This window comes from Streptantibioticus silvisoli, assembly GCF_027947535.2.
Lineage (GTDB): Bacteria > Actinomycetota > Actinomycetes > Streptomycetales > Streptomycetaceae > Streptantibioticus_C > Streptantibioticus_C silvisoli.
Genome location: NZ_JAAGKO020000027.1, coordinates 57,672 through 111,972, shown reverse-complemented (window position 1 = coordinate 111,972; position 54,301 = coordinate 57,672). Strand labels below are relative to the sequence as shown.

Sequence of the window (54,301 nt, the reverse complement as noted above, 5' to 3'; positions counted from 1 at the left end):
CGGCGTTCGGCCCGCGAGGCCAGAGCGGGCGGCCCGATCAGCAGTGCCAGCAGCACCGTCAGGTTCGACCCGCTCACCGCGAAGAGGTGCAGCAGATCCGTCGCCTCGAACGCCTCCCGCAACTCCGGCGTCATCCGCGAGGTGTCCCCCACCACCAGCCCCGGCAGCAACGCCCTTGCGTCAGCCGGCAACCCGGCCGTCACCGCCCGCAGACCACCGCGCAACGTCCCGGCGACCCGCTGCACGGCCGCCGGACGCCCGATCACCTCCGGCGCGCCCCGCACCCGCAACACCGCGACCTCACGGTCCCCCGGCCGCCACGGCGGCGCGAGCCGGGCCCGCACCCGCAACCGCGTCGACGGCAGCAACTCCAGCCACCGCGCGGCCGACCGCCCCGGCAGCGCCGACAGCAGCACCGGCGTACGCACCGCCGTCACCACTCCCCCGGCGTCGACCCGCACCGCCTCCGCCTCGGCCACCACCGTCGACCCGCCGCCCGGCGCCCCCGACCGCGCGAGTACCGCTCTCGGGTCGCCCGTCAACCGGACGTCCACCGTCGCACCGCCGTGCGCCGCGGCCAGCCCCGGCACCGGCCCGCGCCGCGCCTCCGCGACCGTCAGCCCACTCACCGCCGCCGCCACGCACGCGCACAGCAGCGCACCCGCCACCACACCGTGGACCGACCCGAACGCCCGCACTCCCGAGCCACCGCACCGCCTTGCCAGCAGCACCGCCAGCGACGGCAGCCCGGCGACCAGGCACACGACGGCCATGACAGCGGCATCCCCCGGCGCGAACCCCAACGCCAGCCCCGCCGCCGCCCACGTCGCCAACGCCAACGGCACCGTCCGCAGATCCGCCGGCCCCTCCTGCTTCGGCTCGGAAGCCCCCAGCCGATTCGCGGCAGCCCGGTGCACGGGGGTGCGGGGTGGGGGTGCGGGGGTGAGGGGGGCGAGTGGGGCGGATGGCTGAGGTCGGTCGTCGCGCACCGGTGCGGTGGGTGAGGTACGCCGAGCGCCGGGTGCGGTGGGGGGCGTACGCCAAGCGCTGGGTACCGGTGCGGTGGCTGTCGGGCGTTGGCCGCTGGGCGGCGGCATGGTCGCTGACGTCCGTCGGCCGTCGCGCACCGGTGCCGTGGCTGATGTCCGCCGGTCATGGCTCGCCGGTGCCGTAGCTGTCGGGCGCCGGCCGTTGCGCACCGCTGCCGTGGCAGACGTCCGCCGGTCATGGCTCGCCGACGCGTTGAGCGGCCTCCGCCCGCTCTCCCGTACCGTCGCCCGCGCTGACGCCACCGTTCGGCCGGCCGACAGCGGTGCCCCCGCCGACGTTGCCCGGCGCAGGTCGGCCGACGTTGCCCGTTCCCGACCCGCCGACGTTGCCCGTCCTCCCCCGGCAGACCCCCCGGACCGGCGGATCGGGTTCACGCGTTTCATGGCTGGACCAGGGGGCGGAGGTCCTGGTAGCGGCGGTCGCCGACGGGTCCTGAGGGACCTACCTAATATGCCCTGGTCAGAGGGCTGACGGGCCAGCGGCGGCCCTCGCGGGGGCGGGCCGTTCAAGGCGAATTCGAGGCTATAGCTTGTTCGGGTGGATTTTGGTGTCGCTATAGACGTGAGGATTCAGGGGTGGCAACAGGAATTCCCGTGCCAGGCAGGAATGACTGCGATGATGGCGAGAGGGGCCCGGTCGATGCTTGGCGGCTGACCGAGCCCCTGCGTCCTGGCCAACTCCACTCTGAGGAATAGTCGACCGTGACACACATCGACGGTACTGCAATGACGGATCTCCCCGAGCAATCAGAGACCACTTCCACTCTTATGGGCGGTGGCTCCCGGCGTCAGATCGCATGGTCGGCGATGGTGGCGACGTTCGCCATCACAGCCGGGGTCGCCCTCGGGCTCACCGGCCACACGGCGGCGGCGGTAGCTGTGTCCGGGGTGGCCGCTGCGGGCGGCGTCACGGTGAATGTGAACGTGCGGCAGCGGTAGCAGGTCGGCGGACCGGATCACCGGAGCGCACAAGCGGGGCCGTCCCTGGTGGGCGGCCCCGCTTCGTTGTGTTGATGCAGGTTCGGGTCAGTCGGCATGTACGGCCGGGGCCTCGGTCTTCTTTGGCCGGCCGCCTTTGCGGGAGCGGCGGCCGGCGAGTTCCTCTTCGGCTGCGGCGAGTTCGGTGCGGTCGTGGTCGGTGCCGCGTTCGGCGATGACGGCGCGGACGTGGTTGAGGAGGTCGTCGGAGCGTTCGCGGTCGCCGACGATGCGGCCGTAGGTGTCCCACATGCGCTTGGGGATGCGGAACCGGGTGACGTAGGTGTGGTCGTCGTCTGCCATACCTCATGTTCCCACAGGGATTCTCCAACGCAAGGCTTGTGTGACTACACGGTTCAGCGGTACTGTGTAGCCACAAGGTTAACCGCCCCGGAGAAAGGGGCGGCCCCGCCGAGGTGTTAGAGCACCAGGGCGGGGCCTGACGGAAACACCTGAGTCAACCAGGAGTCCGCTGTGAACCAGCTTCTCATGCGCCCCACCACCCGCCGGCAGGAAACCCGCACCGCCGCCCGTATCCTCCGCGACCGGGCCAACACCACCCGCGCCACCCGCCGTGCCGTCCGTGCCGTCGCCACCGGCACCCCGCAGGCCGCCAGTACCCACCTGACCGCCGCGGGCCTGTCCCCCACCGACGCCCACCGGTTCTCCGGCGCCTTCTCCCGCAGCGTCACCCCCACCACCACCGGCACCGGCGTGATCAAGCTCAAGGGCCGCGTCACCAAGACCGTCCCGGTCAAGCTCTACGACACCGCGGCGTTCAACGCCCGCCTCGCCGTGTACCGCCCCAAGGACACCGCCGCCGCCTCCCGGTTCGCCCAGGCCGCCCACCGCCTCGCCGCCTGACCACCCACCACCGCGAACCGGAGAGACGCCATGAAGACTCGCCCGCCCCTGTACGCCCTGCTGACCGACTACAACACGGCCGTCGCCGACTACCCCGTCCGCTTCGAGGGCCTCAACGGCGACCACCTGCGACGCCTGGAGGCCAACGGGGACTGCGACTCCCCCAGCCAGCACGTCGAGGCGCTGCTGAAGGTGCTGGACGACTGGAAGACCCGCCTCGCGATGCTCAACACGGAACTCGCCACCAGGGAGGCCGAGGTGAACCGTCTCGCCGGCGCCCTGTCGTCCCCGGCTGCGCTGGCCTACCGGACCGCGCTGCACAGCGAGGACATCTACCGGCAGGCCCGTGAGGCGACGCACGCCGCATGGGTCGACTGGTCGTTCTCCTCCAACCCGCTGCTGATCGCCGAGGCCGCCGACCGCGCGGCCCGCGAACAGTACGTGCCGGTGACGGACTGCCGCCTTCAGAGCTGCGACGGCTCTTGGCACGACGAGGGCCTGTGCGGGATGGAACTCGCCGAGATCAAGACCCCGGAGGACTGTGGGGACCTGTGCCTCACCGTGAACGTGTCGACCAACGCGCCTGCGGAGCTGAAGGTGTGGGAGGACTCACACGGCGCGGACCTGATGTGCACGTCCGACCCGGCTGCGGCCGAGGCGATGGCCGCCAAATTCGAGGCGTTCGCCGACGCCATCCGCCGGGGCGCTCGGATGCTCGACGCGGCCGGGACGGAGGCGACCCGATGAACACCGCCGACGTTCTTCGCCAGACGGCCGCAGACATGCGCGCGGCCACCGCCCAGAACCTGCCCCGAGTCCGCCAGGACCGTGGCTACGACTACGCCGCCGGCTGGGCGTTCGCCCGGGAACGGGTCGCCGACCGGCTGATCGAGCAGGCCGACCTCCTCGGCCTCGCCACGGTCACCCCGATCACGTGCACCAGGCTCGCCGCCGCCTGACGCCGACCGGAACGCAGAAGGACCCCACCGCGGGGAATGCGGTGGGGTCCTTCTCGTGCGTCAGCCCTGCGGGATCTCGGCAAGGAACGTGCCCCAGGCTTCCCGGGTGAACGTCAGCGCCGGCCCGTCGGGGTTCTTCGAGTCGCGGACGTGCACGGCAGGAAGGTTGTCGGCGACCTCGACGCAGTCACCCGGGTCGGAGTAGGACGACTTGCGGTAGACCAGGGTCTCGGTGGTCACAGTGCCTCCTGAATGAAGGTGCGGGACTCGTCAGTGCTGAGGGCGTGGGCGGTCATGTCGTCGAAGCCAGCGTAGAGGCGGGCCACGTCCTGGGCCCGGGTTGTGTACCAGGCGCCGACCGGAGTTTCGACGTAGCCGAGCCGGCCGCCTTCCCGGCCCGCATCACCGCGGAGCGCGTACAGGGCGAACTGGCCCAGCCTGCCGGGGGTGGTGACCGCTTCGGGCATCACCTGGATGCTGAGGCTGTCGAGGTCGACCAGGTGCAACAGGTGCCGCAACTGTCGGCGGTGGGCTTGCGGGGCGGCGATGGGCCGGGTGATGGCCTGCTCACCGATGACGAAGCGGGCTTCGACCGGGTCGCCGTCGACCCAGCGCTTGAGGAAGGCGTCGATGCGGGCGGCCCGCTGGTGGGCCCGGCGTTGGGTTTCCTCGGCCGGAAGCGCCGGTGTGGCCAGGGCGAGAGCCCCGAGGGTGTAGCGGATGGTCTGGAGCAGGCCGGGGATGATGCTGGGGTTCCAGGCACGGATGGTGTGGGCGATGGCTTCGACCTCGGTGAGGCGTTCGGCGGTGATGGGCCCGGTGTCGGGGGTTTCGACGCGGCCCTGCCGCCGCTGGTCCGCTGCACGGAGGCCGTTGATGGCCTCGTCTGGGGTCGTCACGTGGGGTTCTCTCTGGTGGGGGTGGGCTCTGGTTGCGGGGCGGGAACCGGCTCAGCGTGCGCGGGTGGCGGCTTCGCGGAGCGTGGTGAGGACTTGCGCCTGCGAGGTGGATCGGGCGTCGTTCCACTCGCTGTACGGCCGGCGGATGCCACGGTCGGCGAGAACGGCCTGAATATGGTTCTCCGCCTGGTCGACGGTGTGCTCGTCGCCGTATCCCAGCCGATACAGGACGGCTTGGGCGCCGAGGATGCAGCGCCGCCCGCCGGGGGTGCGGAGCCGTCCGGTTGTGGCCCGCCGGCCGGTGAGGGACAGGCGGGTGCGGTCGTCGGACACCCATCCGTAGGACTCGATGATGCGGGCGGTCAGCTCAAGATGATCAGCGACTGTGACGTTCCGGTGCGGCCCGGCGACCGGCCGGAGGACGGGCAACAGCCAGTCGGGGAGGTGGCGCAGGAGTCGTGAGGGGGTTCGCAGGCCGGCGTCCGGCAGCTTCCCGCTGTCGGGGGTCTGGGCGAGGGCTTCGGCAACCAGGGCCGAGGTCGGCTTGGTGACGAGGGGGTGGGCGGTGGCCCGGCCGGGCTGCGACAGGTACTGCTCAATGTCGCTGATGAGAGCGTTGATCTGCGCCTGGTCAACGGTGGGGGCGTCAGTTCGCAAGCGGGTGATCACGGGCATGATGGAGGAACCTCCGGTGGTCTGCGGGCTGACGGTTGGGAGGGGCGCCCCCGGTGCTTGCCGGCGTGAGGGGGCGCCCCGGCTGGACTACTTTTCGCGCAGCGAGTAGCGGACGAGGACCAGATCGTCGATAGGGATGCTGTTCTCCCGGGCGTACCAAGTCGTGATCCCTGCGAGGAGAGACCCGACGGTGGCGCCGGGCTGCGTGGTGTAGGCCCCGGTACAGTCCTGGGTCGGGTTGTTTCCGTAGCGCAGAGGGCCGCGTCCGATCGTGATGCTCCACCCGTACTTGTGGGCGGTGAGCGGAGTGGCAGGGTTGCTGTAGTCGGGCATGGATATGTCCTTCCATTGGCGTTGGTGTCAGCGCGTGCAGACGGCTCCAGCCAGTCAGGCGGCCACCGCGATGGCGCGCTGAACGATGGTGACGGCGATGTTGGCGCCGGTCAGGTAGTTCGGGTGGGAGCGGCGGATTTCCATGGCCTGCGCGATGTCGAGGTCGACATCGCGGTCGTTCCGCCAGCCCCAGGCGTACAGGTCGTCACCGTCCAGACCGCCGTAGTTGGCGGCGGCCAGGGTTGCGGCGGACACCCAGCCGGCGGGCCGACGGTCGGTCACGTGGGTTCCGTGCTGGCGCCAGATCTGCTCGACGTCCATCCCGGCCGCGGTCATCGGCATGCGGTGGAAGCCGCCCAGAGAGTCGGACCACTTGGTGCCCTTGCGGGTCAGCCGGTAGAACATGGCGGACCCGTCGATCGCGTACAGCTCGTCGCCGACCCGGGCTGACCCGACGAACCGGGCTGCGGCCCGCTTGTCCTCGCGGATGGCCTTGCGGGTGGTGAGCTGGTTGTCGAGGATGTCGACCGCGGCGGCGGGGATGGCTTCGATCAGACGGCGGTAGGCGGCGAGGCTCTGTCGGGTCGCGGTGGCCTGAACGGTGCTCCCGGCGGACCGGATCGAGTCGCGGGCGGCCGTCTTGGGGTTGCGGAACAGGGACATGACGTCTCCTATCGAAGCGGGGGTTTTTGCGGTGGTTTGAACCCAGTCGCGCTCTCGGACAGACCTGGAAACCCGCAGGTCAAACCCTGGCGCGACTCGGACGGTGGGGGTGCCGACCCGGACGGGCGTGTCCGGGTGGGCGAGTGGTGCGGCTGGGTCGCGTCCGGGTTTGACCTGCGGGTTTCCGGGTCGTTCCGGGTCGCGTCCGGGTGGTTCAGCGGTCGGCCAGCCACTTCTCAGCGGTGTCAGCGACGAGCTGCCGCGAGTAGCCGGCCACCCGGGCGCCCTCCCACGGCCGCTTCACCTTGTCCTCATCGGAGCGGACCACCAGGTCGCCGAGGCGCCGGTCAGTGACGAGCTGCCCGGCGTCCGCCAGCGCCTTCAGCAGGACCGAGGTGGGCAGCCAGTCGGCGCCGTCACCGACGGTGTACTCCTCCAGCAGTACGGCCAGGACCACCCCGTCGCCGCCCGCAGCACGCAACCGGTCGGTCAGCGTGGGCGCGGCAGTCGGCAGCGTTCCAGCCGCCGCCCGGTACCGGTACGCCCGCTCGATCAGGTCCGTCACTTCGTCGTCGGAGTAGTAGTAGGCGAGGACCATCTCCGGCGCGGAACCTTCGGAGTACAGCCACCCGGCGCCCCGCATCGACGCCTCGATGTCCTTCGCGTTGAACCCTGCGGACGCAGCGCCCTGGCCGAGGATCGTGTCGGACGCCTGCGGGGTGGTGCAGCGCAGCGCCCACCGGATCGACAGCAGGTCACGGAGGCTGGTGGCGACGACATCGGAGCCCGGCTTCTGCGTGGCGCAGAACGTGATGATCCCGGCAGCCCGGCCACGGCTGACGATGTTCCGCAACCGGGCGGTGATCTTCCGGCCCCACTCCTCATCGGTGGTGAAGAACATCAGCTCGTCGACCCACAGCAGCTTCAGCCGCAGCAGCGGGTACTCCCGGCACAGCGCCTCGGTGACCTTGCGCTTGCCCAACGACTTCAGCAGGGCGTACCGCAGCTTCATGTCCACGATCACGTCGCCGAGCAGGTCGAAGAACGCCTCCGGGTCGGCCTCCCCTTCGTACTGGTCGCACAGCGGCTCGAACGGCTCCAGATCGCCGCCGCCCTTGCCGTCCGCGAGACAGAGGATGCAGTGCGGGTCCAGTGCTGCGGCCAGCAGGATGTTGTTGCCGGAGGCGGACTTGCCGGCGCCGGGTTCGCCACCGACCAGGCCAGAGCGCTCGATGAGGGACACGGTATAGGCGTCGCCCCGCAGGGTGGGGCCGATCGGCACCCGGCCCCACAGGCTCATGGGCTTGTCCATGCCCAGCAGCGGGCCGCGGACCGGGTCACCGGTGAACGGCACCGTCGTGGACACCCAGATGTGCAGCCGGTTCGCCCGGCCGGCACGGCTGAGGGACACCTGCACGGTCTCCACACCGAGCTGCCCGGCCAGTTCCTCGGTGCGCTTCATGGCGGCCGTCACCGTGGTGTCGGGCAGGTCGACGGTCGCCTGCCACGCCCCGCGGCCGTAGCCGCACGGGTGTACGACGGTCAGTACGGCGTCCTTGGCGATGATCCCGGCGCGGCGGAACGCGTCGTTGAGCATCGTGTCGTTCATGGAGTCGCCGTCGCCGATGCTGCGGCGCTCCGGGTCCCAGCGTTCGGCCCGCAACGGCTTGCGGCCGATCAGGGCCAGGCCGCCGAGCGTGGCGAGGGCTCCGATGCCGCCGAGCCACCCGGCTTCGACGAACGCGGCGGCGTCGGCAGCGGCGGGCAGGCCGTAGGCGACCACGCCGCGGACCATCCGCCCCCGGCTGACCTCCCGGCGGGCCTTCTTGTGGGCGGCGACCGCGTGCTGTGCCTCTTCCTGGTGCTTCATGGCGACGGCACGGGCCTTGTCGCGGCCGACGACGGTGAACCGCGCCTGTCGGGCGGTGGCACGGGCGTCCTTGGTGGCCATGTGGGCGTGGTGCTTGGCGGCGTGGGCGTGAACACCTTCGACGCCGACGACCCAGCTGTGCACGCGGATGACACCGCGGCCGATCTGGGCGTGGTGGCCGCGTTCGGTCTTCTGCCGGCGGACCCAGCGCCGTCCGGTGTTGTGGGCCTGGCGCTGCATCTGGCGGCGGGCGGCCCGGCGGCCTTCGCGGCTCTTGATCCATTCGGGGATCAGGGGTGCCTCGTCGTCGCGGGGGGCGGTGAAGGCGGGGGCCGGTGCGGCGGCCGGCTCCGGGGGGTGCGGCAGTCGCTTCGTCATGTCGACGACGGTGGCGTTGTTGGCGGGTTCCTCGGCGGGGGTGCTCGTCATGGAGGACACTGGGGCTGCTCCTCGATCTTGAAGGGTTGGGGTTGGGTGAGCGGTGGGGGCCGGCCGCTGCTTTGGTCGGTTGGGCCGGCCCCGGGCCGCTACTGCTGCTGCTCGGCCTTAACCGCGTCGCGGAGACGCGAGGCGTAGGCGGTGCGGCAGCCGATGCACTTGCGGACGTTCGTGGCGGACAGCTTGTGGGCGCCACCGAGTTCGTCGGCGAGAGCGCGAACCTTGGTCAGGTCGTCCTCGGCGAGGGGTCGTTCGTCGTCCTCGGAAACCGCCCGCTTCCCTTTACCGATAAGGGTTGTGAGCCTCTTGAGCGGCTTCCCGGGAGCGGCCTGCGAGTCGACGCCACCGGGTCCTTGCGGGCTCGTCTGCGGCCCACTGGTGGCTGTCCCGTCGCCATCCTCACCGCCGGGGGTGAAGGTGTCGGCGAGGAACAGTTCGACCGCTGCGGCTTCGGGGCTGATGCCGTGCTTCTTGGTGTCGACCGCGGCGAGCGACGCGGCGAGCGACACCCGGGACTGCGCGGCCTGAACATGGAGAGCGGGCGTCATGCCCGGCAGCCGCGTGCCGTTCTTGATCTCCCACGCCTGAGCGAACGCATCCTCAGGCGACAGCGTCCCGAACGGGGCCGCCGACACCAGTCGGTCCGCCAGGGCGACGACGTCCTTGTGATCGTTGGCCCGCTTCTTCGCGTGAGCCTCCCGGGCCTTCACCTCAGCCTTCGCCTCGGGGGTGACAGCGGACTCGGACAGGGTGCCGACCCACTGGCGAACCTCGAAGAACATCGGGCCCAGCAGAGAAACGGCGGCGAGCCCGTACCCGGCGGCCGACGCCTCCGCAGCCCCGTACCCGTAGTTGATGTAGGCGGCGAATCCGGCAGCCGCAAGGCAGAACCCGCGGAGCATCCACCGCACCCACCCCGGAAGGTGGCGTTCGTCGGCGTAGGCGACGCCGGCGGCCATCACCCACGCCGCGCCTTCCAGCGCGAAGGGCAGAGGCAGCAGCATCAGGGAGATGCCGGCGAAGTGGGCGATCTGCGCGGGCAGCGAGCCCAGCGCGGACGCGGTCACCAGGGCGAGCGTGCCGCGCCGGTAGATCAGACCCGGTGTCGTCGCCTTCGACCAGGCGGCAGCCCGTTCCCGGCGCCGGTTGGCCTTGTCGCGGCGTTCCTGCAACTTCTCGGCGCGGGCCTGCGCCTTGTCGGCCTGAGCGTTCGCCCGGCGCCGTTCGTCTTCCTCGCGGCGGCTCTTCGCCCGGCGGGCGGCGGCGGCGTCAGCGTCCTTGCGGGTCTGCTCGGCGTCGGCGGCCTTGTTGCGGCGGCGCTCCTCGCTCCAGTCGCTCATGCGGTCATCTCCAGGGTGTGGGGGGCGCGCTGGGCGCCGGTGGTGATCAGGTGCTCGATGCGGTACGCCTCGTCCTCGTCGGCGTTGATCGTGTCGTCGCGCCGGGCGTCGGGCCGACCCGCCTGGACGACGTGGACCAGCTCGTGCACGAGGGTGGGCCACAGGTGTTGGCGGGAGGTGGTGTGCACCATGACGACGGGGTCTTCTCCGCCGGCGCAGGTGATGGTCTGGCCGTAGCTGCGGCGGTCACCCCACCAGGTGCTCAGCCACTCCCGAGCCCCGCTGAGCGACCAGTAGTTCGGGGAGAGGATGCACGCGGCCAGGGCGCGGGAGCCGAGCAGCACGGTGCACTCGGGTACCGGCTCGCCCAGCGCGTCGGCGACGGCGGCACGGGCCCGACGGACCATCGGCGAGTCGGACACATCGGTGGCGCGCAGAATCTCGATGGTCATCGCGTGCCCCCCGCGCGGTTGTGCCGGTGGTGGTGGAGGAACAGGCCGCCGAGGAGACCGGCGACGGCGGGCTGGGCGAGGAACGGCACGACGATCACGGCGGCCGGCGGGAACTGGACCAGCAGGCCGAACAACAGGCACAGGAGCAGGTGGCGGTACTTCATGACGGAGTCCTTCCAGGTCAAGACGGAGGTGGGGGCTGAGGGACTACCAGGCCGCAGGTACCAGCAGGCGGGACCTGCGGCGTGGTCTACCGGTCAGCCGTGGGTGTGGCCGTAGATGAAGGCCACGACGATCACGGGGATGAGCACGAACAGGACGATGGCGGGGTGGATGCGCATCAGCTCTCCTCGGACGGGCTGGTCGTCAGCGGCGGACGAGCTGAAGCCGGTAGGTCGGCGGTGCCAGGTGCAGCACCGGCACGTCCGGGGCCTGGGCGGAGATCGCGTCGATGATGACCTGCGCGACCTGGTCGTGATCCATGACCCGGTCCACGGTGATGTAGCTGCTGACCTCCAGTTCGAGACACTGCCGCTGGGGGTCGGAGACGACGATGTTGAACGCGTACACACCGGGCTGATAGGTGGTCATGACGGTTCCTCCTGAAGGCGTAGGCCGAAGCGGGTTGTTCAGCGGCGGGGGTAGGTGTGACCGGCGGGCGGGTACGGCAGGCCCTCGAACTCCGGGGCTATCCCGAACATCACGACCTGCTCGAACTCGTCGAGGTCACCGGCGTGGCCCGGTGCCTCGGTCGACGTCTCCAGGGCCCCCAGCAGCCGGCTGGAACGGGCCCGGTCGTCTGCGGCGCTCTCACGGCAGCCGTTCACCGGGACTTTCCTGCCTGAATGGCGGCCAGTTGGTCGCGACGCACGAAGGATGGGACGGTCCGCCGAAGCTCCACCATCTCCTGCTGCATCTGGTCGAGCCGGGCCTTGAGGAGTTCGACCTCCAGGGCCAGTACGGTCATGCCGCGGTCCGGCGGCGGGACAGCCGGTACGACGGCGACTGGCGGCCGGCCGATGCTCGCGATGTCCGTGAAGCGCTGCCGGTCGTGCTCGGCGGCCTGTTCGAGCGCGGTGTCCAGGACGGACTGCACCCACTTCATCGGGGTGATCCGCGGGCTCCGGTGCCACTCGGCCACGGTGCGGACTCCGACGCCGAGGTGTTCGGCGAATCCCTCGTTCGTCATGCGCAGGGCGCTCTGCAAGGCGGAGGCGAGTTCGCCGTTCCAGTGGTCGACGGGACGGAAGCTCATGCCGCCACCCCGATGTCCTCGCGCAGGTAGTGGGGTACCAACCCGTGGAACCGGTGGTCGGCGATCCACTGGGCCCGCTCCGCGTTCAGATCATCCGGGGTCCTGCCCTCGGCGCACGGCGTGTTGTAGGACCGCCACTTGGACTGGCCGCACAGGCCGCACGTGTACGGGTCCTCCACGTCGGAGACGCCGCCGTCGAACATCCACAAGTGCCCGTTGCCGAACCGCTGCGGCGGCAGCGGCGAGGAGTCGACCTGGCGGATACGGCCGGACTCCAGACGGACGTACACGACGGTGGCGCTCATGCCGCCACCCCCGACGCCCTGGGCGTGAAGGACTCAGGTCCCATCGTGACGGTGATCGTGGTCGAGCCGCCGGGGCCCTTCGTGACGGTGCCCGGCATCGGATAGCAGATGTAGCTGAGCCCGCCGCATTCTGTCTCGGTGACCTCGTCGATCAGCGGGTAGAGCGGGAACGGGTCGCCGAAGAACTGGGGCTCGTAGACGAGCGGCATGACGGGGTAGTAGCGGGCGACCACGGGCCAGTCTTCGGCGGTGGGCTCGTCGCCGTCGCGGTACCGGTCGAGAACGGCCGCGTCGGCGGCGGGGATGAGTATGAGTGTCCCGTCGTCCTGCGGGTGGTACATCGTCGGCGTGCTCACTGGGGCGAACGCGGTCGTGGGGCGCGAGTCGATGATGGTCACGGTCACCGCTCCCCGTGGGTCGCGGAGTGGGAGACACCGTCGGCCATGAGCGGCTCGACGTGCTCTCCGGTGACCGTCCAGGGGCAGGCGGTGCACGCCACGGACGGGCGGGACGGGGTTCCGTTCACAACCGTCGTGGAGATCGCGGCGGCCGGGTAGGCACGGTCGATGGCTCGCGCCATGGCCGCCACGTTGGCCTTCTCCTCAGCCGTCCACGTGCCGTAACTGCCCCAGAAGCGGGCCGCCCGCTCACCCAGCTCGAACGCGCCGGCCATGGAAACACCCTGCTCTACCCAGGCGCGGATCTCCTGAACGGACAGCTGGTCGGCGTCGAACCCGGCCATGGCGTGCTCGTCGTCGAGGGCCGTGAGCAGTTCGTCTCGGGTGAGGCTGATTGCCACCTGTACGACGGCCAGCGAGTCCTTCTCGCCCTCGCACCAGCCGTTGACCGCGTGGGTGGGGTAAGCGACCGGGATCGGCTCGGCGTGCCACTGGGTTCCTGCCGGCCGATAGTCCAGAATGGTCATGGCCTTCCTTTCCTCTTGCCTTGTGTGGGTGGGTGGAGTTGGGCCACGGCCGCCCCCAGGGATCGCACCCCTGGGGGCGGCTTTCACGTTCGGGTCAGGCGTCCGTGGACTGCTTGGTGGCGCTCTCCAGGGCGTTCACGCGGTCGGCCAGGCGGATGACGGCCTTGATGAGGTTCCAGTCGCCCCAGGCCAAGAGCAGGGTGGAGATGATGATCGGGACGAGGGCGTACACGGGCATGTGTCGCTCCAATCGGGTGATGGTTGATCGACAGCAGACGCCCAGACAGGCGGGCCGTTCACGGGTGAAAGGTCAGGCGGCCGGCGCGAAGTGGGCCTGCTGCGGGGCGGTCGCGAGCAGCAGCCACACCAGCGGCCAGGGCAACACGTTGTCCTTGCTGCGGTTGCAGCCCTCGCAGGCCAGCACGAGGTTGTCGAGTTCCCACGTCTGCCACAGGCAGTACGGGATGTAGTGGTCGAGGGTCTTCCGCCGCATCGGAGAAGCCTTGAAGTTGCGACGGCAGTAGAAGCAGCGCGACCCGTCACGGGCCTTCAGCTGGCAATGCAAAGCGTCCCGTTCCTGACGGCCGGGCTTGCCCACCCTGCTCACCGCACGCCGCCCAACGCCGCTTCCAGGCGGACAAGAGCCAACACGCCACGGTCGGACAGAGCGGGTGCCTCGGCGACCTGGTGCCGCTCCAACATGCAGCCGAACAACTGCATGCCGCACCGGTCACGACTCGCCCGGGACATCGCGATCAGCTCCCGCAGCCGCGACACCGGCGGCAGCGGCCGGGAGTACTTGCCCGACGTGGCCGCGTTCTCCGTCGGACGGTGCACGTTGGAAGGTCCGTGTCCCATCACGCACCCCCGTCCGCGATCCGGGCGGTGATCTCCAGGCACACACCGTCGACCGGGTAGCCGACGGACAGCACGCACGTCCCGGGGTCTCCCCAGATCGCCCCGCGGCGCTCCAACTGGGCGGCCAGGCGGTACGCGAGGACCAGCATCACGGCGCCCCGGTCGGACGGGTCCACGTCCAGGAGATACAGCAGGTGGTGCGTGGACGTGGAGGCCATGAAGTCCGGCAGCCGGCGCTTCACGACCGGGCCCGGTTGAACTCGGCGCGGGCCTCGACCAGCTGAGCGTGGATCTGGGTGAGTTCGGCGACGCTGGAACGCATACGGTCGATCACGACCATCAGCTCCTCCGGCGCCAACCCCTCCAAGGCCACCGCCCCGAGGTCACTGTCCGACGTCATCACGGCGACCGTCGCGGCCGGAACCGTCGACCGCGGGTCGGCACTGAACGGGACCTGCCTGATCTCCGCCTCGAACATCTGGAACGACGCCGGCTTGCCACCGTTGGCGTCGGCGACCGCCCGGAGCGGGAAACCGGCGACCAGGGCGCCCTCGTGCTCCAACTCCTCCCAGAACACCAGGGACTCGGAGTGCGACTTCGTGCACCACGACGGACACACCACGGTCTGACTCGGTCCACCGCTGTTGAGCGTCAAGTCGTGCTTTCGCAGCTCAACCGGGGCACTGGCCGGAGCCGAGACGGTGGTCACGGCCGGCCGCGTCGGGGCGGTGACCTCCGCCTCGGTGATCGCGTCGTACTCGTCAGCCAGGGCGTACAGGCGGGCCGCCGTCGCCCGAACCTTCGCCGCATCCCCCCGCAGACGGTCGGCCGTGACGTAATCCCCGTAGTCGCCATCCGGCGTGTACTCGATCACCGTCTTCCCGATCTCCGGCTCGCTGATGATCGTGGCCTTCAGGATGTCGCCGACCGTGCTACCCGGCACCGGGAACGACACCTCGGTGCCGCGGCACTCCTCGTCGTGACCGGGAACCTTGATGCACCACACGTGCAGCTCGCACTGGTCCGACATCGGCAGGAAAGTCGCCGGAACCCCGGTGGTGGACTGGGTGGGCTGGGCCGGGATGGTGGCGGAGGGGGTTTTGGCGGGGGCAGGCGGTACGGTTGTGCGCATGGCTGGACTCCCTATCGCAGAGGGGTATGGCCTAGGCCCTGGATGGGTGGTCGCACACCCGCCAGGGCCTTTCTGGTTTTCCAGATCGGCCGCGTTTCCGTGTACACAGATTAGACATCGCAGCTCTGGCTTTGCAAGCCCTTCGCCGATATTCTCGTGTACACAGCAACCCAGACGATCGAAGAGGTAGTCATCATGACGACGTGTACACAGCAGGCGACCCGCAGGAGAGACACAGTGGCCCGGCCGCGAACAGGCGAGATGCCCATCCAGCACGTCCGCGCCCTGGATGACGACTGGGCCGACCTCGACACCGCATCGGACAGCAAGCGAGCCGAAGTCGTGCGGGAGCTGATCCGGTGGTACCTGCGACGACCGGGATCTCACCTGCCGACGCGGCCAGCGGCTGCCGACTGGTTGACATTGCGCAAGCAGGAGGCGATGACGTGGTTCGCCTCGTTCGGGCACGTGGCCGCATTGGACGACGAGAAGGTGATCGAGAAGGACGGCCGTCGCGAGTGGCAGTGCCAGCGGTGCGACAGCGTGCTCAGCCTCAGCACGAAGGGGAAGAAGGAGTCCTCGACCGGGAAAGCCGCCTGCACCGGCACCAACGGAGACGAGTAAGCCTGACGGCTCGCACCGCCACAGAGCGATCGTGTTCATGTCCTCACGGTGACGCCGCGCCACCCACTGGCGCGGCGTCAGAGCGGGCGTCGGCTCGGCGAAATTGGGGGCGTCAAAGACGTCTCTAACGCGCTACCGTTAAGGGCATGACGACCCCTAACACCACACTTCGGGCTATCCGCACTGGCATGAACCTGTCTCAAGACGAGTTCGCCCGCGTCATCCGCGACGCCGGCCACCGGCTCGGCCGACCCAACGACGCCACCAAACGCCTCGTACAGCGCTGGGAAGCCGGCGGCGTTGCCGCACCCCGCGGCATCTACATCTCCGCCCTGGAAGTCGTCACCGGCCTCCCCGTGGCCTCCCTCGGCTTCAACGAACCCCAGGCCCGCGTCCAGCCCGACGGCAAGGGCGGACACGACATGGCCATGCCCCCCGGCAGCCCGCCCGCTACCAAGCCGGCCGCGAAGGTGCACGCGCACGAGGGCTTCACCGGCATCTGGCTGTCCCGCTACGAGTACTTCTCAAGCGGCCGAGACGCCTCACTCGTCGGGCTCCACCACGTAGTGCTGCTCCAGCACGGCAACCGCATCAGCGGCCGGAGCCTCCCCAACGCGTCCTCCAACCCCGACTCGCCCTTGACCTTCGACCTGACGGTCGACGGCAGCGTCGTCACCGGCACGTGGGTCGAGCAGACCGCTGAGGACGGCTACTACCGCGGCGCTCGCTACCACGGGTCCGTGCAGATGCTCGCCGAACCGACCGGCCGGCGCATGGTCGGCAAGTGGGTGGGCTTCGGCAAGGACATGGACGTCAACACCGGACCGTGGGAACTGGCGTTGCAGAGCGCGTCGACCGACAAGACCACCCTGAACCGATACAGCCAGCCGCCGCAGGCTTGAGGCCAGCCGACCCGTCCGACACTGCGCACGCGAAAGCCCCCGACCATCGGTCGGGGGCTTTCGTTACGCGCGGAACCCTTACGAGCCGCCCTCGTCGACAGGCTGCACCAGGGGCATGCCGGGGTGAAGGGGCGGAAGTCCTTCGACGATCTCTTCGATGTCGAGACCGAGTTGAGCATGACGCCGCCTGGCCATGCGACCACGGGCGGCGAGCGTGGCACGGTCGGTTCCAGCCTCGGGCGCGACGATGTCCGTGACGAGTTCTTCGAGCTGCTGGACGAGCCGAACGGCGGGGTGGTCTGCGGTGCGACGAAGCTTCTCGGGAAGCGCAAGAGCTTTGTACTCGGCCTGGCGGCGCCCGTACTCCTGGTCGCGTTCGTAGGCATCCTCTGCGGCGGCAGGGTCTGCGCCGGGGGAGCCCAGGGCCACGGCCGCCCCCGGCTCCCAGTCCATTGCGGTCCGCTGCCCCTCGGCCCAGTGCCATGCGGTGCGGGCGGTCACCTGGAAGCCGTCCGTCAATTCGACGGGCTCGTCACCGGACTCGGCTGGCAGCAGCAGGCTGAGCGGGGAGACGTTCAACGCGAGGGCGAGAGCGACGAGGTCATCGACATCGACTCGGCGGTCGCCGCGCTCGATCTTGCTCACCACCGTTGGGAGCATCGGTCGGCCCAGTGCTTTGAGCAGGGCGGATAGGTCTTTTTGGTTGAGCTGACGTGCCTTGCGGAGGCGCTCAAGGTTTTTCGCCACGCACATTGAGGTGGGGCCGGACACCACCGCATTGGAAGCCATGATGGAGATTCTGTCACACGTTGTAGACATCCCGGAAGCTACTTGCCTATACTCCACACAACGGCGAGTTCATTCGCCAAAAGCGACAGCCATGCCGCTCACCTTGGAGTTTTCATGCCACAGGAAGTGCTCGGCGATGTCGACGACTGGGTTACGCCCCAGGAGGCATCCCGCCTAGTGAAGGTGACCGTCCAAACGCTCGCGAATTGGCGCGCACGGAAGACGGGCCCCGCCTACAAGAAGATCAGCCCCGGCCGGGCCGGAAGGGTCCGTTACTCCCGGCAGACCGTCCTCGCCTGGATCAATGGCGAGAGGGAGCCGGCCGCGTGACCGCCGACCCTGCCCCGGAACCGACCCCGGTGAAGCAGAAGGCGAAGCAGCGGACCCTCGTGGACGTGTACGCCAACCGGGACCTCACTCAGGACCAGCTTCGCAAGCTCGTCGTCCTGCTGCGGCTCACCGAACCCCGCACCGCCAGGCCGGCCGACGCCGCCTGACACGAAGACGGCCCCCACCAGACCGCCGGTGCTACCAACACCAGCGCGGCAGGGGCCACAGCAGCCCACCCAGACATGCGAAAACCCCGGGCTCATCGCTCGCCAGCGACCCGGGGCCACGCCACCAAACCAGATAGGACCACCACGTTCATCATGACAGAAACAGCTCTCGCGAGCAGCATCGCGAGCTTCGCCGCCATGGTCGTCGACCGTGCCGAACGGCACGCCACCCTCGTGGACGAAGGACCCGACGAGCAGCGCATTCGCGTCGCTCAGCGCATCACGGACTTCGCCAAGACGACCCCGCTCACACCCGTGTACGACACGGTGATCGACCTCGCCGGGTTCGGCCAGGCACGAATCCACTTCCGCAGCGAATGGGACGACTACCTGCTCCTGGCGGAGGGCGCCGAGTCCCTCGGCTGGCCCAACCACAAGGCCGTCGCCTGGGCCCGCCGGCAGTACCTGCACGCGGTCGAGGATCAGCGGGAACTCGACGAGGAACGCGGAGACGGACTTCTCGGATACGAGTGCATGCGGGACTACCTCGACCTGCGGATCGACGCCATCATCGACGACCCCGAGGCCAAGCCGGACGGCGGGCAGCAGCACTCCGCCGCCGGCGACTGGCTCATCTCCCGCGACCGGGTCTTCGTCATGCTCCTGGACAGCCCGTGGGGCAAAGAGTTCATGAGCAACGTCAAGCCCGCAATGACGCACGCCGTCCTCGGCATCTGGGGCGACAAGCTCACCGAGATCCCGGCCGTCGATCTGAACGGCATGCCGCTCGGCAACGTCCGCGACGTCCTGCTCGACACCCACGGGATGACGAAGGACGAGGCCATGCGTCGCGCCCGTCGCGGCCCCGTTGTCGACGGCCACTTCGAAGACAGCGGCAACTAGGGCACCGCCGGGCCCGCAACGCCACTCCATTGGCCAGGGCCCGGCACATCCCTCCCGCCCCCAGCTACAGCAGCAGCCAGCAGCACAGCACCGTTCGCGAAACGGACCACACCCATGTTCATAGACGTCAACACCGTCATAGAGCGGTTGCACCACCTCACCGACGAACGGCTCGCCGAGTTCTCCCGAGCCCTCGACGCCGAACTCCGCAAGGCCCACTACGGCGCACCCACCGAGGATCTCAACAGCCTCACCGACGTGGCAGCCGCCGCCCGCCTCATTCTCCGGGCCCGCCAGGCGCACGCCGCCAGCGCACGCGCCCACGACCGACTCCGCAGCCTCCTCGCGGACCAGACCATGGAGAACGCCGCGTGAGCATCGAACAGCACTCCGCTGCCGCAGACCCAGACGTCATGCAGTCCTGGATGACGACTCTGTACTTGGGGCGCCCCGGACTCCTCAGCGTGTGCTCCGACGCCGACAAGTGGGCCGGGCGACGGTTCGCCACCAACGAGCCGGGCATCGCCGACGCAGTGCAGTACGCAGTCAGCCTCGACCGCCGGCACCCGAAGGGCGTCTACACCCAGGTCACCACCCTGCGAGAGAACCCGGCCAGCGGACGCGGCGGCGAAGACCTCGCCTACGGCCTCACTCACCTCTGGGCGGATGGCGACTTCGGTACCGTCGGGCACAAGCCCGGCCCGGATGACCTCCCGGCCCCCGCGACGGCCGACGTCGTCGCGCAGATCATCGCCGAGACCGGCCTGCCACAACCCACCCTCTGGTCCCACTCGGGTGGCGGACTCAACCCCTGCTGGGTCCTGGACGACACGGTCCTGATCCTGGACGACGAAGTACGGGCTCGCGCCAAAACGTTGACCACCGACTGGCAGGCCATCATCGCCGCGCACGCCGCCCTCAACGGCTGCTCCTGGGACGTCGAGGTGGGCAACCTCGACCGCCTGATGAAGCTGCCCGGCAGCGTGAACCGCAAGGAAGGACTGGAGCGGCCGACCGCCATCACGTCCGGCAGCGGAGCCATGTACGGCATCGAGGAGGTTGCCGACTGTGCCTCCCGCCTCGCGCCCGCCGCACACGAACTAGTCGCCCAGGCGGCGAAGGAGAAGCAAGAACGTCGAAACAAGCGCCTCGGCGTCGCGCCCCTCTCCCGGCAGGCCCCCAGCCGGGGCAACCTTCGGGCCGCCAGCGGTGACGGGCCCTTGGATGTCCTCGCCGACGTACTGACCTTCCAGGACGTCCTGGAGCCCGCCGGCTTCACCTACGAAGGCCAGCACAACGACGGCCGCCAGAAGTGGCTGCGCCCCGCCGCAGGTGGCGACCGTGCCAGCAGTGCCTACAGCCTGCTGTGCAACGACCACGTCGCCATCAACTGGTCCGAGCGCTCGGACCTGCCCGTCGGTCCGCTCGCGTCGGGCAACAAACTGACCATCGGAACCCTTTATGCCCATCTGAACTACGGCGGCGACACAGCGGAGGCCGCTCGGGACATCCTGCGCGCTGCCGCAGGCCGTAGCTCCCGCGGCCCGGCCGGCCGCCTGGGGTTCGCCGTCTTGAACGAGGTCAAGCGGCGTTGCATGACCGCAGAGGAGCCACCGCAGGACTGGGGCAACACCGTAGACACCGGGGTTTCTGTCATTTCTGTCAGGCACTCCGAGGGGGAAGAGGTTGGGTGGGAGACGCCCATCTCCATCGACCGGCCCCGCCTCGCCGTTTTCCCCACCGCGAAGCTCGGTGCTGACCTGGCCGCCATGGTCGATGCAGTCGCCGAGCAGGTACAGGTAGCGCCGGACATCCCCGCGATGATCGCCCTCGCCGCAGTCGCCGTAGCGGTGGGCGGCCGGGCGCAGGTGAAGATTCGGGACGGTTGGGCCGAAGCCTCATCCTTGTGGACCGCCACCGTTGCTGGCGCTGGTGAACGCAAGAGCGCGGCGGAGAACCCGTTCAGTGACGTTCTGCGTGCCGTTGAGAAGGAACTGCGTATCGAGGCCATCCCCGAGATCGAGATGGCGGAGATGGCGGCGAGAGTCGCTCACGCTCGATACGAGGACGCCGAGAAGGCCGCGATCAAGGCGAAGCCGGAGAACATGGCGCTGAAGCTCAGCGAAGCCAAGATCGCAAAGCAGGCCATCCTCGATCTCGACCCGGTACCGGCTCCGCCCCGGCTGCTCTTCGGCGACATCACCCCCGCGGCCATGCCGATCAAAGCCTCGCAGCAGGGCGGCCGAATGGGGGTCATCCACTCCGAAGGCACGCTCATCAAGCAGATGGCCGGCCTGTACAACAACGGCACCCCGGAGACCGGCTTTGCCCTTGACGCCTACGACGGCAAGGCCATGCCCGTCGACCGCGTGGGCCGCGATTCCATCGAGATGGAGAGCGCCCACCTCACCATCGGGCTGCTCATCCAGCCGGTCATCCTTGAACAGCTTGGCCGCAAAAAGGACGACGAGATGCTGCACAACGGGTTCGTGCAGCGCTTCCTGTACGGATTTCCTGCCTCCAACCTCGGCTACCAGGACCCACGCAGCTCGAAGCCCATCCCGCCCAAAATCCTGGAGACGTTCGACGCCAGAGTCCGGCGGTTGGTTAACGAGCTGTGGCGAAGCAGCGCCACCCGAGTCCTGACTTTCACCGCACAGGCCAGCGAAGAGATGTACGTCTTCCAAGAACGCCAGCAAGAACGACTCCGGCGCGGTGGGGACCTCCACCAGATGGCCTCATGGGCCAGCAAACTGCCGGGGAAGCTCGCTCGAATCGCCGCCCTGACGACCCTGTACAGCGAACCGTCAGCTACCGAGATCGGCGTCGAACGGCTACGCGCGGCCCTGGATCTGGCGCCGTACTTCATCGCCCACGCCCGCCTGTGCCTGGACCTGATGGGCGCCAACAAGGACGCCAAGCTGACCCCGGCCCGCGACGTCCTCGACTGGCTCCGCCGCCGCAAGGAAGACAAGCGGCAGACGCCGTTCACCGTTCGAGACGTCCAGCGGGGTGTCGACGGCAACGCGTGGGGCCCCGAGGGCATCACGGCAGAGACCGTGCAGAGCGCGGTCGACGTCTTGGTGGACCGCGGATGGGCCGTAGCGCTACCGCCCCCACCACGACCGGAAGGCCAGCGGGGACGCCCCCCGGGCGTCAAGTACTCCCCGCATCCCCTCGTCTGGAACCCCGAATGGAGAGAGAAGGAGGAGGTTCCAGAAACACGCCTAAGAAGTGCCTGACAGAAATGACAAAACTCCACCGTCGTCTACGCCCGCCTGAACGACGGCACCGCCTCCACGCAGGTGCAGCCCGCCTTCAGCCTCCAAGGCGACGTGTTCACCGAGCACGACCTGCGCGAGCACACCCCCGAGCCCTTCAGCCTCACCGTCAACGTGCCCGCAGCCTGACGCCCACGCAGGTGGCCGGCCCCGCTGATACCAGGGCCGGCCACCTGCCCAGCATCCCCTACGCACCTGAACGGAGAAAGCCATGACGAAGCGCACTCGTACCGACGCCCCGTCCACCGCGCTCGCCGAAGACATCCGCAACCACGGATACGCCGTCTTGCAGACCCGCATCGAGCGCGTCCCGGGGCACCACCGCGCAGACCAGTGCACCGAACTGGACGGCGAACGGCGCTGCACCCGACCCGCGACCCTCGTCACCTTCGCCATCGATGAACTCACCAGCGAGGGCGAAAACGCCACGGGGGTCCACTACGCCCGGAACGAGGATGACGCGATCGTCCGCATCCCCTCGTGCGACGCACATCGGTGCGAGGCCAGCCACGACCTGTTCTTCGTGCTGACGGGCCGCGAACGGCCGGACGGCATCCGCGCCTTCGACTTCCCCGGCCAGCACCTCAACTGGCTCTGACGTCGCCGGCCGGGCCTGCGGGAATCGGGCCCGGCCTCCCACTCAGTACCGACAGGAGTCACCGTGAACGTTGAGGACGTCATACGCATCCGGATCGAGGAAGCCGCCCGCAAGGTCGCAGCCGCCCGCCAGCAACGCGCCGAGACAGCCGCCGCACGCCGGGCCGGCCTCGCCCGCCGACACGCCGCCAAACTCCGGCACCTGGCCGACGCTGATCAGCTTCGTAACGAAATCCGTAACGAAAATCCGGATGGCATCACGACCGTTGGGGCCCAGCAGGACCCAACAAAGGTCCCGGAAAGACCCCAGTCCCTCACCGTTGCGAGGTCCCAGCAGGACCCCGCAAACCCGAAGTCGCCCACTGCCTCCGTCAGCCCGACGGAAGCAACCAGCCCGCAGGACGCCGCCGCGGAGTCCGCCGCATAGCAACCGCCCTCCCCCGCCTCTCCCGAACCAGCACGACCAGACCACCGGCAGGCCCCCATGAACAGCCCGAATGTGCCGCGCACCAGTGAGCCGCGAAACCCGAAACCCGCAGGTTCTATCCGCCTCCCGCAGCGTCCCCGGATCACCCGCTGCTGGCCCCAGGACGACACCGGGCCGGCCCCCGGAACCATCGTCGAGTCCGCCGACGGTGACGTCACGGTGTGGGCCGGCCGGGATGCCGACAAACTCGACCCCGACCGCCTGGCGGCCCGCCTGCGAACGGCCCGGTCCATCACCCTCATCGGTGACATCTGGCGGATTCGACCCTTCGAGTACGCCCTGCGGGACCGGTGGAACACCGCCGACCGTGCCGCCCGTGCAGCCGCCCGGCCGCCGGTAGCCCCGAAGCCTCCCCTGGAGCGCTGCGGGCGGCCCCGTCGGAACGGCCGTCCGTGCCAGGCGTGGGCTGGCGCCGGCACCGACACCCCCGGCGCGGGGCCGTGCGCCTATCACGGCGGCCTCACCGCCCTCAAGGAGGCAGTGAAGCGCCGTCAGGACGCCGCCGTGGAGACAGTCGCCGAACTCGCCGCCAAGGCCCGCACAGAGCCGTTGACGCTCGCGGAAGAGCTGCGGGGGGCCATGGCCTTGCGGGACCTGCTCGCCGATCCGAGGTGGCGTCGTGCGAGATGACACGATCAGCACACGGGGGCTGCGTGCCGCGATCACTCTGGTCGCCGCTGAAGCCGGAAACGTGAGCATGACGCAGGACGAACTCCTCGACGGCGTGACGGTCGAGGAAGCCCTCGCCGCTCTGGTTGCCCTCGCTGCGGCAGCGCTGCCCTTCACGGGGCTGCTCCCCCATCTGGGTTCTGCGGTGGCCCGCCTGCCGCACCGTGACGGCGGAGGCAAAGCCTGATGGCCCGTTCCCTGCCGCCCGGCCTTCACCTGACGCTTGTCGACTGCGCCCGGATCGACGGGGTGCTGGTCGATGCTCTCGTGCGCATCTCCCGTCGCGACGGCGGTGTGCCTCACGACGTTGAGGAGGTCGTCGCGCTCATCCACCAGAAGGCGGCAGAGTTCCGCACGTCCGTGCTGGTGGATGGCGGTTCCGGAACCGCACGCGACGAATCCGGTTCCGTCCAGCGACCTTTGATCTCGACAGAACGGCTCTCCACGCAGGAGGCCGCGGAGCTGACTGGCGTCAGTGACTCGTATTTGCGAAGGCTGGCCCGCAGAGGTGACGTCCAAGCGTCACAGACGGGCCGCAGAGGCGAATGGGTCTTTGACGGGAGCGCCGTGGCGGCATGGAAGGCCGGCAGAGACGAGGTGAGGCAGGCAGGTTGACATGGGTGTGATTACCCCGGAGGTGCGGGCCGAGTACGGCGGCCAGATACGTCTGATCCCGTCCGACATGATCACGCGGCTCCCCCAGGAGGAACTGCTCGACCGGCTCGCCGAGGCCAAGCGGTTGCACACGAAGGCCGCGAAGGCGGAGACGCCTTACCTGGCCATCGGTTACCACGAGAAGGCCCGTCTGCTCTGCAAGGCCGAGCCCCGTGATGAGACGGAGCTGCTGGCCCGTGAGTGGGTGGCCAAGGCGGCAGCGGCGCACACGGGTGTTCTGGCCTCAGCGTGCTTGGAGAAGGCGGAGGAGATCCGCCGCAGCAACCCGGCGGCTCCACGGGTCACGCCGGTGGTTCAGACGGCGGAGATGCTGGAGAAGGCCGAAGCGGTGACCAAGCTCCGGCAGGACGTGGCCCGGAAAGCCGCGGCAGCAGGCCGTGAAGCCGCCCAGAGGGCCGCGGAGGACCGCAAGTACGCGGACGCCCTGGCGGGCCGCCGTGTGTGGACCCTGGGCGATCAGCTCCGCTGGAACCGCGAGCACGACAACTCGCTGGCCACGTGAGGGACGCCGCATGCCCACCGATCTACAAGCAGTAGGGGGCTGGCGTGGCTGATCTGATCCGTGAACGCAGCCTCCCGCCGTTGGGGTACGGGGCGGTGCTCAACGCGGCACGGCACCGGGCCGGCTGGTCGCTCCGAGAGGCGTCTCGCCGGCTCGGCCTGTCGTACAGCTACGTCCGCGCGCTGGAAGCCGGGGAGCGTTGCCCGTCGGTCACGGTCGCCCGAACGCTGGCTGATGTCCTCGGCCTGGACGACAACGAGCGCGACAGGCTGCTCGCCTCCGCGGTGGACAATGCCGGCCGGGACCATCCGGACGGGCGTTCGAAAGGGCCCGGCCGAGTGATCTCCTAGGAGCACAGGCAAGTACCCCACAATCCCGGTTATGGGGTACTAGACTCGGTTCATGACGACCGTTCACGTTCCCGTGCCCCTCGACGACGACGCTTCCCGCAAGTTGCGGGAAGCGCTGTCCGGTGTCGTGCTTCCCTCGGCAGCCGCCGAGGCCGTCCGGTCGTGGGGGCCACTCGTCGACGACTGGCTCACCGCCTACGACGCGTCGCCCCGCACCGTCGCCGGTTACGCCCGGGAGGCCCGCGTCTGGTCGGCCTGGTGCGAATCCCAGGGCCTCGACCCGCTGAAGGCCGAACGGCGCGATGTCGACCGGTTCGCCCAGGAGCGCCGCCGCGACCCGGCCGACCCGGAGAAGAAGGGTGACTCCCCGCGGACCCTCGCCCGACGGCTCGCCGCGATCTCCAGCCTTTACGCCTACGCCCAGTCGACGGACGTCGTCACCCGCAACCCGGCAAAGGCCGTGCGCCGGCCGAAGGTCAACCGGCGGCAGTCGACGTCCCGGGCCCTCACAGCCGGGGAGGGCGGCGCGCTCCTCGCCGCAGCCACCGCCGACGGGCCACGGTCCCTCGCGCTGATCTCGCTGCTCCTCTACCAAGGGCTCCGCGTCTCCGAAGCGCTGTCCGCCCGCATCGAGCACCTCGGGTGGGACAAGGGTCACCGGGTCCTGACAATCACCTCGAAGGGCGGCGACGAGGACAAGGTGCCGCTCGCCCCGCCGACGCACCACGCGGTCGAAGCCGTCGAGGACGGCCGCACCGAGGGCCTGATCCTGTGCACGTCGACCGGGAAGCCGATGGACCGCCGGCACGCCCACCGCACCGTGCAGCGGCTCGCAAAGGCCGCGGGCATCAAGCAGTGGGACGACGTCGGACCGCACGACCTGCGCCACACCGCCATCACCGGCGTGCTGTCCTCCGACGCCGGCCTCGACGCTGCCCAGACCTTCGCCCGGCACGCCGACCCGCGCACCACCAAGCTGTACGACCACCGCGTGAACGACCTCAACAACCACGCCGCCTACAAGCTCACCGGCTTCTACCAGGCACCGGCAAAATAGCGGGCGGCCGGGGCGCCCAAGCGACGACGGAGTCCGCGCCTCCGACAGGCAGTCTCTAGGACGGATAGTCAGTGGACGATCGAGAAGTGACAACCCGCGTGATCGGCATCCTGACCCGCCACCTCGGGTGGGTTGGCAGGGAAGATGTCGAGGCCGTGAAGGCAGAGGCCGGGGCATTGCCACTGGCCGCCGAGTTGTACCAGGGCATGTTCCCGGCCCTGAATGTGCCAACCGATGCAACCCCCGCGGACATAGCCAGGGCCGTGTACGAGGGGGCTGCCCCAGCGTTTGGGACGGTCGTTGCCAAGTTCTGCGAGGTCTTCTTTCGTCTCGCAGAAGTGCATGATGCTGGTCATTCGAGCATGACCACCGCTGACCTTCTCCAGGAACTCGCGGTACAAGCCCAAGAGAGCTGACCCTTGTAGCTTGCTCCGCGCCTGAACGCAGACGACGAAAGGGTCAGCACTATCTGCTGACCCTTTTCGCTTGTCCCCGCTTCAGCAGGCCGGTCCGACCGTGACCTGTACGTGCTCCGGCCGCTTCGCCGGGGTGGCGTCGGCGTTGTACCCCGGGTTGTCGCTGGCGTAGGCAGCCTCGGTGCAGTACCCGGCCTCCGTCGGCGAGCTGTGCGGAAGCGACGCGAACGTGGTCTGGCACGTCTGGATGTCGTAGTTCCCGAGCACTTGAGCTGTAGCGGCGAGGCCGGGTTCCTTCGTCCACACGATCACGTCACGGGTCGGCGAACACGACTCGGCGGGCGCGCTCGGCTTCGGCTTGGCCTTTGGCGCCGCTGCGGCGGTCTTCTCGGGCCCGTGGCCGTGGGTGACGGTGGGGCCGCATCCGGCGGTGGCGAGCAGTAAGACGGCGACGGCCGGAATGGTGCGGGTGCGCATGGTCCCCCCTGGAATCAGTTCTCGGGGACAGAGTCTGTCAGGCGGCCCGCACGGTCGCGGGCCATTCGTAGCGATATCGCCACGGTTGCTGCTGCGGAAGATCAGCTCCCACATGCCGTCCTCGTAGATGACGGAAAGCCGCTGCTCACCGCCAGGGGTACCCACAATCTGAGTACCCTTTTCGTCTTCCTCCAGAAGGCGCGTCGCCTTCTCTGCGTTGTCGGACGGCAAGACGCGCGAGATGGACATCCTTCCGATCCGTCCCTTGCCTGCGGGGCTCGAAGGGGCGCTCACGGGCAGTCGTGTCCGAGACGGTCACAACTGGCGCCGACGGCGACGCGTTCCAGGCACGGGGTCGCCGGGCGTCATCGGGGCGCCCGGCTGTCCCCAAGCACCCGCACGGTGGCGGGGAGTGCCAGCAGCCTAAGTTCTCAGCGGATGCCCTGAAAACTCTCTCGCCAGCTCAACCCCGGGCAGCGGGCGTTGATGGCGTTGGAGTACGAGCGGTATTACGCCGCATCCCAACCCCAGGGCCGACCGATCGGTGACTCTTCGGAGCGGTCAGCCACCGAGGGTGAGAAAAGTGTCGCAGATCTGCGACAGCAAGATGTGTGGGTCGGGCTGGAGGTTCGGAAAGTCCGCGAGCGTAAGTCGAGCGAGCGCGCAGCGAAGGTCGTTGGTGCCTCCGGACGCGCAGTCCAGCAGGCGAAAGCGGTGCAACGTGACGCCCCCGACCTCGCCGCGAAGGTCCGTGCTGGGGAGGGGTACCCACGATCTGGGTACCCCCGAGACGCCAGACCGCCGCGTTCCGTCAGTGCCACCCGACATACTGCCGTCATGGCCGACGTCCACAACATCACCAGCCTTGACGACACCTGGCAGCCCGGAGACGTCGTCCTCGACGCCGACGGCAACCTCAGGATGCGCTCCGAACACCCGCTCTTCGTATGGGACTACCCCGACGAGGGCAGCACACGGTCCCAGTTCGGCGGCCCCCGCATCCCTGACGGCGGCCTGGAAGACCACGACGTTCCGCGTCCGCTGGTGCTGCTCGTCCGCAACGGACAAGCTGTCTCAGGTCGGGCCGTTGAAGGATAAGCAGGCTGGCATCGGGAAGCCTGGTCAGCCCTGCGTGTTCACGGGAAACTGCACCAACTGGCCGCCGGGCCCCTTCTCGGCCACCTCGCTCTGCGGGTCGCAGGGCCGGAGGCGGCTCGGGTCGAAGCCGTGCATCGTCTCCCGGTCGAACGGCAGCACGTCGTACCCGGGGACGATCGCAAGGGTCACCTCGCGCTTCTCCGCCGGCTCCAACCGTTCCCAGTTCTCGGCGACATCCCCGACGAGCAGCGACCGCAGAATCCGCGGGGCTGCCGAGACGAGCAGAGCCCGGGACGCCGTGACGCGGGCGTTGATGATGCTGCGGGCCTCGGCGAACTCAGGGAACGTGATCTGCTTGCGCGCCCACATGCCGGCGAGTTCCTTGAGCTGCTGCTCGTCGTCGGCGAGTTCCTTCCGGGCCTCAGCCGTGTGCTCCGCGGTAGACAGCGAGCGGAGCTGTTCGAGGATGCGGGGCTGGCCAAGGAGTTCGAGTATCTGCCGCTGCACCTCGGCTTCGGACCGCTCGGCGTTGATGGCGATCTTGCCGCAGCCGCCCTTGGTGGTCGCGCACCAGTAGCGGGGGCCGTCGCCGGGCTTGCCCTGGGCGCCAGTCAGCATGTGGCCGCATAGTGAGCAGCCGAACACGCCGGTGAGCCAGCGTTTGAGCTTCCCGGACCGCTCGGGGTCGACGCGTTCGGCGATGCGGGCGCACACGTCTTCCCAGGTTTGCCGGTCGAGGATCGCGGGCCAGGTGGCTTCGCCGATGACCTCGTCCTTGTGGGTGCGCAGGCCAGCGACACGGGCTTTGGTGACTACCGAGCGGACGGACCGGTTGTTCCAGCGTGCGCCGGTGACGGTGGGGATCTGGCGGCGTTCGAGGTCGGCGGCGATTGAGCTGAGGGATTCGCCGGCGGCCGGGTTGATGGTGGCGGCCTGTTCGGGGGTGTAGCCGTCCCAGCGGCCGAGGATGCGGGCGGCGATCTCGCGGACGATCGCGGCTTCGGTATCGACGACAGTGAGGTTCTGCCGGTCGTAGCCGTAGCCGCGGAATCCGCCGCCGCCGGGCTTGCCCTCTTGGGCGAGCTGTACGTGCTTGCGGGCGACGCGTCGGCTGGAGTCTCGGCTGGATTTGTTGGCGATGGCGACCATGACGCGGGCCATGGTGACGTCGGCGTCGGTGGCGAGCCGCAGGGAGCCGGTGACGCTCTCGACGGGGATGCGCGGGTCGCGGGACTCGACGACGTCGATGAGGTCTTCGAGGTCGCGCGGGTCGCGGGCGACGCGGTCGAGGTCGTAGGCGAGGAGGCCGTCGCGTTCGCCGCTGGTGAGTTTGTCGATGATGCCGCGGAACCAGGGGCGGACGGTGCGCAGGGCGGTCGTGCCGTCGGGAAGCTTGATCCGGCGGCGCTTGTATGCGGAGGTGTCGTTCTCGATAACGACTTCGGCGATGCCCCAGCCGAGGCGGTCGGCGAGTACCCGGCCGTCTTCTTCCTGGCGGCCGACGCCCTTGGCGTCCTGGGCCTTGTCGTCGGAGATGCGTAGGAGTAGCACGGCTCTGCTGGGCTTCATATAGGTAGGTTACTGCGAACATGTCGGCTCGCCGACGCCGGAGACCTGGCGGAGTTGGGCGGTGGAGCTGAAACCGCCGTGCTGGGTGCGGTACTCGATGATGTGGCGGGCGAGGACCGGGCCGATGCCGGGGAGGGCGTCGAGTTGGTCGACGGTGGCGGTGTTGAGGCTGACGGGCTGCGCGGGGGCGGAGGCCGCACCGGGCACGGGTGGGGCGGGGGCGGGCGCTGCGGCGCCGGGCGGGCGGCCGACGACCAGTTGCTCACCGTCGACGAGTGGACGGGCGAGGTTGAGGGAGCTGGTGTCGGTACCGGGGTTCGCGCCGCCGGCCGCCGTGAGCGCGTCGGTGACGCGTGCGCCGGCGGCAAGGTGCAGCACACCCGGAGAGCGGACCTTGCCGGTGACGTCCACCACCACGCCCGGCGGCGCCACGGAACCCGGTGGCGGCACCACGGCCCCGGGCAACCGCCCGTTCGGCGCCCCCGGAGGTCCCAAGGGCTCCCTGGTATCCCCCGTGTCTGCGGAGTCGGCGGGCCCGGACTCCAACGCGTGCGCGGCGGGAGCCATCGCCGTTCCCCGGACGGGCGGGGGTGCCGCGATGGTGTGGGGGCGGCCGGCCACGAAGTGGTGGACGGCGAGCCCGGCCGCCACCAGCAGGACACCGGCGACCGCGACGACCGTGCGCAACTCCAGCCCGCAGCGCAGCCGTACCCACACCGGCAGCCGTTCGCAGACGGTCTCCCGCCAATGTCGGACCCGGCCGGCCGCTCCGCGCGACTGAACGGGAGTCGGCGGCAAGTGCCCCCAGGCGTCGGGCACGCCGGACCAGTCAGCCGTGACGGGCGACGTGCGGGGTGGCTCGGCGGCGTCGGGGCTTCGCGCCGGCTCCTTGTGCCGAAGGTCGTGGTGAGGGGCGAGGTGAAGGTTGTCGTGGAAGTCGTGGTGAGCGCCGCGGAGTTCGGCCGGGGGTTCGCCCCCGTCCGGCCCGGCCGCCAGCATCGCTCGCGCACGTTGCCGGGCATGGGCGCCCGGGTGGATGAGGTCCCGGAGGTCGGCCGGACGTTCCGTTGTCACCGCGAAGGGTGGTCGTTGCCTCGTGGCCGCGCAGCGTGGTCGGTGTGTTGTGGCCGTGGCCGCGAAAGCGGGTCGTTCCGTTGTGGCCGCGAAGCCCGGCCGTTGAGCCGGTGTCGCGAAGGCTGGTCGTTGGATTGTGGCCGCGAAATTAGTTCCCATGCGATCGACCGTAAGCGCGATCTGGGCATCACGGGAAAAGTGGTGAAATTCGGTGGACAGTCTGCCAATTGGGGATAACTTCGTCACCCGGTCGAGGCGGCCCCCACTCGGTCCACTACCCGGCCACCAGCGGCAATTCACTCGCTGGCGGGACGGTTCATCCTTGCTGAGGCGAATTCACCCTTGCCCCTGAGGCCACCACCCCACCACCCCCGGTGCGCAGACCCCGCGCAAGCCCCTCACCCCACCGCGGGATCGTCGCCCTCCCCCCTACAGGGCCGCCCCACCACGTAAGCCATCGCTCCCGCCCCGCAAAGCCAATCCACCGCACCCCGGAACCCCATCGCTCCGGCACCCCGGCACCCCATTCACCTCAGCGCAAGCAGACCACTCCCCAGCGCAGAGCGGCCTCCGCCCAGCGCAGAGAGACCACCCCCAGCGCGGAGAAGCCTCCGCCTCAGCGCGGAGAAGCCTCCGCCTCAGCGCGGAGAGACCACCGCTGCGAGCAGGCCGGGGCCGGTGTGGGCGCCGATGACCGCGCCCACCTCGCTGACGTGCAGGTCGATGAGGTGGGGAACGCGGGCGCGCAGGCGTTCCGCCAGGGCGTGGGCGCGGTCGGGGGCGGCCAGGTGGTGGACGGCGATGTCGACGCGGTGGTCCCCGGCGCGGTCGGCGACGATCTCCTCCAGGCGGGCGACGGCCCTGGACGCGGTGCGGACCTTCTCCATCAACTGGATCCGCCCGTCCGTCAGTTGGAGCAGCGGCTTGACCGCGAGGGCCGATCCCAGCAGGGCCTGGGCGGCGCCGATACGGCCGCCGCGGCGCAGGTAGTCGAGGGTGTCGACGTAGAAGTACGCGGAGGTCTCGGCGGCGCGGGCGCGGGCGGCGGCGACGATGTCGTCGGGCGTGCCGCCGGCGTCGGCGGCCTCAGCGGCGGCGAGCACCGGGAAGCCGAGGGCCATGCCGACCATCCCGGTGTCCACTACCCGCACCGGCAGCGGCGCGTCGGCAGCGGCCAGGCAGGCGGCCTCGTAGGTGCCGGAGAACTCGGCCGACAGGTGCAGGGAGACCACCGCCCCGGCCCCCGCGGCCGCGGCGGCGCGATAGGTGGCGGCGAACTCCTCGGGCGCCGGGCGGGACGTGGTGACCGGGCGGCGGCGCTGCAACGCGGCGGCGACCGAACGGGCGGACACCTCCGTGCCCTCCTCCAGTGCCTCGTCACCAATGATCACGGCGAGCGGCACGACCGTGATCCGGTGCTGGGCCAGCGCCTCCGGCGGCAGGTAGGCCGTGGAATCCGTGACGATGGCGACATGGGCGGACATGAGCGGGAGATTACCGGCCGGGGAGGTGCGCCTCCACCAACGGGCATACCGAACGCCCGATCTGTCATCAGATCGCTCTTCCCGTTCGGTCACGACGTGACCACGTTCACAGCCCGCCGGCCCGTTCGCTCCACGATGCCGCGCCTACCCGGCGCCGACCGGGCGAACCACCCACCCCACCCGCCACCAGCGCTGCCCCCGGCTCCCGCTCGGGCTCCCGCTCCGATTCTGGCTCCCGTTCTGGCCTGGGCAGCCGTTCCGATGCCGACTCCGGCTCTCGCTCTGGCCCGGCCGCCCGCCCCGCCACCAACGCCGCCCCCGCTCCGGCTCCGACTACTCCGACCCGACTCCGACCACGGTCACAGCCACACAGCCGACCCCGGCCCCGCCCGCCGCAACGACTACCGCAACTTCCCGCGTTCCTCCGCCCCCGAAATCCATCCCGCCCCCGGTACCTGCCCGGACCCCGGAACCTGCCCCGGCCCCGCACTCTCACCCTCACCCTCGGAGAGATCGGTAGGGACCCAGTGGCGCAGCGCTCCGGCCTCGACCTCGATCTGGCGGCCCAGGGCGGCGAGGTCGTCGTCGTCGAACTGGCGGGCGCGGTCCTGGGCGGCCCAGCGCAGGGAGTCCGCCGAGTGGGTGACGCGGCCGGTCCGCTCGCGCAGTTCCGGCAGCCGGGCGGCGAGCCGGGTCCTGTCGGGTTCGCGTTCCAGCAGGCGCAGCTCATCGTCGAGGGCGTGGGCGTGTGCGCGCAGCCGCTCCAGCAGGGCCAGCGCCTCCGTCAGCGACGGGTCGGCGGGTATCCCGGACTCCAGCGCGTGCCGGGTGTCGACCATGGACGTGCGCAGTTCCAGCCGCAGGGCGGCGAGCTGGCCGGCCGGGCCGGGCTGGACGCGTTTCGCCTTGAGCGTGGTCTCCTCGACCACCCGCCGGGCCTGGACGCTGGTGCGCTCGACGCCGCGCTGGACCGCGCGGGCCGCCTTGACCAGCAGGAACGTGCCGACGGACACAGCGACGATCATGAACAGCGCGATCACGCCGAGTACGGCCTCCATGGCGTCCCCTCCGTCGGTGCCTCTGTGTCTCTGTGCCTCGGTACCTGTGTGCCTCGATGCTTCTGTGTCTCGATGCCCGCCCGCATCCGGTGCCCGCGTCCGGGCTTTCGCTTCCTCCACGGTAACCGCAGGAAGCCGCTCCCACGCCAACCGCATCAAGCCGCCCCCACGGCGAAGGCGGGAGGCCACTCCCCCGGCACAACGCAGCAGGCGCCGCTCCCCCGGTAAACGAAAGGGGCCGCTCCCGGGTTCCGTACGGATCCGGGAACGACCCCTTGCACACCTCGCGGCGTCAGCCGGTGACGATGTTGACCAGCTTCGGCGCGCGGACGACGACCTTGCGGACGGCCGCGGCGCCGATCGCGGCGACGACGCCCGCGTCGGCCAGTGCCAGCGCCTCCAGGTCGGCGTCGGTGATGTCCGGGGCGACCTCCAGGCGGGCCTTGACCTTGCCCTTGACCTGGACGACGCAGGTGACGGTCTCGTCCTGGACGTAGGCGGGGTCGGCCACCGGGAAGTCCTGGTGGGTGAGGGAGTGCGGGTGGCCCAGCTTGCGCCACAGTTCCTCGGCGATGTGCGGGGCGAGCGGGGCGACCAGCAGCACCATGCTCTCCGCCACCGTGCGCGGCACCCGGTCCAGCTTGGTGACGTGGTTGTTCAGCTCGGTCGCCTTGGCGATGGCCGTGTTGAACCGCAGGTTGTCCATGTCGTGGCGGACGCCGTCGATGGCCTTGTGCAGGGCGCGCAGGGTGGCCTCGTCGGGCTCGTCGTCGACGACGGTGACCTCGCCGGTGGTCTCGTCGACCATGTTGCGCCACAGGCGCTGGAGGAAGCGGTACGAGCCGACGACCGCGCGGGTGTCCCACGGGCGGGAGACGTCCAGCGGGCCCATCGCCATCTCGTACAGGCGCAGCGTGTCGGCACCGTATTCGGCGCAGATCTCGTCGGGGGTGACGGCGTTCTTCAGGGACTTGCCCATCTTGCCGTGTTCGCGGCGCACCGGCTGGCCCTGGTGGAAGAAGGCGCCGTCGCGCTCCTCGACCTCGGTGGCGGGCACCGGGAAGCCGCGTTCGTCACGGTAGACGTAGGCGGTGATCATGCCCTGGTTGAACAGCTTGTGGAACGGTTCGAACGACGAGACGTGGCCCAGGTCGAACAGCACCTTGTGCCAGAAGCGGGAGTACAGCAGGTGCAGGACGGCGTGTTCGGCGCCGCCGACATACAGGTCGACGCCGCCGGCCGGCTGTCCCTCGCGGGGGCCCATCCAGTACGACTCGACGTCCGGGTCGACCAGGCGGTCGCTGTTGGCGGGGTCGAGGTAGCGCAGCTCGTACCAGCAGGAACCGGCCCAGTTGGGCATGGTGTTGGTCTCGCGGCGGTACGGCTGGACGCCGCGGCCGTCGCCGAGGTCGAGTTCGACGTTGACCCAGTCCTCGTTGCGCGACAGCGGGGTCTCGGGGGAGGTGTGGGCGTCCTGGGGGTCGAAGGTGCGGGGGCTGTAGTCCTCGACCTCGGGCAGTTCCACCGGCAGCATCGACTCCGGCACCGCGTGGGCGACGCCGTCGGTGTCGTAGACGATGGGGAACGGCTCGCCCCAGTAGCGCTGGCGGCTGAAGAGCCAGTCGCGCAGCCGGAAGTTGACGGTGCCCTCGCCGATGCCGTTGTCCGACAGCCAGGCGGCCATGGTGGCCTTGGCCTCGGTGACGTCCAGCCCGTCGAGGGAGACGCTGGCGCCGGCGGAGTTGATGATCCGCGCGTCGTAGGCGTCGAACGAGGCGTCCCAGGTGTCGGGGTCGGTACCGCGGCCGTCGGAGGGCTCGACCACGCAGCGCATGGGCAGTTCGAAGGCGCGGGCGAACGCGAAGTCGCGGGAGTCGTGGGCGGGGACGGCCATGATGGCGCCGGTGCCGTAGCCCATCAGAACGTAGTCGGCGATGAAGACCGGGACGCGTTCGCCGCTGACCGGGTTGATCGCGTACGCGCCGGTGAACACGCCGGTCTTGTCCTTGGCGTCGGCCTGCCGCTCGACGTCGGACTTGGCGGCGGCCTGCTTGCGGTAGCCGGCGACGGCCTCGGCGGGGGTGGCGTGGCCGCCGGTCCACACCGGGCGGGTGTCGTCCGGCCAGGCGTCCGGCACGATCGCGTCGACCAGGTCGTGTTCGGGGGCCAGCACCATGTAGGTGGCGCCGAACAGGGTGTCCTGCCGGGTGGAGAAGACGGTGATGCGGGCGTCCTGGCGGCCGTCGGCGGGGACGGCGAAGTCGATCCGGGCGCCTTCGGAGCGGCCGATCCAGTTGCGCTGCTGGAGTTTGATGGCCTCGGGCCAGTCCAGCGTGTCCAGGTCGTCGATCAGCCGGTCGGCGTAGGCGGTGATGCGCATCATCCACTGGCGCAGCTTGGCCTTGAAGACGGGGAAGTTGCCGCGCTCGGAACGGCCGTCGGAGGTGACCTCCTCGTTGGCCAGCACGGTGCCCAGCCCGGGGCACCAGTTGACCGGCGATTCGGAGGCGTACGCCAGGCGGTGGCCGCTCAGGACGTCGGCGCGCTCGACGGCGGTCAGCTCGTCCCAGGGGCGGCCGTCGGGGGTGGGGCGGGCACCGGAGGCGAACGCGGCGACCAGTTCGGCGATCGGGCGGGCCCGGCCGGCGGACTCGTCGTACCAGGAGTTGAAGACCTGGAGGAAGATCCACTGGGTCCAGCGGTAGAACTCCGGGTCGATGGTGGCGACCGAGCGGCGCTTGTCGTGGCCCAGGCCCAGGCTGCGCAGCTGCGCGCGCATGGTGAGCATGTTGGCCTCGGTGGTCAGCCGGGGGTGGGTGCCGGTCTGCACGGCGTACTGCTCGGCGGGCAGGCCGAACGCGTCGAATCCCAGGGTGTGCAGCACGTTGTGGCCGGTCATGCGCTGGAATCGCGCGTATACGTCGGTGGCGATGTAGCCCAGCGGGTGGCCGACGTGCAGCCCGGCACCGGAGGGATACGGGAACATGTCCATGATGAACTTCTTGGGCCGCGCCGTGACCTCGGCGGAGCCGCCCAGCGTGCCGCCGCCCGGGTTGGGCGCCTCGAAGGTGCCCTCCCGTTCCCACAGGTCCTGCCAGCGGCCTTCGATCTCGGCGGCCAGGGCGGCCTCGTACTTGAAGGGCACGGCCCGCTCAGGCGTGGCGCTCGGGGTGGTCTCGCTCATGTCCGTCGAAGCTCCGTGATGTCGTGGCAGGCCCTGCGGTGCTCGGCCTGCGGATGGCAGCCGCGCCGCCCGTGGGTGGCGGCCGATCCGGTTCCCCAAAACAAAAAAGCCCCTCACTCAGGAGGGGGCGCCGCACTGACGTGGATCGTTGTCAGCGCGGCTTGCTAAGGAGAAGGCGTACGGCACGCATGCGGTCAGGTTACCGCACACACGCCGGGGACCTCACCGGTATACGCGGCGTCCGGGGGGCGTGCGGCGGTATACGTGACGATCGGAGACCTGTACCGACGTACACGGCACGCGGGGGCCTCGCCGGTGCGCGCGATATGTGGGCCCGCCGGTGTACGCGGCGTCCGGGGATCTCACCGGTGCACGCGGTACGCGGAGCGTTTACCGGCGTACGCGATACGCGATGCGGGCGCAGACGTCCGGTGCGGCCCGGCATGCGGTGCGGGCGCAGGCATCGCGTGACGGGCGCGGGCGCCGGCGTCCGGTACGCCCGGGAGACCTCAGCCGTCGCGGCTGTCGCGGGTCTCCCGGGCGCACCGGTGGGCGTCAGCCCTTGTTCGGCTTGTACGACGCGACGTAGCCGTCGCCGGGGGTGCCGACGCCGGTGACGTCGTCGTAGCCCACGGTGGCGTGCAGCGAGGTGTCGGTGCCGAAGGTGCGGATCGAGGTCAGCAGGCCGCCGCTGGCGTCGGTGCTGTTGGCGTAGTCGACGCGGACGTTGGCGATGCCCTGGTTCTGGCCGAGCGGGTGGTCGGTCACGTCGTGCAGGGACGGCGTGCCGTACCGGTCGTAGATGGCCGGGTTGGCGAAGCCGACCGGGATGCCGCCGCGGGCCTGCTGGACGTCGGCCTGGAGGGCCGCGATCGCCGGGCAGGCCAGCGAGGTGCCGCCGATGCGGTACTCGCCGTAGCGGACGCCGTCGGGGAAGGTCTGCGTCTCACCCATGAGGAAGCCGGTGTTGGGGTCGGCGACGGCCGCGATGTCCGGCACGGTGCGCATGGCCTTGCCGCCGCCGGCCTTGCTCAGCGCGGCCGGGACGACGCCCTTCTGGTAGTACGGCTGGGCGACCAGGGTGCTGGTGCCGCCGCCGGCGCCGCCGTTGAAGGTGCCGGGGAACCCGGTCCACTGGGTGCCGTCGTCGGACAGGGCGGCCTTGTCGGTGCCCCAGCCGGTCTCCCACTCGTAGTTGTTCTTCTTGCCGATGGCGACGGAGGTGCCGCCGACCGCGGTGACCCAGTCGGAGTTGACCGGGCTGCCGACGTTGGCCGGGTCGGTGGCGGTGGCCTGGTCGCCGTCGTCACCGGAGGAGAAGTAGAAGCCGATGCCCTCGACCGCGCCCTGCTGGAAGATCTGGTCGTAGGCGGCGACCTGGTCGGCGGTCTCGCCGAGCTCCGAGCCGCTCCAGGAGTTGGAGACGATGTCGGCCAGGTGGTTGTCGACGATCTTCGACAGCGAGTCCATCAGGTCGTCGTCGTTGCACGAGGCGGCGCCGACGTAGGTGATGCCGGCCGCCGGGGCGAGCGCGTGCACCGCCTCGACGTCGAGGGTCTCCTCGCCGTACCAGCCGGCCGCGCCGCACGAGGCGATGCTGTTGTACTTGGCGGGCAGCACCTGGGTGAGCTGGCCGGCCGCGTACTTGGCGTCGCCGTTGCGCTTGGCGTACGTGGCGGCGTCCGAGGCGATGTAGCTGGAGGCGTAGGCGTCGACGATGGCGACGGTGGCGCCCTTGCCGGTGTACTTGCCCGCGCCGTATACCGAGCGCAGCTGGGTGCCGGTGTAGCCCTTGACGACGTAGGCGGCGTGGCTGCCGTACGCCTCGGGGAGCTTGCTGTCGGTGTTCGAGCCGTAGTACGAGGAGAACGGACCGGCGTTGACGAACGCGGCCTCCGGCGGCGGCAGTTGCTTGGCCGTCGGCTGCATGACGTCGGGCGTGGCGGTCTGCGGGGCCGCGGCGCGGGTGGTGCCGGCACCGGTGACGCCGTCGTGGGTGGCCAGCGCCGGGGCGTTGTCCAGGCCGGTGACGGTGAGCACGGCGCCGTCGAGCGAGGCCGGCACCGTGGCGTCGCCGGCCGGGGCGTGGTAGGTCCGGCCGGCCTTGGTGTAGTTGTGCAGCGTGGTGCCGAACGCCTTGTGCACGGCCGCCTGGTCGCCGCTGACGGCGATGTAGTGGGCGGTGCTGGCGGTGACCTTCAGCCCGGAGGACTTCAGCCACGCCGTGACGGCCGCGACCTGGGCCCGGGTGGCGCCGTAGCGGGCCTTGACCTGCTGGGCGCTCAGGTACTTGCCGTAGGTGGCGGAGGAGGGGTCCGAGACGCCGCGGGCGTAGGCGGCGAGGCCCTGGGCGTCGCGGCCGGCGAGGTAGACGCGGGCGCGCACCGTGGTCGAGGACGAGGCGGTGCCCCGGTCGGCCGAGGCGGTGGCCCAGGCGGGCTTGGTGTCGGCGATCGTCTCGCGGGTGTGCGAGGCGGCCTGGGCGGAGGGTATCCCCATGGCCAGGGCACCGGCCACCAGCGGCAGCGTCGCCGCCACCGCCAGTCCGGCGCGAGTTCTGTAGCGGTCCAGCTTCATGAAACCCCCAGCGAAACAAGTCGTCGCGTGATGTGGGACGGCTCACCGGATACCAGTGAGTACACGTGCCACTCGCGAAACTCTTGCGCTGATCTGTTCACGTCAGGATCATGATTGCGTCAAGAGATGGTCAAGTGCGCTCGTTCGGTGTCACGTTGATTTTTCCCGCGGCACCGGTGAACCGCCTGGTGACAGCGGGCTCCGGTCCGCGACGGAACCCGGTGGCGAGCGCCGCACGTCAACTTCGGTCCCGTCGGCGCCGGTTGCGCCGAACGCCGGCCCACGGCACCCGCGGCGGACCGTTCCGCCGCGCGTTCGGGAGTCCGCGGCGCAAATCCCGTTCCTGTCCGATGTCTTGACAGCCATCACGACGCGGAACACCATCGTCGCCAAGTTAGGAAGGTTTCCTAACAGCTACGCGGACTTGAGAGGGTCTCCCCCCACATGACCAAGAACCTCGCGCGTACCTGCCTCGCCGCCGTCGTCGCAGCAACCCCCGCACTGCTGCTGATGGGCACCGCCGGCCAGGCCCAGGCGGCGGACTCGTTCCCGTCGCAGTACGCCGCCCCTTACCTCCAGCTCGGCAGCGACACCGTCGGCGACATGGCGGCCGACCAGTCGGCGACCGGCCTGAACTACTACACGCTGGCCTTCCTGACCTCGTCGTCCGGCTGCACCCTCCAGTGGGAGGACGGCGGCGACCCCGTCGGCGCGTACACCTCGCAGATCAACGACCTCAAGTCGTCCGGCGGTTCGGTGATCATCTCGTTCGGCGGCGCCGGCAGCACCGAGCTGGCCCAGTCGTGTACGTCGGTCTCCGACCTGACCGCCGCGTACCAGAACGTGGTCTCCACCTACGGCGTCAACCGCCTCGACTTCGACATCGAGGGCGGTGCCATGGACGACACCGCGTCCAACCAGCGCCGCGACCAGGCCCTCGCGGCGCTCCAGCAGGCCGACCCCTCCGTGCAGATCGACTTCACGGTGCCGGTGGCCCCCTCGGGCCTGGAGTCCGACGCGCAGCAGATGCTGTCGGACGCGAAGTCCGCGGGCGTCAACGTCAACCTGGTCAACATCATGACCATGGACTTCGGTGACGGCGAGAACGCGCTCAACGACGCCGAGTCGGGAGCCAACGCCACCGCCTCGCAGCTGGCGGACATCTACGGCGGCTCCGCCGCGGACAACTGGGCCCGCATGGGTCTGACCCCGATCGCCGGCCAGAACGACGACGACGAGAACTTCAGCCAGTTCGACGCCTCCACGCTGGAGAGCTTCGCCGCGTCCAAGGGCGTGCAGGAGCTGTCGTTCTGGGAGGTCGACGAGTACGACAAGGCCGTCGGCTACGCCTACTCGAAGATCTTCAACCAGATCTGACCCCGCAACGCCTCCGGGGCGGACGGCGGGGCAGGTTCGCGGGGCCCGGGCAGCTGCGCTGTCCGGGCCCCGGTGTGCGTGATGCCGGGGCGTCACGCGTTCGGACAGCGCACCGGCGCGCCCGGGGAACGGCCCGGACAACGAAAAGATCCCGCCCGGCCTGTTCAGCCGAACGGGATCTCGCCAAACGTTCCCGAGAACATCCGTGAACGATCCCCGAATGTTTCGAGTTTTCGAGTGGAGCTAAGGGGATTTGAACCCCTGACCCCTTGCATGCCATGCAAGTGCTCTACCAGCTGAGCTATAGCCCCAGGTCAGTCACCGCCCGGTTTCCCTGGCGACGACGGAAACATTACACGGACCGGCCCCCCTTTCGCCAAATCGTTCCGCTGGGGGCCGGCCCGGCACCCTGCCGCCGCCGGCGGGGTGCGGGGTACTGTCGGGCTTCCGCGCCTCCGGCCCGGACCCGCCAGCCGATCAAGGAGCGCAGCCGTGACCGCGACGCAGCCGGTGATCGCCGCCCCGCGCCCGGCCGGAGTCCGGCGGTACGTCGCCCGCCGGCCGACAGCGGTCGCCGCGGTGGCGTGCCTGCTGTCGTTCACGGCGTTCTGCCTGGCGCAGCACGCGGCGCGGGTGTCGATGGTCGACCTCATGGTGTACCGGGCCGAGGGCTGGACGGTACGGACCGGGCAGGACCTGTACGCGATGGTGGCCACCAGCGCACACCTGCCGACGACCTATCCGCCGTTCGCCGCGCTGCTGTTCGAGCCCCTGTCGTGGATGCGGGTGCCGGAGATGCGGGCGTTCGCGACCGTGTTCAACCTCGGCCTGCTGCTGGCGGTGGTACACCTGTCGCTGCGGCTGATCGGACGGCCGCACCGGATACCGGTCGCCGCGGCCACCCTGGCCACGGCCGCGGTCGCGGTGTGGTGCGAACCGGTGTGGACGACGCTGCGCTACGGCCAGATCAACCTGTTGCTGGCGGTCCTGGTGCTGTGGGACCTCACCCGGCGTTCCGGGCACCGCTGGGCGGGCGTCGGCATCGGGGTGGCCGCCGGGATCAAGCTGACGCCGGCGCTGTTCGCGGTGTTCCTCGCGCTGGTCGGCGTCGTACAGGGCTGGCGGGGCCTGCGGGCCGGGCGGACGGTGTGGAACCCGGCGCTGCGGCGGGCCGGGGTCGCGCTGGCCGCCTTCGCGACGACCGCGGCGCTGGCGGCGCTGGCGCTGCCGGCGGACTCGCGGACCTTCTGGACCCGGATGATCTTCGCCGCGAACCGGGTCGGCCGGGTGGAGGACACCGCCAACCAGTCGGTGCGCGGCGTACTGGCCCGGCTGCTGCACACCACGCACCCCGACGGCTCGTGGGCGCTGGCCGCGGGGCTAGTGGGGCTGCTGGGGCTGGCGGTGGCGGTGGCGGCCGCGCTGGCCGGCGAACGGCTGCCGTCCGGGCCGGCCTGGGCGGCGTGCGCGTGCGCCACGACCGCGCTGCTCGTCAGCCCGGTGTCCTGGTCGCACCACTGGGTGTGGTGCGTGCCGATGGTGATGCTGCTGGCGTCCGAGGCGCAGCGCCGGCGGTCCGTGCCGTGGCGGGTGGGTGCGGCGGCGGCCGCGGTGGTGTTCTGCTCGTTCGCGCTGTGGCTGGTGCCGCACGCAGCCACCGGCCACCACGAACTGCGGCAGAACGCCGGCCAGATGCTGCTGTCGGCCACCTATCCCCTGGTGGGCCTGGTGTTCCTGGCGGTCGCGGGCTTCCAGGCGGTACGGGCGCTGCGCACACCGTGGCCGGTGATCCCCGGGCAGACCGGCCGCACCGGCGGCGCCCACACCGACCGCGGCGACCTCGCCTACGCGGACTGACCGACCACTCAAGCGCGCCGAGGCCGACCGCGCGGTACACGGCACCCGGCCGTCGGGTCGGGTGGGGGCGGGTCCCACGGCCCACGCCGTCGGGTCGGGTGGGGTCAGAGGGCCTGTGGCACGCGCCGTCGGGCGGGTCGGGCCGTACGTATACGTAGCGAGCCTGCCGGGACCCGCCGTATGCGTGGCGGGCCCCGCCAGTACCCGGTACGTACACGTGGCGGGTCGACCGGTACCCGTACGTATACGTAACGAACTCCCCGCTATCCGATACGTACGCGTGGCGAGCCGGCCGGACCCGTACGTATATGCAGCGGGCCCGCCGGTACCCGTACGTACACGTAATTGACGCGACGCGGTCCGGGCGCGCACGTACGCTCGGGCCATGAGCAGTCGTACCTTCCGTATCACCGTCCGCGGCGCTTTCGACGACCTCACGCCGGAGCAGCGGGCCGGTCTGCTGGCGCGAGCGGCGGAGCACGACGTGCTGTTCGCCGCGTTCACCCCCGAGGGCCACCTCAGCTACGACGTGGTGGCGCGGCCGTTCTTCACCTTCCGGTTCCAGGACGGCGGCGAGGCGGATGAGGACCTCCTGAAGGCACAGGAGCGGGCGCTGGGGACCGCGCGGGCCTGGCTGACCGAGCGGGGACTGCCGTTCAAGAACCTCACCGCGCAGTCCGAGGACCTCTCGCAGGCGCCGCTCGGCAAACGGCAGCGCCGCGAGGCCGCCCGCGGGGGAAAGCCGGCGAGCCCGTCACGCTGATCGGGCGCCCGCTGTCCGTGAGCCGGCGAACCCGTCGCGTTGATCCGGCGCCCGTCAGCGGGTGAACCCCGCACGCCGACCCCACCTCCGCCGCCCACCAGCATCCCGATCCGGCCCGCCGACCCCACCTCCGCCGCCCGCCAGCACGCGAACCCGTCGCGCCACCTCGCCTCCGCCGCCGTCAGCCGGTGCGGCGGGCCACCGTGATGATCTCCGGGCTGTCGTCGGTCAGCGGATCGCGCGTCCAGTCGCCGTACCGGGCCTCGACCGCCAGCCCGGCCGCCGCCAGCAGCACGTCGAGCCGGTCCGCGGTGAGGAACCGCAGGGTGGCGCGGCTCACCAGCGGCTGCGGCAGGTCCGGGCCGCGGCAGGTCTCGGTGAACGTGACGGTGTCGCCGTCGAACGGGACGCACACCTCGTGCTCGACCCGTACGCGCTCCCCGGTGGGCGCGACGACATCGGTCCCGTGCCGCGGGGTCCAGCGCTCCCAGGAACGGTGGGCCGGGTTGCGCGTTTCGAAGACGAAGCGGCCGCCGACGGTCAGTGCCCGGCGTATCGCGGTCAGGGACGCGGCGACCTCCTCGTCGGTCAGCAGTTGCTGGAAGGCGTGCCCGGTCATCACCGCCAGCTCGAACTCCCCGTCGCCGGGCGCCGATCGGGCCGTGCCGAGCACCCATGCGACGTCCGCGCGCTCACGTGCCCGCGCGAGCATGACCGGTGCCGGATCCAGCCCGCACAACCGCCCGGTGTGCCCCGCCTCCCGCGCGTGCCGCAGCAGCGTGCCCGTTCCGCACCCCACGTCCAGCACCGAGCCGGCGCCCATCACCCACTCCAGGTAGAACGCGTCGTCCGGCTTGCCGCCCCAGGGGTTCAGCACCTCGTACAGCGCGGCCAACCACGCCTCGCGATCCGTCAGTTCGCTCATCCGCTCACCATGGCACCGCCCGGCGCCCGCGTCGCGCGCATTACGGCGGCCCGGACGCGCCACGGCTCCCTTCGTGACGTACACGTCAGCGTGCCGAACTCATCGTGACGTATACGTCCGCCTGCGACGGAGCCGGAAAACAGCCACGCCCACCCCCAGGCCGGCCGGCACGGACGTACCGCGTCACGCGTACGCCGACCCGTGCCAGGAGCACCGGCGGGCGGCGGACAGCGGAGGCCCGAAGCCGAAGCCCTCACCGCGCGAGGCGGAGCGGGGCGGAAACAACGAGGCGATCCCGGTCCGCGCGGTCCGAGCGGTCCGCGCGAACAGGGATCGCCTGTTGTCGAGTTGCGCGTGCTCATTCACGCGTAGCCGTTCCCGGGACGCGGAACAGCCGCTCCGCATTGGCATGGCTGACCAGCGCACGCTGCTCGTCGGTCAGGTCGAGGGCGTCCAGGAATGCGGTGGCCACGTGGCTGTCCTCGTACGGGTAGTCGACCGCGAACATGAGTCGCTCCGCGCCGACCTTGCCCAGGGTGTACGCGAAGACGTCCGGGTCGCACATGCCGCTGGTGGTGAACGTGAAATTACGCAACACGTACTCGCTCGGCTTGAGTTCCAGCTCGGCCATGCCGAGCAGATCGCCGGCCCAGCGATAGGTTTTCTCGTGGATGTTGTCGAGCCGCCACAGCCAGAACGGCAGTCCCTCGCCAAGGTGCCCCAGCACGATCTTCAGGTTCGGGTGGCGGTCGAGCGTGCCGCTGAGAATCAGCCTGATCGCGTGCGTTCCCACCTCCGCCTGGAAACCCCACAGCGCCGCGACCATGCCGTAGTCCCTGAACGGCGCCAGCATCTGCGGACTCGGCGACCGCGGATGCAGATACAGCGTCGCGTCCTCGCGTTCAAGCGCGGCGAGCAACGGCTCCATCTCCGGCTCGTCGAGGTAATGGCCGTGCGTATGGGAGCCGATGAGTATGCCGCCGAATCCGGGCGTCCCCATCACGCGGCTCACCTCGGCTGCCGCCGCTTCGGGATCTTGTGGCGCGACGGCCCCGAGGCCCGCGAACCGCCCGGGATGGCGGCGGATGATGTCCGCGAGCGTGTCGTTCATCCCGCGGGCGAGTTCCGTGGCGCGGGCGGCGTCCGCGTAGAGCTGTACGCCGGGCGGATTGAGGCTCAGGACCGAAAGGTCGACGCCGGCCGTGTCCATTTCCGACAGTCGCGTCGGGATGTCGCTGAGCCGCAGCCGCATCCGCGGGTTCTTCGGAAAGTTGAGGACGAACTCCTGCTCGATCTCCTCCCCCGGCGCTACCGCGAGGTCCTCGATCTCACGCCAATACTGTTCAGTGGCGAAGTGCTCCTCGACAGCGATCACTCGTCGCTTTTCCGTACGTGCCATTCCCCGGTCTCCTCGATTTCCTCGCTGAATTGAAGTCCCGTTTCCGCCCTTCCGCTCCTGGCTGATCCCAGGCCGTCCCCGCTCGCCACCATCCACACCCTGGGGCGAGCCGCCAGCCGACGGAACATCGAAAGGCGAACCAACGAAAGCGCCCGCATCCGACCGACGTGTCCAGCTACGTGTCCGATGCCTGGTGGAAATTTCCGGCGTCCACCCCATCGGCCCGGCGGGCTGGGCGGAGAGGGAAGGGCCTGGACATCGGGCGGCCGCCGGAGCAGGCCCTGCGCCAGCTCAGGGACGCCGTCCGCTGCGTCGACCGGGGGAAGCCCCTGGTGGGCACCTCCCGCACGAGTTCGTCCCGCGGGAGACCGGCTACGGGTACTTCGCCGCCTCACAGAAGGCCGGGGTGAAGGCCGGGGTGAAGGCCCGGGCCGACGCCGCCTGCCGCATGACGACCATCAAGGGCGAAGGCCATCGAGCGCGCGTTCGCCGCGGAATCGATGTGGCGATCACCGGACGCCCCTCGACCGCAAGAGCTCAGCGTCATTTCCGGACGCCGGGGCGAGGAGAATCTCGGGAAATTCCCGCCGTCGCACGCCAGAAGTAATGCTGCCGTCCTCGATCACACCGTGGGCAAGCCACTTGCCCACAGCCCGAGGTCAAAGCCGCATGCCGCCGGATGCCTCGATCCGCTCGCCGTTCACCCATTGCAAGTCGTCCGACAGCACCGCGGCGACGATCGGGCCGATCTCGTCGGGTTCGGCAGGACGGCCGAGCGCGGTGATGGCTCCGACCCGCTTGCGGTACTCGGGGTTGTCCCGGATGACGCCCCCGCTGAAGTCGGTCGCCGTCGCACCGGGTGCCAGCGTATTGACCCGGATACCGCGCGGAGCGAGTTCGGTGGCGAGATACCTGGTCAGCGGCTCGATCGCCCCCTTGCTCGCCGCGTACGCGGTTTTGCCCGGGAACACGAAACGGACGAGCCCCGAGGACAGGTTCAGAATGCGGCCCTGATCGCGAAGCAGCGGAACGAGCTTCTGCGTGACGAAGAAAACTCCGCGTATGTTGACGGCGTACAGCCTGTCGAGATCCTCTGGCGTGGTCTCCTCGAACGAGGCGGTGTGCCAGATTCCGGCGTTGTTGACCAGGTAGTCGAAGCGGTCCGTGCCCAGCTCCGCGAGTTCGGCGCGCAACCGGCCGGCAAACGCGTCGATGCCGTCGATCCTGCTCGCGTCCAGTTGCAGCGCACTCACGCGCCGACCGTGCTTGCGCCCTTCGGCGGCCACCTCTTCCGCGGCACTCGCGTCGGAGTTGTAGGTGAAGACGACATCGACTCCTCGCGCGGCCAGATTCAGCACCGCCGACCGACCGATGCCGCGGCTACCGCCCGTCACGACCGCCACCCGCCGGGTGGCGCCATCATTCGCTGTCCTGGATTCCGTCATCATGACCCTCCTCTGCTCACGTGGACGATCCGACGATCGCCGACCTGCTTTCCACGCTAAAGGGGTGATGTCCTTCGGGGGCAGTCCCTGTTGACCCTGGGGCCGACAGGACCAGGCAGAAGGCCGCCCGTCGAGCCATAATCGTCGTGTGAGCAACAGCAATCTGCTGGGTGAGTATCTGAGGGCGCGGCGGGAGCGGATTCATCCCGGCGACGTGGGGCTGCCGTCGGACGACAACCGGCGCGTGCCGGGCCTTCGCCGTGAAGAGGTCGCGCTGCTGGCCGGTATCAGCGCCGACTATTACCTGCGGCTCGAACAGGGACGCAATCGCAATCCCTCACCGGCGGTGCTGGATTCCCTGGCCCGCGCGCTGGACCTGGACGACGCGGCGAACGAACACCTCCGGCGGGTGGCGGCGTCCCGTCCGTCCTCGACGCGCCGCCGCCGACGGCGGACCTCCACGCCGGCGACCATCCGCCTTCTTGTCGAATCGCTGAACCTTCCGTCGTTCGTGGAGGACGACCACTTCGACGTGCTCGCCGCCAACCGGCTCGCCGAGGCACTGTCGCCGAGCTTCCAGGCCGGGCAGAACCGCCTGCTGTCGATGTTCCTGGCCCCGGAGGAGCGCGCGCTGTTTCCGGACTGGGAAGCCGTGACCGCGGACCTGGTCGCGGCCTTCCGCGCCAGCGTCGCCGACGTCGCGGACGACGCGCGGACCGTGGAGCTGGTCGGTGAGTTGTCGCTGCGCAGTCAGCGCTTCCGCGAGCTGTGGAGCCGCCACGACGTACGGCCGCGGGTCGGCACGCCGCCGGTGCGCCTGACGCATCCCCAACTGGGCGAGATGCAGTTGATGCGGGAGAAGCTGGTGATCAGCGGGCCTTCCGGCCAACTGCTGGTCATCTGGCATCCGCATCCCGGCAGCGACAGCGCGGAGAAGCTCGCGCTGCTCGCCTCTCTGTGACCGCGGGGGCTCCACAGGCGCCTCCATCCCCGCAGGTCCTCACCGTGATCGGGGCCCGTGACCCGCAATCACCGTCAGTGATCGATCGATCGCCCAGCCGCACCCGGCTCGGCCGCGGCCCGGAAGACGACTCCGCCCAGCGCCCGGCGCCCGCGTCGCGCGCACACCGGCGCCCCGGACTCGGCACGGCGCGCTTCGTGACGTGTACGTCCGCCTGCCGAACCTTTCGTGACGTATACGCCTGCCTGCTGAGCTTCGTGACGTGTACGTCCGTCCGCCCGCCAACGCAGACGCCCCCCCTCGGAGCGGCCGGCGTACGGCGGGGGTGCGGGGGCGAAGTCCGCATCGCGCGAGGCGGCACGGGACGGCGTGGGGCGGAAACAACGAAGCGGTCCCGGCCCGCGCGTGCTGCGCGAACTGGAACCGCCTGTCGTCGAGTTGCGAGTGGAGCTAAGGGGATTTGAACCCCTGACCCCTTGCATGCCATGCAAGTGCTCTACCAGCTGAGCTATAGCCCCGCGACCTGAGAGGAGCTTAGCGTGTGCGCCGCCCGGAGACGAAATCCGCCGGCGGGCGACGGGTCAGTCGCCGGCGCTGAGGACCGGCTCCGGGAGGGTGCCGGTGTTGTGCTCCAGCAGGCGCCAGCCGCGGGCCTCCTCGCCCAGGACGGACCAGCAGCAGTTGGACAGGCCGCCGAGCGCCTCCCAGGTGGGCGCGGGCAGCCCGAGCAGCCGGCCGATGGTGACGCGGATCGCGCCGCCGTGGCTGACGACGACGAGCGTGCCGCCGTCGGGGAGCTTGTCGGCCTCGGTCAGGACCACGGGGACAGTGCGGTCGGCGACCTCCGTCTCCAGCTCACCGCCGCCGCGCCGGACCGGCTCACCGCGCTTCCAGGCCGCGTAGTCCTCGCCGTGGCGCTCGATGATCTCCGGGGTGGTCAACCCCTCCCACACGCCCGCCGAGGTCTCCCGCAGGGCCTCGTAGAGCCGTGGCTGAAGGCCGGTGACGGCGGTGAGTTCGGCGGCGGTGCGCACGGCCCGGCTCAGGTCGGAGGCGATGACCGCGTCCGGGCGCAGCGCGGCGAGCAGCCGGGCGGCGCGGCGGGCCTGGGCGAGACCGGTGTCGTTGAGCGGGACGTCGGTGCTGCCCTGGAAGCGGCCCGCCACGTTCCACTCGGTCCGGCCGTGCCGCCACAGCACGACGCGGCGGCCCCTGGTGGGCGCCGCGCCGGCGGCGGGGGTCAGCTGAAGGCTCCGTCCTGGGTGGCGCCGTCCTCCACTCCGTGCGCGGCGGCGTGCTCGGCGGCCTTGCCGCGGGTGGCGAGCGCGTCGTCGGGCAGCGGCAGCTCGGGGCAGTCCTTCCACAGCCGCTCCAGGGCGTAGAAGACCCGCTCCTCGGCGTGCTGGACGTGGACGACGATGTCGACGTAGTCGAGCAGCACCCAGCGGCCTTCGCGCTCGCCCTCGCGGCGCACCGGCTTGACGTCGAGCTCGTCGCGCAGCCGGTCCTCGATCTCGTCGATGATGGCCTTGACCTGGCGGTCGTTGGGCGCGGAGGCGATCAGGAAGGCGTCGGTGATCGACAGCACGTCGCTGACGTCGTACGCGATGATGTCGTGCGCGAGCTTGTCGGCGGCCGCTTGGGCGGCGGCCTTGATCAGCTCGATGGAGCGGTCCGTGGCGGTCACAAGGAGGCTTTCCGGTCGGCGACGAATACCCCACCAGGGTCTCATGCCGCACCGAGCCCGCCGCCCCGGGTTTTCCGGGGCGGGTCAGGCCTGCGGGGTGTCGGCGGGCAGGTGGTAGTCGGCGCCGAGGACCACGGTGAGGTCGGCGTTGGCGGCGCCGGTGCCGCGCACGACGTCGGAGGCGGGCAGGCCGAGGGTCTTGCCGAGCTGCTGGGCGGCGCTCTTCTGCTTGGCGGTGCCGTAGAGGACCTGGGAGGTGGCGCGCGGTGTCTGCCGGCCGCCGTCGATGTAGGTGTCGCCGGCGTCGATGACCTGGACCTGTGCCGCGGCGGCCGCCTTGGAGCCGGTGGTGGCGTCCCGGACGGAGACGGTGGGGATGCCGCTGGTGTCGGTGTTCTTCACCGTGCCGCCGAGGATCTGCTTCACGACGGTGTCGGTGGCCTGCTGGCTGAGGGTGCCGTTGGTCTCGACGGGCAGGCCGGTGGTGGCGTAGTGCCCGGACTTCACCAGGTCCGACAGCGCGGCGAGGGTCGCGCCGAGCTGGCCGTCGGACAGGGAGGGGTCGGGGACCGAGCCGACCTGGTCGATGATCTTGGTGGCGGCGGTGCCGCTGCTGGGGACCTGCATGAGGACCGCCCGCATGACCTGGCCGAACCGGGTCAGCTGGGCGGCGGCGGTCTCGCCGGGGGCGCGGTAGGTGGCGTAGGCCACGGCGGCCTTGCCGTTGAGGCTCTGGTCCTTGCCGCCGGTGACGACCGGTTTGCCGGCCTGGGTGACGGTGGCGTCCGGGGTCATCTCGATGCCGCCGAGGGCGTCGACGAGCACTTCGAGGAACGGGGTGTCGAGCCGCCAGGTGCCCTGGATGTTGGCGCCGAGCAGGGTGTCGAGGCCGTCGCGGGTGGGTCCGGCGCCCTCGGAGACCACGGACTTGCCGAGCGTCATCGCGCCGTCGTCGGTGCTGACCGTCAGGGAGTTGGGCAGCAGTACGGTGCTGCCGCGGCCGGTGGTCTCGTTGCGGACCAGCAGGATCGTCGAGGAGTCGTTGCTGTCGACCTCGCGCAGGTGGACGACGATGACGTCGCGTTTCTGCGCGGCCAGCGGGGTGGCGGCGCCCGCGCCGAGGCCGGGGATCAGGCCGGCCTTCCAGGCGTAGGTGCCGCCGCCGGCCACCGCCAGCACCACGACGAGGGCCAGCGCGAGGGTGCGGCTGCGGCCGCGTCGTTTGCGTTCGTCACGGCGTTCGGTACGCGACTCGGAGAACTTCAGCCAGTCGATGACGTCCTCGGCCTGCTCGTCCTCCTCCTCGACGAATGCGAACTCCTCGGCGTGCTGCTCGCCGTCCTCGCCGGCCGCGGCGTGCGGTACACCGTCGGGGCCGGCGGCGCCGTGGGCGTCCGGGTAGCCGCCGCCCGGGCCGCCGTACACGTCCTGACCGCCGTATGCGTCCTGACCGCCGTACACGTCCTGTTCGGCGGTGGTACCGCTGTCCGCACCGGTGTGGTGGGCGTTGCCGGGGTACGGTCCGGCGTCGGAGTGGCCGGTCTGCGGGTACGGGTCGCGCTGCGGCGGGATGTGGCCCTGCGTCCGCGTCTGCGACGCGGCGGGGGCGCCCTGCTGGTTGTGGTGGGTCTGGTGGGCCGCGGGGTCCTGGTAACCGGTCTGCCGGCCGCCGTACACGTCCTGCTGGGCACCGGGCTGCCCCTGGTGGGCGGCCGGGTCCTGGTAGCCGGTCTGCTGCTGCGTCCAGCCGGCCTGGCCGCCGTAGCCGCCGGACGGGTCGTAGCCGCCCGCCTGCCGGTCGTGGCCGGGCTGGGCGGGGTAGGGCTGCTGCGGGTAGCCCTGCTGGTAGTACGCGGGGTCGTAGACCTGATGCGTACCCGTGTCGTAGCCCTGCTGCGGCGTGCCGTCGTACCCCTGCTGCGGCGCGCCGGCGTACGGGTCGTAGGCCTGGCCCTGCCGGGGATCCGCGGCGCCGCGGGGGTCCTGCGCGGGGTATCCGGGCGGGTAGGGGGCGTAGGGCTCCCGGGCCTCCTCAGGCTCCTGGCCGTATCGCTCCTGCTCGCTCACCAGCGCCCTCCCGATCGATGACTTGGCGCCGGGCGGTTCCGGGCCGGTCGTGTGGATGTACGACCCTATCCGGCGTCCAGGTACAGCTTGCGCTTGTCGATGTACCGGACCACGCCGTCCGGCACCAGGTACCAGACGGGTTCGCCGCGGGCGACCCGCTTGCGGCAGGCGGTGGAGGAGATGGCCAGGGCCGGGACCTCGACCAGCGACACGCCGCCGTCGGGGATGCCCGGGTCGGTCAGAGTGTGCCCCGGGCGGGTCACTCCGATGAAATGCGCCATGGAGAACAGCTCGCGGGCGTCGCGCCAGGAGAAGATCTGGGCGAGCGCGTCGGCGCCGGTGATGAAGAACAGGTCCACGTCGCCGTATTCGGCACGCAGGTCCCGCAGCGTGTCGAGGGTGTAGGTGCGGCCGCCGCGGTCGATGTCGATGCGGCTGACCGAGAACTGCGGGTTGGAGGCGGTCGCGATGACCGTCATCAGGTAGCGGTCCTCGGCCGCGGAGACCTGCTGGGTCTCCTTCTGCCACGGCTGGCCGGTGGGTACGAACACCACTTCGTCCAGGTGGAACTTGGTCGCGACCTCGCTGGCTGCCACCAGGTGGCCATGGTGGACGGGATCGAAGGTCCCGCCCATCACGCCGAGTCGTTTCTTCACCGGTCCGGCCCCTCCGTCCCTGATCTGACCGATCGCGGAGGGGCGTACGGACGCTGCCGGTCTCCCATCCGGCCACACCCTACTTCGCGTCCGTCGGGAGCGCGCCGAGGGGCGGTCAGCGGTCCCGGTTGAAGCGGCTGGTGATCCACAGCAGGAGCAGCAGGATGAACAGGGCCGATCCACCGGTGAGGAACGGGCTCAGGCTCGGGTGGTTGCCGCCCTCGGCGAGCGGAGCCACGGCTGCGGCGATATGTGTCATGGTCTGCGGGACCCCTTGCGGTCGGAGAAGTCGTCAGCTGGGAAATCGTGCCACATGGTAAGGCCCGGGCGGGTTGGAACCCTGCGCGGGTTCCGCACGTCCTTGGTGTGTACGCAGTACGTGTACACGTCTACCAGGAAGCCGGTCGTAACCGTCCGTCAGACCTCAGCGGATCTTTCCGTCGGACCTCAGTCGTTGTTGCCGTAGCCGCGCAGAAGGAACCACGCGAGGAACGCGGCGCCCAGGACGGAGACCACGATCACGGTACGCAGCAGCCAGCCGGGCCCTGCCGAGTCGGAGGCCACGGCGAGCAGCGTCGCCGGGTGGAGCGATGCGGGGGTGTGCATACCGACCAGACTAGACCTGTCGGTGGCGGGCCCTAAGGTGGGGGCCGAAGGGGCGGGAACGCGTCGGCGACGCAGGGGGAGGACCCATGTCCGTGCCGAACGACACGAGCGGTTCAGGTGAGCCGGAGGGCGGGCTGCCCGGACGCAACCGCAGGCGGTTCCCCGCGATCTCCTCGCGGGCCTACGAGCATCCGGCGGACCGTTCGGCGCTGGTGGCGCTGCGCAAGCTGACCGGTTTCGACACCGTCTTCAAGGCGCTCAGCTCACTGCTGCCCGAGCGCTCGATGCGGCTGCTGTTCCTGTCGGACTCGGTGCGGGTCGGGGAGTTGCAGTTCCCGCACCTGCACGCGATGATCCGCGACGCCTGCTACATCCTGGACCTGGAGAAGGTCCCGCCGATGTACGTCACGCAGGACCCGAAGCCGAACGCGATGTGCGTCGGTCTCGACGAGCCGATCATCGTGGTCACCACCGGGCTGGTGGAGATGCTCGACGAGGAGGAGATGCGGGCGGTCGTCGGCCACGAGGTGGGCCACGCGCTGTCCGGTCACGCGGTGTACCGCACGGTCCTGCTCTTCCTGACGAATCTGGCGGTCAAGGTCGCCTGGATCCCGCTGGGCACGGTGGCGGTCACCGCGATCGTCACCGCGCTGCGCGAGTGGTTCCGCAAGTCGGAGCTGTCGGCGGACCGGGCAGGCCTGCTGGTCGGTCAGGACGCGCAGGCCTCGATGCGCGGCCTGATGAAGCTGGCCGGCGGCAACCACCTGCACGAGATGAACGTCGACGCGTTCTTGCAGCAGGCGGAGGAGTACGAGGCGGGCGGCGACCTGCGCGACTCGGTGCTGAAGATCCTCAACGTGCTGCCGCGCAGCCACCCGTTCACCACCGTGCGGGCGGCGGAGCTGAAGCGCTGGTCCGAGGGGCGCGACTTCCAGCGGATCATGGACGGCCACTACCCGCGCCGCGAGGAGGACAAGGACGCCTCGGTGCGGGACGCCTTCCGTGAGTCGGCCGGGCACTACGGCGAGCAGGTCAAGAGCAGCAAGGACCCGCTGATGGGTCTGATCCGCGACATCTCCAGCGGCGCCGGCGACCTCGGCGGCAAGCTGCGCGACAAGTTCGCCGGCAACGGGTCGCGCCCGGCGGGTGCCGACGGCACGGACGCCTCCGGCGGCCAGGACGGCGGCCCGCAACCGGAGTAGGCCGGCGGCACCGTCGCCGGCCACCACCGCCCGCCCGGCACCGCGCCGCGCACCGGGCCTTCACCGGCGCGCGGGTCCGCGCCGCACCCAC

Annotated in this window: 65 protein-coding genes and 2 tRNA genes (1 of these 67 running past the window's edge); 26 read left to right on the top strand and 41 right to left on the bottom strand. The window is 70.3% G+C overall.

From position 1 onward, the window contains the following. On the bottom strand, positions 1–773 hold the beginning of the coding sequence (locus POF43_RS19370) for a ComEC/Rec2 family competence protein (RefSeq protein ID WP_443732106.1). 1,945 nt of this gene lie to the left of the window's left edge; 773 of the gene's 2,718 nt are visible here — the first part of the coding sequence; its start codon is at positions 771–773; its stop codon lies off the left edge, out of view. A 978-nt stretch (positions 774–1,751) separates the two neighbouring features. Between POF43_RS19370 and POF43_RS19365 the strand changes: the two genes are divergently transcribed. Next, positions 1,752–1,988, top strand: a complete 237-nt coding sequence (locus tag POF43_RS19365) for a hypothetical protein (RefSeq protein ID WP_271325330.1) — start codon at positions 1,752–1,754, stop codon at positions 1,986–1,988. 87 nt (positions 1,989–2,075) lie between these two features. On the opposite strand, the gene POF43_RS19360 is transcribed toward POF43_RS19365, so the two are convergent. Then, a complete protein-coding gene (locus tag POF43_RS19360) occupies positions 2,076–2,330 on the bottom strand; it encodes a hypothetical protein (RefSeq protein WP_271325331.1) in 255 nt (84 codons plus the stop codon). A gap of 171 nt (positions 2,331–2,501) precedes the next feature. Here POF43_RS19360 and POF43_RS19355 point away from each other — a divergent pair, with 171 nt between their 5' ends. From POF43_RS19355 to POF43_RS19345, 3 genes are read left to right on the top strand one after another with little or no spacing between them, the layout of a single operon-like run. Next, complete coding sequence (locus POF43_RS19355) at positions 2,502–2,891, top strand: hypothetical protein (protein ID WP_271325332.1); 390 nt, start codon at positions 2,502–2,504, stop codon at positions 2,889–2,891. Positions 2,892–2,921: 30 nt separating this feature from the next. After that, the gene (locus POF43_RS19350; RefSeq protein ID WP_271325333.1) at positions 2,922–3,638 is read left to right on the top strand and encodes a hypothetical protein; all 717 of its coding nucleotides are present in this window, start codon (positions 2,922–2,924) and stop codon (positions 3,636–3,638) included. Further along, positions 3,635–3,850, top strand: coding sequence for a hypothetical protein (locus POF43_RS19345; protein WP_271325334.1), 216 nt, complete (start codon positions 3,635–3,637; stop codon positions 3,848–3,850). The genes POF43_RS19350 and POF43_RS19345 overlap by 4 nt, the downstream gene beginning before the upstream one ends. Positions 3,851–3,910: 60 nt before the next feature. Here POF43_RS19345 and POF43_RS19340 read toward each other — a convergent pair whose 3' ends face one another. The 20 genes from POF43_RS19340 to POF43_RS19245 all read right to left on the bottom strand — a co-directional run bounded on the left by POF43_RS19340 (position 3,911) and on the right by POF43_RS19245 (position 14,995). Further along, positions 3,911–4,090 carry a DUF397 domain-containing protein gene (locus POF43_RS19340; protein ID WP_271325335.1) on the bottom strand — a complete coding sequence of 60 codons (180 nt, stop codon included), beginning with the start codon at positions 4,088–4,090 and terminating at the stop codon, positions 3,911–3,913. Continuing rightward, entirely contained in the window at positions 4,087–4,749 is a 663-nt protein-coding gene (locus POF43_RS19335; protein WP_271325336.1) for a DUF5753 domain-containing protein, read from the bottom strand. The genes POF43_RS19340 and POF43_RS19335 overlap by 4 nt, the downstream gene beginning before the upstream one ends. Positions 4,750–4,800: 51 nt before the next feature. After that, positions 4,801–5,424 (bottom strand): DUF6197 family protein, encoded by a 624-nt coding sequence (locus tag POF43_RS19330; RefSeq protein WP_271324034.1) that lies wholly within the window; start codon positions 5,422–5,424, stop codon positions 4,801–4,803. Between the two features lie 87 nt (positions 5,425–5,511). After that, the gene (locus tag POF43_RS19325; RefSeq protein WP_271324035.1) at positions 5,512–5,757 is read right to left on the bottom strand and encodes a hypothetical protein; all 246 of its coding nucleotides are present in this window, start codon (positions 5,755–5,757) and stop codon (positions 5,512–5,514) included. Positions 5,758–5,811: 54 nt separating this feature from the next. Beyond that, on the bottom strand, positions 5,812–6,420 hold the full coding sequence (locus POF43_RS19320; RefSeq protein ID WP_271324036.1) for a hypothetical protein: 609 nt from the start codon (positions 6,418–6,420) through the stop codon (positions 5,812–5,814). Between the two features lie 214 nt (positions 6,421–6,634). Then, positions 6,635–8,719, bottom strand: a complete 2,085-nt coding sequence (locus tag POF43_RS19315) for an FtsK/SpoIIIE domain-containing protein (RefSeq protein ID WP_282704664.1) — start codon at positions 8,717–8,719, stop codon at positions 6,635–6,637. Positions 8,720–8,817: 98 nt separating this feature from the next. Continuing rightward, entirely contained in the window at positions 8,818–10,068 is a 1,251-nt protein-coding gene (locus POF43_RS19310; protein ID WP_271324794.1) for a hypothetical protein, read from the bottom strand. Then, entirely contained in the window at positions 10,065–10,520 is a 456-nt protein-coding gene (locus POF43_RS19305; RefSeq protein WP_271324795.1) for a hypothetical protein, read from the bottom strand. Before POF43_RS19305 ends, POF43_RS19310 begins: the two co-directional genes overlap by 4 nt. After that, a complete protein-coding gene (locus tag POF43_RS19300) occupies positions 10,517–10,684 on the bottom strand; it encodes a hypothetical protein (RefSeq protein WP_271324796.1) in 168 nt (55 codons plus the stop codon). The genes POF43_RS19305 and POF43_RS19300 overlap by 4 nt, the downstream gene beginning before the upstream one ends. A gap of 202 nt (positions 10,685–10,886) precedes the next feature. Further along, positions 10,887–11,111 (bottom strand): hypothetical protein, encoded by a 225-nt coding sequence (locus tag POF43_RS19295; protein WP_271324797.1) that lies wholly within the window; start codon positions 11,109–11,111, stop codon positions 10,887–10,889. A gap of 38 nt (positions 11,112–11,149) precedes the next feature. After that, positions 11,150–11,347 (bottom strand): hypothetical protein, encoded by a 198-nt coding sequence (locus tag POF43_RS19290; RefSeq protein ID WP_271324798.1) that lies wholly within the window; start codon positions 11,345–11,347, stop codon positions 11,150–11,152. Beyond that, positions 11,344–11,775: a hypothetical protein gene (locus tag POF43_RS19285; protein WP_271324799.1), complete on the bottom strand. Its 432-nt coding sequence runs from the start codon at positions 11,773–11,775 to the stop codon at positions 11,344–11,346. Before POF43_RS19285 ends, POF43_RS19290 begins: the two co-directional genes overlap by 4 nt. Beyond that, the gene (locus tag POF43_RS19280) at positions 11,772–12,080 is read right to left on the bottom strand and encodes a hypothetical protein (protein WP_271324800.1); all 309 of its coding nucleotides are present in this window, start codon (positions 12,078–12,080) and stop codon (positions 11,772–11,774) included. The genes POF43_RS19285 and POF43_RS19280 overlap by 4 nt, the downstream gene beginning before the upstream one ends. After that, positions 12,077–12,478, bottom strand: a complete 402-nt coding sequence (locus POF43_RS19275) for a hypothetical protein (protein WP_271324801.1) — start codon at positions 12,476–12,478, stop codon at positions 12,077–12,079. The genes POF43_RS19280 and POF43_RS19275 overlap by 4 nt, the downstream gene beginning before the upstream one ends. 2 nt (positions 12,479–12,480) lie before the next feature. Further along, positions 12,481–13,005 carry a hypothetical protein gene (locus tag POF43_RS19270; protein WP_271324802.1) on the bottom strand — a complete coding sequence of 175 codons (525 nt, stop codon included), beginning with the start codon at positions 13,003–13,005 and terminating at the stop codon, positions 12,481–12,483. Between the two features lie 94 nt (positions 13,006–13,099). Next, the gene (locus tag POF43_RS19265; protein ID WP_271324803.1) at positions 13,100–13,243 is read right to left on the bottom strand and encodes a hypothetical protein; all 144 of its coding nucleotides are present in this window, start codon (positions 13,241–13,243) and stop codon (positions 13,100–13,102) included. A gap of 72 nt (positions 13,244–13,315) precedes the next feature. Next, positions 13,316–13,603, bottom strand: a complete 288-nt coding sequence (locus POF43_RS19260) for an HNH endonuclease (protein ID WP_271324807.1) — start codon at positions 13,601–13,603, stop codon at positions 13,316–13,318. 5 nt (positions 13,604–13,608) lie between these two features. Beyond that, the gene (locus tag POF43_RS19255; protein ID WP_282704663.1) at positions 13,609–13,863 is read right to left on the bottom strand and encodes a hypothetical protein; all 255 of its coding nucleotides are present in this window, start codon (positions 13,861–13,863) and stop codon (positions 13,609–13,611) included. Beyond that, positions 13,863–14,081, bottom strand: coding sequence for a hypothetical protein (locus tag POF43_RS19250; RefSeq protein ID WP_271324805.1), 219 nt, complete (start codon positions 14,079–14,081; stop codon positions 13,863–13,865). Before POF43_RS19250 ends, POF43_RS19255 begins: the two co-directional genes overlap by 1 nt. A 20-nt stretch (positions 14,082–14,101) precedes the next feature. Then, positions 14,102–14,995, bottom strand: a complete 894-nt coding sequence (locus POF43_RS19245; protein WP_282704662.1) for a DUF6907 domain-containing protein — start codon at positions 14,993–14,995, stop codon at positions 14,102–14,104. A 156-nt stretch (positions 14,996–15,151) separates the two neighbouring features. Here POF43_RS19245 and POF43_RS19240 point away from each other — a divergent pair, with 156 nt between their 5' ends. Further along, entirely contained in the window at positions 15,152–15,619 is a 468-nt protein-coding gene (locus POF43_RS19240) for a hypothetical protein (protein WP_282704661.1), read from the top strand. Between the two features lie 146 nt (positions 15,620–15,765). After that, on the top strand, positions 15,766–16,521 hold the full coding sequence (locus POF43_RS19235) for a helix-turn-helix domain-containing protein (RefSeq protein ID WP_271323173.1): 756 nt from the start codon (positions 15,766–15,768) through the stop codon (positions 16,519–16,521). Positions 16,522–16,599: 78 nt separating this feature from the next. Here the strand turns inward: POF43_RS19235 and POF43_RS34915 are convergent, their stop codons facing one another. Beyond that, positions 16,600–17,310, bottom strand: coding sequence for a helix-turn-helix domain-containing protein (locus POF43_RS34915; RefSeq protein WP_308217747.1), 711 nt, complete (start codon positions 17,308–17,310; stop codon positions 16,600–16,602). Between the two features lie 114 nt (positions 17,311–17,424). On the opposite strand from POF43_RS34915, the gene POF43_RS19225 reads away from it, so the two are divergent. From POF43_RS19225 to POF43_RS19160, 14 genes are all read left to right on the top strand, one after another. Then, on the top strand, positions 17,425–17,640 hold the full coding sequence (locus tag POF43_RS19225; protein WP_271323174.1) for a helix-turn-helix domain-containing protein: 216 nt from the start codon (positions 17,425–17,427) through the stop codon (positions 17,638–17,640). Then, complete coding sequence (locus POF43_RS19220) at positions 17,637–17,807, top strand: hypothetical protein (protein WP_271323175.1); 171 nt, start codon at positions 17,637–17,639, stop codon at positions 17,805–17,807. Before POF43_RS19225 ends, POF43_RS19220 begins: the two co-directional genes overlap by 4 nt. 153 nt (positions 17,808–17,960) lie before the next feature. Next, positions 17,961–18,710 (top strand): hypothetical protein, encoded by a 750-nt coding sequence (locus tag POF43_RS19215; RefSeq protein WP_271323176.1) that lies wholly within the window; start codon positions 17,961–17,963, stop codon positions 18,708–18,710. Positions 18,711–18,824: 114 nt separating this feature from the next. Further along, complete coding sequence (locus tag POF43_RS19210; protein ID WP_271323177.1) at positions 18,825–19,085, top strand: hypothetical protein; 261 nt, start codon at positions 18,825–18,827, stop codon at positions 19,083–19,085. Then, complete coding sequence (locus POF43_RS34910) at positions 19,082–21,952, top strand: YfjI family protein (RefSeq protein WP_271323178.1); 2,871 nt, start codon at positions 19,082–19,084, stop codon at positions 21,950–21,952. Before POF43_RS19210 ends, POF43_RS34910 begins: the two co-directional genes overlap by 4 nt. Positions 21,953–22,202: 250 nt before the next feature. Further along, positions 22,203–22,589, top strand: a complete 387-nt coding sequence (locus tag POF43_RS19200; RefSeq protein ID WP_271323179.1) for a hypothetical protein — start codon at positions 22,203–22,205, stop codon at positions 22,587–22,589. A 63-nt stretch (positions 22,590–22,652) separates the two neighbouring features. Next, entirely contained in the window at positions 22,653–23,015 is a 363-nt protein-coding gene (locus tag POF43_RS19195; protein ID WP_271323180.1) for a hypothetical protein, read from the top strand. Positions 23,016–23,072: 57 nt separating this feature from the next. Further along, positions 23,073–23,705 carry a hypothetical protein gene (locus POF43_RS19190; protein ID WP_271323181.1) on the top strand — a complete coding sequence of 211 codons (633 nt, stop codon included), beginning with the start codon at positions 23,073–23,075 and terminating at the stop codon, positions 23,703–23,705. Further along, positions 23,695–23,931, top strand: coding sequence for a hypothetical protein (locus tag POF43_RS19185; RefSeq protein ID WP_271323182.1), 237 nt, complete (start codon positions 23,695–23,697; stop codon positions 23,929–23,931). The genes POF43_RS19190 and POF43_RS19185 overlap by 11 nt, the downstream gene beginning before the upstream one ends. After that, positions 23,931–24,359: a helix-turn-helix domain-containing protein gene (locus POF43_RS19180; RefSeq protein WP_271323183.1), complete on the top strand. Its 429-nt coding sequence runs from the start codon at positions 23,931–23,933 to the stop codon at positions 24,357–24,359. The genes POF43_RS19185 and POF43_RS19180 overlap by 1 nt, the downstream gene beginning before the upstream one ends. A 1-nt stretch (position 24,360) precedes the next feature. Then, entirely contained in the window at positions 24,361–24,921 is a 561-nt protein-coding gene (locus POF43_RS19175; RefSeq protein ID WP_271323184.1) for a hypothetical protein, read from the top strand. A 44-nt stretch (positions 24,922–24,965) separates the two neighbouring features. Further along, entirely contained in the window at positions 24,966–25,271 is a 306-nt protein-coding gene (locus tag POF43_RS19170) for a helix-turn-helix domain-containing protein (protein WP_271323185.1), read from the top strand. Positions 25,272–25,323: 52 nt separating this feature from the next. After that, complete coding sequence (locus POF43_RS19165; protein WP_271323186.1) at positions 25,324–26,328, top strand: tyrosine-type recombinase/integrase; 1,005 nt, start codon at positions 25,324–25,326, stop codon at positions 26,326–26,328. Between the two features lie 71 nt (positions 26,329–26,399). Next, a complete protein-coding gene (locus tag POF43_RS19160) occupies positions 26,400–26,744 on the top strand; it encodes a hypothetical protein (protein WP_271323187.1) in 345 nt (114 codons plus the stop codon). Between the two features lie 81 nt (positions 26,745–26,825). Here POF43_RS19160 and POF43_RS19155 read toward each other — a convergent pair whose 3' ends face one another. Then, a complete protein-coding gene (locus POF43_RS19155; protein WP_271323188.1) occupies positions 26,826–27,470 on the bottom strand; it encodes a BRO-N domain-containing protein in 645 nt (214 codons plus the stop codon). A gap of 588 nt (positions 27,471–28,058) precedes the next feature. On the opposite strand from POF43_RS19155, the gene POF43_RS19150 reads away from it, so the two are divergent. Then, the gene (locus tag POF43_RS19150; protein ID WP_271323189.1) at positions 28,059–28,319 is read left to right on the top strand and encodes a hypothetical protein; all 261 of its coding nucleotides are present in this window, start codon (positions 28,059–28,061) and stop codon (positions 28,317–28,319) included. Positions 28,320–28,343: 24 nt separating this feature from the next. Here POF43_RS19150 and POF43_RS19145 read toward each other — a convergent pair whose 3' ends face one another. The 6 genes from POF43_RS19145 to POF43_RS19120 form a co-directional block, all read right to left on the bottom strand. Further along, on the bottom strand, positions 28,344–29,888 hold the full coding sequence (locus tag POF43_RS19145) for a recombinase family protein (RefSeq protein WP_271323190.1): 1,545 nt from the start codon (positions 29,886–29,888) through the stop codon (positions 28,344–28,346). A gap of 9 nt (positions 29,889–29,897) precedes the next feature. Continuing rightward, a complete protein-coding gene (locus POF43_RS19140) occupies positions 29,898–30,707 on the bottom strand; it encodes a ComEA family DNA-binding protein (protein WP_282704660.1) in 810 nt (269 codons plus the stop codon). An 893-nt stretch (positions 30,708–31,600) separates the two neighbouring features. Beyond that, positions 31,601–32,446, bottom strand: a complete 846-nt coding sequence (locus POF43_RS19135) for a DegV family protein (protein ID WP_271326012.1) — start codon at positions 32,444–32,446, stop codon at positions 31,601–31,603. Between the two features lie 401 nt (positions 32,447–32,847). Next, a complete protein-coding gene (locus POF43_RS19130) occupies positions 32,848–33,504 on the bottom strand; it encodes a hypothetical protein (protein ID WP_282704659.1) in 657 nt (218 codons plus the stop codon). 292 nt (positions 33,505–33,796) lie between these two features. Next, positions 33,797–36,688, bottom strand: a complete 2,892-nt coding sequence (gene leuS, locus POF43_RS19125; protein WP_271323995.1) for a leucine--tRNA ligase — start codon at positions 36,686–36,688, stop codon at positions 33,797–33,799. Between the two features lie 555 nt (positions 36,689–37,243). After that, positions 37,244–39,265: a S53 family peptidase gene (locus tag POF43_RS19120; RefSeq protein WP_271323994.1), complete on the bottom strand. Its 2,022-nt coding sequence runs from the start codon at positions 39,263–39,265 to the stop codon at positions 37,244–37,246. A 444-nt stretch (positions 39,266–39,709) separates the two neighbouring features. Here POF43_RS19120 and POF43_RS19115 point away from each other — a divergent pair, with 444 nt between their 5' ends. Continuing rightward, positions 39,710–40,642 carry a glycosyl hydrolase family 18 protein gene (locus tag POF43_RS19115; RefSeq protein ID WP_271323993.1) on the top strand — a complete coding sequence of 311 codons (933 nt, stop codon included), beginning with the start codon at positions 39,710–39,712 and terminating at the stop codon, positions 40,640–40,642. A gap of 238 nt (positions 40,643–40,880) precedes the next feature. Here POF43_RS19115 and POF43_RS19110 read toward each other — a convergent pair. Further along, a tRNA-Ala gene (locus POF43_RS19110) sits at positions 40,881–40,953 on the bottom strand. A gap of 181 nt (positions 40,954–41,134) precedes the next feature. Between POF43_RS19110 and POF43_RS19105 the strand changes: the two genes are divergently transcribed. Continuing rightward, complete coding sequence (locus POF43_RS19105; protein WP_271315559.1) at positions 41,135–42,499, top strand: glycosyltransferase 87 family protein; 1,365 nt, start codon at positions 41,135–41,137, stop codon at positions 42,497–42,499. A 385-nt stretch (positions 42,500–42,884) separates the two neighbouring features. Then, a complete protein-coding gene (locus tag POF43_RS19100; RefSeq protein ID WP_271326101.1) occupies positions 42,885–43,262 on the top strand; it encodes a DUF6204 family protein in 378 nt (125 codons plus the stop codon). Positions 43,263–43,443: 181 nt separating this feature from the next. Here POF43_RS19100 and POF43_RS19095 read toward each other — a convergent pair whose 3' ends face one another. From POF43_RS19095 to POF43_RS19085, 3 genes are all read right to left on the bottom strand, one after another. Then, the gene (locus POF43_RS19095) at positions 43,444–44,187 is read right to left on the bottom strand and encodes a class I SAM-dependent methyltransferase (protein WP_271323784.1); all 744 of its coding nucleotides are present in this window, start codon (positions 44,185–44,187) and stop codon (positions 43,444–43,446) included. A 358-nt stretch (positions 44,188–44,545) separates the two neighbouring features. Continuing rightward, positions 44,546–45,586 (bottom strand): amidohydrolase family protein, encoded by a 1,041-nt coding sequence (locus POF43_RS19090; RefSeq protein ID WP_271323785.1) that lies wholly within the window; start codon positions 45,584–45,586, stop codon positions 44,546–44,548. 659 nt (positions 45,587–46,245) lie between these two features. Beyond that, the gene (locus POF43_RS19085) at positions 46,246–47,034 is read right to left on the bottom strand and encodes an SDR family NAD(P)-dependent oxidoreductase (RefSeq protein WP_271323786.1); all 789 of its coding nucleotides are present in this window, start codon (positions 47,032–47,034) and stop codon (positions 46,246–46,248) included. Between the two features lie 145 nt (positions 47,035–47,179). Here POF43_RS19085 and POF43_RS19080 point away from each other — a divergent pair, with 145 nt between their 5' ends. After that, entirely contained in the window at positions 47,180–47,992 is an 813-nt protein-coding gene (locus POF43_RS19080; protein WP_271323787.1) for a helix-turn-helix transcriptional regulator, read from the top strand. 445 nt (positions 47,993–48,437) lie between these two features. Here POF43_RS19080 and POF43_RS19075 read toward each other — a convergent pair. The 7 genes from POF43_RS19075 to POF43_RS19045 all read right to left on the bottom strand — a co-directional run bounded on the left by POF43_RS19075 (position 48,438) and on the right by POF43_RS19045 (position 53,008). Continuing rightward, positions 48,438–48,510 (bottom strand) — tRNA-Ala (locus POF43_RS19075). A 63-nt stretch (positions 48,511–48,573) separates the two neighbouring features. After that, entirely contained in the window at positions 48,574–49,191 is a 618-nt protein-coding gene (locus tag POF43_RS19070) for a histidine phosphatase family protein (protein WP_271314952.1), read from the bottom strand. A 41-nt stretch (positions 49,192–49,232) separates the two neighbouring features. Then, complete coding sequence (gene rsfS, locus POF43_RS19065; RefSeq protein WP_271314953.1) at positions 49,233–49,679, bottom strand: ribosome silencing factor; 447 nt, start codon at positions 49,677–49,679, stop codon at positions 49,233–49,235. Between the two features lie 84 nt (positions 49,680–49,763). Next, entirely contained in the window at positions 49,764–51,746 is a 1,983-nt protein-coding gene (locus POF43_RS34905) for a LytR C-terminal domain-containing protein (RefSeq protein ID WP_271323788.1), read from the bottom strand. Between the two features lie 65 nt (positions 51,747–51,811). Further along, on the bottom strand, positions 51,812–52,381 hold the full coding sequence (nadD, locus tag POF43_RS19055) for a nicotinate-nucleotide adenylyltransferase (protein WP_372516071.1): 570 nt from the start codon (positions 52,379–52,381) through the stop codon (positions 51,812–51,814). A gap of 136 nt (positions 52,382–52,517) precedes the next feature. Further along, a complete protein-coding gene (locus POF43_RS19050; RefSeq protein ID WP_271323789.1) occupies positions 52,518–52,661 on the bottom strand; it encodes a hypothetical protein in 144 nt (47 codons plus the stop codon). A gap of 188 nt (positions 52,662–52,849) precedes the next feature. Continuing rightward, on the bottom strand, positions 52,850–53,008 hold the full coding sequence (locus tag POF43_RS19045; protein WP_271314956.1) for a hypothetical protein: 159 nt from the start codon (positions 53,006–53,008) through the stop codon (positions 52,850–52,852). Between the two features lie 86 nt (positions 53,009–53,094). Here POF43_RS19045 and POF43_RS19040 point away from each other — a divergent pair, with 86 nt between their 5' ends. Further along, positions 53,095–54,210 carry a M48 family metallopeptidase gene (locus POF43_RS19040; RefSeq protein ID WP_271314957.1) on the top strand — a complete coding sequence of 372 codons (1,116 nt, stop codon included), beginning with the start codon at positions 53,095–53,097 and terminating at the stop codon, positions 54,208–54,210. Positions 54,211–54,301 lie beyond the last annotated feature (91 nt).

What these genes read in the sequence shown, in the direction of transcription:
- POF43_RS19360 (WP_271325331.1), bottom strand. Translation starts at nt 2,330, where the DNA reads ATGGCAGACGACGACCACACCTACGTCACCCGGTTCCGCATCCCCAAG.
- POF43_RS19145 (WP_271323190.1), bottom strand. Translation starts at nt 29,888, where the DNA reads ATGAAGCCCAGCAGAGCCGTGCTACTCCTACGCATCTCCGACGACAAG.
- POF43_RS19045 (WP_271314956.1), bottom strand. Translation starts at nt 53,008, where the DNA reads ATGCACACCCCCGCATCGCTCCACCCGGCGACGCTGCTCGCCGTGGCC.
- POF43_RS19050 (WP_271323789.1), bottom strand. Translation starts at nt 52,661, where the DNA reads ATGACACATATCGCCGCAGCCGTGGCTCCGCTCGCCGAGGGCGGCAAC.
- POF43_RS19235 (WP_271323173.1), top strand. Translation starts at nt 15,766, where the DNA reads ATGACGACCCCTAACACCACACTTCGGGCTATCCGCACTGGCATGAAC.
- POF43_RS19100 (WP_271326101.1), top strand. Translation starts at nt 42,885, where the DNA reads ATGAGCAGTCGTACCTTCCGTATCACCGTCCGCGGCGCTTTCGACGAC.
- POF43_RS19190 (WP_271323181.1), top strand. Translation starts at nt 23,073, where the DNA reads ATGAACAGCCCGAATGTGCCGCGCACCAGTGAGCCGCGAAACCCGAAA.
- POF43_RS19325 (WP_271324035.1), bottom strand. Translation starts at nt 5,757, where the DNA reads ATGCCCGACTACAGCAACCCTGCCACTCCGCTCACCGCCCACAAGTAC.
- POF43_RS19280 (WP_271324800.1), bottom strand. Translation starts at nt 12,080, where the DNA reads ATGAGCGCCACCGTCGTGTACGTCCGTCTGGAGTCCGGCCGTATCCGC.
- POF43_RS19310 (WP_271324794.1), bottom strand. Translation starts at nt 10,068, where the DNA reads ATGAGCGACTGGAGCGAGGAGCGCCGCCGCAACAAGGCCGCCGACGCC.
- POF43_RS19150 (WP_271323189.1), top strand. Translation starts at nt 28,059, where the DNA reads ATGGCCGACGTCCACAACATCACCAGCCTTGACGACACCTGGCAGCCC.
- POF43_RS19165 (WP_271323186.1), top strand. Translation starts at nt 25,324, where the DNA reads ATGACGACCGTTCACGTTCCCGTGCCCCTCGACGACGACGCTTCCCGC.
- POF43_RS19200 (WP_271323179.1), top strand. Translation starts at nt 22,203, where the DNA reads ATGACGAAGCGCACTCGTACCGACGCCCCGTCCACCGCGCTCGCCGAA.
- POF43_RS19330 (WP_271324034.1), bottom strand. Translation starts at nt 5,424, where the DNA reads ATGCCCGTGATCACCCGCTTGCGAACTGACGCCCCCACCGTTGACCAG.
- POF43_RS19300 (WP_271324796.1), bottom strand. Translation starts at nt 10,684, where the DNA reads ATGAAGTACCGCCACCTGCTCCTGTGCCTGTTGTTCGGCCTGCTGGTC.
- POF43_RS19095 (WP_271323784.1), bottom strand. Translation starts at nt 44,187, where the DNA reads ATGAGCGAACTGACGGATCGCGAGGCGTGGTTGGCCGCGCTGTACGAG.
- POF43_RS19250 (WP_271324805.1), bottom strand. Translation starts at nt 14,081, where the DNA reads ATGGCCTCCACGTCCACGCACCACCTGCTGTATCTCCTGGACGTGGAC.
- POF43_RS19120 (WP_271323994.1), bottom strand. Translation starts at nt 39,265, where the DNA reads ATGAAGCTGGACCGCTACAGAACTCGCGCCGGACTGGCGGTGGCGGCG.
- POF43_RS19345 (WP_271325334.1), top strand. Translation starts at nt 3,635, where the DNA reads ATGAACACCGCCGACGTTCTTCGCCAGACGGCCGCAGACATGCGCGCG.
- POF43_RS19305 (WP_271324795.1), bottom strand. Translation starts at nt 10,520, where the DNA reads ATGACCATCGAGATTCTGCGCGCCACCGATGTGTCCGACTCGCCGATG.
- POF43_RS19180 (WP_271323183.1), top strand. Translation starts at nt 23,931, where the DNA reads ATGGCCCGTTCCCTGCCGCCCGGCCTTCACCTGACGCTTGTCGACTGC.
- POF43_RS19215 (WP_271323176.1), top strand. Translation starts at nt 17,961, where the DNA reads ATGACAGAAACAGCTCTCGCGAGCAGCATCGCGAGCTTCGCCGCCATG.
- POF43_RS19350 (WP_271325333.1), top strand. Translation starts at nt 2,922, where the DNA reads ATGAAGACTCGCCCGCCCCTGTACGCCCTGCTGACCGACTACAACACG.
- POF43_RS19265 (WP_271324803.1), bottom strand. Translation starts at nt 13,243, where the DNA reads ATGCCCGTGTACGCCCTCGTCCCGATCATCATCTCCACCCTGCTCTTG.
- POF43_RS19135 (WP_271326012.1), bottom strand. Translation starts at nt 32,446, where the DNA reads ATGTCCGCCCATGTCGCCATCGTCACGGATTCCACGGCCTACCTGCCG.
- POF43_RS19225 (WP_271323174.1), top strand. Translation starts at nt 17,425, where the DNA reads ATGCCACAGGAAGTGCTCGGCGATGTCGACGACTGGGTTACGCCCCAG.
- POF43_RS19175 (WP_271323184.1), top strand. Translation starts at nt 24,361, where the DNA reads ATGGGTGTGATTACCCCGGAGGTGCGGGCCGAGTACGGCGGCCAGATA.
- leuS (WP_271323995.1), bottom strand. Translation starts at nt 36,688, where the DNA reads ATGAGCGAGACCACCCCGAGCGCCACGCCTGAGCGGGCCGTGCCCTTC.
- POF43_RS19315 (WP_282704664.1), bottom strand. Translation starts at nt 8,719, where the DNA reads ATGACGAGCACCCCCGCCGAGGAACCCGCCAACAACGCCACCGTCGTC.
- POF43_RS19115 (WP_271323993.1), top strand. Translation starts at nt 39,710, where the DNA reads ATGACCAAGAACCTCGCGCGTACCTGCCTCGCCGCCGTCGTCGCAGCA.
- POF43_RS19040 (WP_271314957.1), top strand. Translation starts at nt 53,095, where the DNA reads ATGTCCGTGCCGAACGACACGAGCGGTTCAGGTGAGCCGGAGGGCGGG.
- POF43_RS19255 (WP_282704663.1), bottom strand. Translation starts at nt 13,863, where the DNA reads ATGGGACACGGACCTTCCAACGTGCACCGTCCGACGGAGAACGCGGCC.
- POF43_RS19210 (WP_271323177.1), top strand. Translation starts at nt 18,825, where the DNA reads ATGTTCATAGACGTCAACACCGTCATAGAGCGGTTGCACCACCTCACC.
- POF43_RS19130 (WP_282704659.1), bottom strand. Translation starts at nt 33,504, where the DNA reads ATGGAGGCCGTACTCGGCGTGATCGCGCTGTTCATGATCGTCGCTGTG.
- POF43_RS19320 (WP_271324036.1), bottom strand. Translation starts at nt 6,420, where the DNA reads ATGTCCCTGTTCCGCAACCCCAAGACGGCCGCCCGCGACTCGATCCGG.
- POF43_RS19295 (WP_271324797.1), bottom strand. Translation starts at nt 11,111, where the DNA reads ATGACCACCTATCAGCCCGGTGTGTACGCGTTCAACATCGTCGTCTCC.
- POF43_RS19155 (WP_271323188.1), bottom strand. Translation starts at nt 27,470, where the DNA reads ATGTCCATCTCGCGCGTCTTGCCGTCCGACAACGCAGAGAAGGCGACG.
- POF43_RS34915 (WP_308217747.1), bottom strand. Translation starts at nt 17,310, where the DNA reads ATGGCTTCCAATGCGGTGGTGTCCGGCCCCACCTCAATGTGCGTGGCG.
- POF43_RS19285 (WP_271324799.1), bottom strand. Translation starts at nt 11,775, where the DNA reads ATGAGCTTCCGTCCCGTCGACCACTGGAACGGCGAACTCGCCTCCGCC.
- POF43_RS19090 (WP_271323785.1), bottom strand. Translation starts at nt 45,586, where the DNA reads ATGGCACGTACGGAAAAGCGACGAGTGATCGCTGTCGAGGAGCACTTC.
- POF43_RS19245 (WP_282704662.1), bottom strand. Translation starts at nt 14,995, where the DNA reads ATGCGCACAACCGTACCGCCTGCCCCCGCCAAAACCCCCTCCGCCACC.
- POF43_RS19270 (WP_271324802.1), bottom strand. Translation starts at nt 13,005, where the DNA reads ATGACCATTCTGGACTATCGGCCGGCAGGAACCCAGTGGCACGCCGAG.
- POF43_RS19085 (WP_271323786.1), bottom strand. Translation starts at nt 47,034, where the DNA reads ATGATGACGGAATCCAGGACAGCGAATGATGGCGCCACCCGGCGGGTG.
- nadD (WP_372516071.1), bottom strand. Translation starts at nt 52,381, where the DNA reads ATGGGCGGGACCTTCGATCCCGTCCACCATGGCCACCTGGTGGCAGCC.